Source organism: Streptomyces sp. NRRL F-5650 (assembly GCF_000721365.1).
GTDB lineage: Bacteria > Actinomycetota > Actinomycetes > Streptomycetales > Streptomycetaceae > Streptomyces > Streptomyces ardesiacus.
The window spans coordinates 55,559-112,914 of record NZ_JOGV01000017.1 but is presented as its reverse complement, the minus strand read 5'-3'; the positions used below and the strand labels follow the sequence as shown (position 1 = coordinate 112,914).

At 71.6% G+C, this 57,356-nt stretch carries 50 protein-coding genes and 1 tRNA gene (2 of these 51 running past the window's edge); 32 read left to right on the top strand and 19 right to left on the bottom strand.

What is annotated here, in order from left to right:
- Positions 1-406, bottom strand: partial view of a helix-turn-helix domain-containing protein gene (locus tag IG88_RS0118235; RefSeq protein WP_031041915.1) — the 5' portion only. Its footprint begins 134 nt before the window's first position; 406 of the gene's 540 nt are visible here — the first part of the coding sequence; the start codon lies at positions 404-406; the stop codon falls past the left edge of the window.
- An 84-nt stretch (positions 407-490) separates the two neighbouring features.
- Between IG88_RS0118235 and IG88_RS0118230 the strand changes: the two genes are divergently transcribed.
- The 3 genes from IG88_RS0118230 to IG88_RS40255 all read left to right on the top strand — a co-directional run bounded on the left by IG88_RS0118230 (position 491) and on the right by IG88_RS40255 (position 3,739).
- Positions 491-1,447: an alpha/beta hydrolase family protein gene (locus IG88_RS0118230; RefSeq protein WP_031041913.1), complete on the top strand. Its 957-nt coding sequence runs from the start codon at positions 491-493 to the stop codon at positions 1,445-1,447.
- Between the two features lie 113 nt (positions 1,448-1,560).
- The gene (locus tag IG88_RS0118225) at positions 1,561-2,430 is read left to right on the top strand and encodes a CPBP family intramembrane glutamic endopeptidase (protein WP_234332187.1); all 870 of its coding nucleotides are present in this window, start codon (positions 1,561-1,563) and stop codon (positions 2,428-2,430) included.
- Positions 2,431-2,485: 55 nt separating this feature from the next.
- Positions 2,486-3,739: a caspase family protein gene (locus IG88_RS40255; protein WP_051851948.1), complete on the top strand. Its 1,254-nt coding sequence runs from the start codon at positions 2,486-2,488 to the stop codon at positions 3,737-3,739.
- A 245-nt stretch (positions 3,740-3,984) separates the two neighbouring features.
- Here the strand turns inward: IG88_RS40255 and IG88_RS0118215 are convergent.
- The 3 genes from IG88_RS0118215 to IG88_RS0118205 form a co-directional block, all read right to left on the bottom strand.
- Positions 3,985-4,058, bottom strand: a tRNA-Pro gene (locus tag IG88_RS0118215).
- 66 nt (positions 4,059-4,124) lie between these two features.
- Positions 4,125-4,877 carry a Pr6Pr family membrane protein gene (locus IG88_RS44960; protein ID WP_031041905.1) on the bottom strand — a complete coding sequence of 251 codons (753 nt, stop codon included), beginning with the start codon at positions 4,875-4,877 and terminating at the stop codon, positions 4,125-4,127.
- 228 nt (positions 4,878-5,105) lie between these two features.
- Entirely contained in the window at positions 5,106-6,035 is a 930-nt protein-coding gene (locus tag IG88_RS0118205) for a metallophosphoesterase (protein WP_031041902.1), read from the bottom strand.
- Between the two features lie 119 nt (positions 6,036-6,154).
- Between IG88_RS0118205 and IG88_RS0118200 the strand changes: the two genes are divergently transcribed.
- The 4 genes from IG88_RS0118200 (at position 6,155) to IG88_RS0118180 (ending at position 11,121) form a co-directional block, all read left to right on the top strand.
- A complete protein-coding gene (locus tag IG88_RS0118200; RefSeq protein ID WP_031041901.1) occupies positions 6,155-6,619 on the top strand; it encodes a GatB/YqeY domain-containing protein in 465 nt (154 codons plus the stop codon).
- 1,022 nt (positions 6,620-7,641) lie between these two features.
- Entirely contained in the window at positions 7,642-9,882 is a 2,241-nt protein-coding gene (locus IG88_RS0118190) for a glycoside hydrolase domain-containing protein (protein ID WP_031041898.1), read from the top strand.
- A gap of 5 nt (positions 9,883-9,887) precedes the next feature.
- Positions 9,888-10,367 carry a hypothetical protein gene (locus IG88_RS0118185; protein WP_031041896.1) on the top strand — a complete coding sequence of 160 codons (480 nt, stop codon included), beginning with the start codon at positions 9,888-9,890 and terminating at the stop codon, positions 10,365-10,367.
- A 4-nt stretch (positions 10,368-10,371) separates the two neighbouring features.
- The gene (locus tag IG88_RS0118180) at positions 10,372-11,121 is read left to right on the top strand and encodes a hypothetical protein (protein WP_031041892.1); all 750 of its coding nucleotides are present in this window, start codon (positions 10,372-10,374) and stop codon (positions 11,119-11,121) included.
- On the opposite strand, the gene IG88_RS41385 is transcribed toward IG88_RS0118180, so the two are convergent.
- The 3 genes from IG88_RS41385 to IG88_RS0118165 all read right to left on the bottom strand — a co-directional run bounded on the left by IG88_RS41385 (position 11,112) and on the right by IG88_RS0118165 (position 14,581).
- Complete coding sequence (locus tag IG88_RS41385; RefSeq protein ID WP_199807464.1) at positions 11,112-11,372, bottom strand: LuxR C-terminal-related transcriptional regulator; 261 nt, start codon at positions 11,370-11,372, stop codon at positions 11,112-11,114. The genes IG88_RS0118180 and IG88_RS41385 overlap by 10 nt on opposite strands.
- A 227-nt stretch (positions 11,373-11,599) precedes the next feature.
- The gene (locus tag IG88_RS0118170; RefSeq protein ID WP_031041884.1) at positions 11,600-12,106 is read right to left on the bottom strand and encodes a hypothetical protein; all 507 of its coding nucleotides are present in this window, start codon (positions 12,104-12,106) and stop codon (positions 11,600-11,602) included.
- Between the two features lie 210 nt (positions 12,107-12,316).
- Positions 12,317-14,581 carry a transglycosylase domain-containing protein gene (locus tag IG88_RS0118165; RefSeq protein WP_031041881.1) on the bottom strand — a complete coding sequence of 755 codons (2,265 nt, stop codon included), beginning with the start codon at positions 14,579-14,581 and terminating at the stop codon, positions 12,317-12,319.
- Between the two features lie 459 nt (positions 14,582-15,040).
- Here IG88_RS0118165 and wblA point away from each other — a divergent pair, with 459 nt between their 5' ends.
- A complete protein-coding gene (wblA, locus tag IG88_RS0118160) occupies positions 15,041-15,379 on the top strand; it encodes a transcriptional regulator WblA (RefSeq protein ID WP_031041878.1) in 339 nt (112 codons plus the stop codon).
- A 70-nt stretch (positions 15,380-15,449) separates the two neighbouring features.
- Here the strand turns inward: wblA and IG88_RS0118155 are convergent, their stop codons facing one another.
- Entirely contained in the window at positions 15,450-16,868 is a 1,419-nt protein-coding gene (locus IG88_RS0118155; RefSeq protein WP_031041875.1) for an ArsA family ATPase, read from the bottom strand.
- A complete protein-coding gene (locus IG88_RS0118150) occupies positions 16,865-17,842 on the bottom strand; it encodes an ArsA-related P-loop ATPase (protein ID WP_031041872.1) in 978 nt (325 codons plus the stop codon). The genes IG88_RS0118155 and IG88_RS0118150 overlap by 4 nt, the downstream gene beginning before the upstream one ends.
- A gap of 129 nt (positions 17,843-17,971) precedes the next feature.
- On the opposite strand from IG88_RS0118150, the gene IG88_RS42635 reads away from it, so the two are divergent.
- The 5 genes from IG88_RS42635 to IG88_RS0118125 all read left to right on the top strand — a co-directional run bounded on the left by IG88_RS42635 (position 17,972) and on the right by IG88_RS0118125 (position 21,660).
- On the top strand, positions 17,972-18,133 hold the full coding sequence (locus tag IG88_RS42635) for a DUF4177 domain-containing protein (protein WP_003975360.1): 162 nt from the start codon (positions 17,972-17,974) through the stop codon (positions 18,131-18,133).
- Complete coding sequence (locus IG88_RS0118140; protein ID WP_031041870.1) at positions 18,130-18,597, top strand: RidA family protein; 468 nt, start codon at positions 18,130-18,132, stop codon at positions 18,595-18,597. Before IG88_RS42635 ends, IG88_RS0118140 begins: the two co-directional genes overlap by 4 nt.
- Positions 18,598-18,812: 215 nt before the next feature.
- Positions 18,813-19,850, top strand: a complete 1,038-nt coding sequence (locus IG88_RS0118135; protein ID WP_031041868.1) for an alpha/beta fold hydrolase — start codon at positions 18,813-18,815, stop codon at positions 19,848-19,850.
- A 59-nt stretch (positions 19,851-19,909) separates the two neighbouring features.
- Positions 19,910-20,821 (top strand): NUDIX hydrolase, encoded by a 912-nt coding sequence (locus IG88_RS0118130; RefSeq protein ID WP_031041865.1) that lies wholly within the window; start codon positions 19,910-19,912, stop codon positions 20,819-20,821.
- On the top strand, positions 20,818-21,660 hold the full coding sequence (locus IG88_RS0118125) for an MBL fold metallo-hydrolase (RefSeq protein WP_031041863.1): 843 nt from the start codon (positions 20,818-20,820) through the stop codon (positions 21,658-21,660). Before IG88_RS0118130 ends, IG88_RS0118125 begins: the two co-directional genes overlap by 4 nt.
- 61 nt (positions 21,661-21,721) lie before the next feature.
- Here the strand turns inward: IG88_RS0118125 and IG88_RS0118120 are convergent, their stop codons facing one another.
- Complete coding sequence (locus IG88_RS0118120) at positions 21,722-22,396, bottom strand: Crp/Fnr family transcriptional regulator (RefSeq protein ID WP_003975365.1); 675 nt, start codon at positions 22,394-22,396, stop codon at positions 21,722-21,724.
- A gap of 369 nt (positions 22,397-22,765) precedes the next feature.
- Between IG88_RS0118120 and nth the strand changes: the two genes are divergently transcribed.
- Genes nth through IG88_RS0118105 form a run of 3 tightly spaced genes read left to right on the top strand, consistent with a single transcriptional unit; the run spans position 22,766 to position 25,934 of the window.
- On the top strand, positions 22,766-23,887 hold the full coding sequence (gene nth / locus IG88_RS38750) for an endonuclease III (RefSeq protein ID WP_031041860.1): 1,122 nt from the start codon (positions 22,766-22,768) through the stop codon (positions 23,885-23,887).
- Positions 23,888-23,939: 52 nt separating this feature from the next.
- Complete coding sequence (locus tag IG88_RS0118110; protein ID WP_031041857.1) at positions 23,940-24,683, top strand: NUDIX hydrolase; 744 nt, start codon at positions 23,940-23,942, stop codon at positions 24,681-24,683.
- Positions 24,684-24,728: 45 nt separating this feature from the next.
- On the top strand, positions 24,729-25,934 hold the full coding sequence (locus tag IG88_RS0118105; RefSeq protein ID WP_031041854.1) for a MarP family serine protease: 1,206 nt from the start codon (positions 24,729-24,731) through the stop codon (positions 25,932-25,934).
- Positions 25,935-25,976: 42 nt separating this feature from the next.
- Here the strand turns inward: IG88_RS0118105 and IG88_RS41375 are convergent, their stop codons facing one another.
- From IG88_RS41375 to IG88_RS0118080, 6 genes are all read right to left on the bottom strand, one after another.
- Positions 25,977-26,162, bottom strand: a complete 186-nt coding sequence (locus IG88_RS41375; protein WP_078861527.1) for a hypothetical protein — start codon at positions 26,160-26,162, stop codon at positions 25,977-25,979.
- 149 nt (positions 26,163-26,311) lie between these two features.
- Positions 26,312-27,280, bottom strand: a complete 969-nt coding sequence (locus IG88_RS0118100; RefSeq protein WP_031041852.1) for an alpha/beta fold hydrolase — start codon at positions 27,278-27,280, stop codon at positions 26,312-26,314.
- The gene (locus IG88_RS0118095) at positions 27,277-27,765 is read right to left on the bottom strand and encodes a phage holin family protein (protein WP_031041849.1); all 489 of its coding nucleotides are present in this window, start codon (positions 27,763-27,765) and stop codon (positions 27,277-27,279) included. The genes IG88_RS0118100 and IG88_RS0118095 overlap by 4 nt, the downstream gene beginning before the upstream one ends.
- Before the next feature lie 64 nt (positions 27,766-27,829).
- Positions 27,830-29,254: a Na+/H+ antiporter NhaA gene (nhaA, locus tag IG88_RS0118090; protein WP_031041846.1), complete on the bottom strand. Its 1,425-nt coding sequence runs from the start codon at positions 29,252-29,254 to the stop codon at positions 27,830-27,832.
- A 177-nt stretch (positions 29,255-29,431) separates the two neighbouring features.
- A complete protein-coding gene (gene acs / locus IG88_RS0118085) occupies positions 29,432-31,387 on the bottom strand; it encodes an acetate--CoA ligase (protein WP_031041844.1) in 1,956 nt (651 codons plus the stop codon).
- 260 nt (positions 31,388-31,647) lie between these two features.
- Positions 31,648-34,293, bottom strand: a complete 2,646-nt coding sequence (locus IG88_RS0118080) for a SulP family inorganic anion transporter (RefSeq protein ID WP_031041839.1) — start codon at positions 34,291-34,293, stop codon at positions 31,648-31,650.
- 254 nt (positions 34,294-34,547) lie between these two features.
- Here IG88_RS0118080 and IG88_RS0118075 point away from each other — a divergent pair, with 254 nt between their 5' ends.
- Positions 34,548-35,843: a polysaccharide deacetylase family protein gene (locus tag IG88_RS0118075; protein WP_031041837.1), complete on the top strand. Its 1,296-nt coding sequence runs from the start codon at positions 34,548-34,550 to the stop codon at positions 35,841-35,843.
- Positions 35,844-35,873: 30 nt separating this feature from the next.
- On the opposite strand, the gene IG88_RS0118070 is transcribed toward IG88_RS0118075, so the two are convergent.
- On the bottom strand, positions 35,874-36,854 hold the full coding sequence (locus IG88_RS0118070; RefSeq protein ID WP_031041835.1) for an ATP-binding protein: 981 nt from the start codon (positions 36,852-36,854) through the stop codon (positions 35,874-35,876).
- A 111-nt stretch (positions 36,855-36,965) separates the two neighbouring features.
- Here IG88_RS0118070 and IG88_RS0118065 point away from each other — a divergent pair, with 111 nt between their 5' ends.
- Positions 36,966-37,790, top strand: coding sequence for a Fic family protein (locus IG88_RS0118065; RefSeq protein WP_031041831.1), 825 nt, complete (start codon positions 36,966-36,968; stop codon positions 37,788-37,790).
- A gap of 379 nt (positions 37,791-38,169) precedes the next feature.
- On the opposite strand, the gene IG88_RS0118060 is transcribed toward IG88_RS0118065, so the two are convergent.
- Entirely contained in the window at positions 38,170-39,027 is an 858-nt protein-coding gene (locus IG88_RS0118060; protein ID WP_031041829.1) for an HAD family hydrolase, read from the bottom strand.
- 794 nt (positions 39,028-39,821) lie between these two features.
- Here IG88_RS0118060 and ssd point away from each other — a divergent pair.
- From ssd to IG88_RS0118025, 7 genes are all read left to right on the top strand, one after another.
- A complete protein-coding gene (ssd, locus tag IG88_RS0118055; RefSeq protein WP_031041826.1) occupies positions 39,822-41,015 on the top strand; it encodes a septum site-determining protein Ssd in 1,194 nt (397 codons plus the stop codon).
- Positions 41,016-41,374: 359 nt separating this feature from the next.
- Positions 41,375-42,679 carry a TadA family conjugal transfer-associated ATPase gene (locus IG88_RS0118050; RefSeq protein WP_078861526.1) on the top strand — a complete coding sequence of 435 codons (1,305 nt, stop codon included), beginning with the start codon at positions 41,375-41,377 and terminating at the stop codon, positions 42,677-42,679.
- A complete protein-coding gene (locus IG88_RS0118045; protein ID WP_031041815.1) occupies positions 42,663-43,616 on the top strand; it encodes a type II secretion system F family protein in 954 nt (317 codons plus the stop codon). Before IG88_RS0118050 ends, IG88_RS0118045 begins: the two co-directional genes overlap by 17 nt.
- A complete protein-coding gene (locus tag IG88_RS0118040) occupies positions 43,613-44,410 on the top strand; it encodes a type II secretion system F family protein (protein ID WP_031041812.1) in 798 nt (265 codons plus the stop codon). Before IG88_RS0118045 ends, IG88_RS0118040 begins: the two co-directional genes overlap by 4 nt.
- A 118-nt stretch (positions 44,411-44,528) precedes the next feature.
- A complete protein-coding gene (locus IG88_RS40650) occupies positions 44,529-44,756 on the top strand; it encodes a DUF4244 domain-containing protein (protein ID WP_031041810.1) in 228 nt (75 codons plus the stop codon).
- A gap of 235 nt (positions 44,757-44,991) precedes the next feature.
- Positions 44,992-45,342 carry a TadE family type IV pilus minor pilin gene (locus IG88_RS0118030; RefSeq protein WP_031041808.1) on the top strand — a complete coding sequence of 117 codons (351 nt, stop codon included), beginning with the start codon at positions 44,992-44,994 and terminating at the stop codon, positions 45,340-45,342.
- 47 nt (positions 45,343-45,389) lie between these two features.
- Entirely contained in the window at positions 45,390-45,773 is a 384-nt protein-coding gene (locus IG88_RS0118025; RefSeq protein ID WP_031041806.1) for an Rv3654c family TadE-like protein, read from the top strand.
- Here IG88_RS0118025 and IG88_RS0118020 read toward each other — a convergent pair.
- Positions 45,736-48,192, bottom strand: a complete 2,457-nt coding sequence (locus IG88_RS0118020) for a DEAD/DEAH box helicase (protein ID WP_037836116.1) — start codon at positions 48,190-48,192, stop codon at positions 45,736-45,738. The genes IG88_RS0118025 and IG88_RS0118020 overlap by 38 nt on opposite strands.
- Positions 48,193-48,274: 82 nt before the next feature.
- On the opposite strand from IG88_RS0118020, the gene bldG reads away from it, so the two are divergent.
- The 7 genes from bldG to topA form a co-directional block, all read left to right on the top strand.
- Complete coding sequence (gene bldG / locus IG88_RS0118015; RefSeq protein WP_003975386.1) at positions 48,275-48,616, top strand: anti-sigma factor antagonist BldG; 342 nt, start codon at positions 48,275-48,277, stop codon at positions 48,614-48,616.
- Positions 48,617-48,719: 103 nt separating this feature from the next.
- Entirely contained in the window at positions 48,720-49,151 is a 432-nt protein-coding gene (locus tag IG88_RS0118010) for an ATP-binding protein (RefSeq protein WP_031041802.1), read from the top strand.
- 311 nt (positions 49,152-49,462) lie between these two features.
- On the top strand, positions 49,463-51,883 hold the full coding sequence (locus tag IG88_RS0118005; protein WP_031041801.1) for a sodium-translocating pyrophosphatase: 2,421 nt from the start codon (positions 49,463-49,465) through the stop codon (positions 51,881-51,883).
- Positions 51,884-52,107: 224 nt separating this feature from the next.
- Entirely contained in the window at positions 52,108-52,698 is a 591-nt protein-coding gene (locus IG88_RS0118000; protein WP_031041797.1) for a hypothetical protein, read from the top strand.
- 61 nt (positions 52,699-52,759) lie between these two features.
- Entirely contained in the window at positions 52,760-54,277 is a 1,518-nt protein-coding gene (locus tag IG88_RS0117995) for a DUF7059 domain-containing protein (RefSeq protein ID WP_031041794.1), read from the top strand.
- A gap of 347 nt (positions 54,278-54,624) precedes the next feature.
- The gene (locus tag IG88_RS0117990; RefSeq protein ID WP_031041792.1) at positions 54,625-54,822 is read left to right on the top strand and encodes a hypothetical protein; all 198 of its coding nucleotides are present in this window, start codon (positions 54,625-54,627) and stop codon (positions 54,820-54,822) included.
- Between the two features lie 269 nt (positions 54,823-55,091).
- Positions 55,092-57,356, top strand: partial view of a type I DNA topoisomerase gene (gene topA, locus IG88_RS0117985; protein ID WP_031041790.1) — the 5' portion only. 609 nt of this gene lie beyond the right edge of the window; 2,265 of the gene's 2,874 nt are visible here — the first part of the coding sequence; it begins with the start codon at positions 55,092-55,094; its stop codon lies beyond the right edge, outside the window.

Below are 57,356 nucleotides of genomic sequence, written 5' to 3'. Positions count from 1 at the left end.
CGTCCGTCAGCCAGACCGCGCCCTGCCGGTAGAGGACGCCTTCGCGGACGGGCTCGGTGTCGTCGCGGGAGAGGTAGCGGTCGAAGTCGGCCATGAGGGCGCCGGTGAAGACGGTGAAGGCCTGCCGGTGGTCGTCCTTGGTCATGGCGGCGCGGGCGTCCTCGTCGACGAGGGCCTCGTCCTGGCGGACCCGGTAACTGCGCTCGACGGTGCCGCGTACGCGCTTCTCCTGGCTCACCTCCAGGACTCCGGCCTCGGTGAGCGTGGCCATGTGGCGGTACATGGACGCGGGCGAGACGTCGGGGAGCCGTTCGCGTAGCTGAGCGGTGGTCAGTTCACCGGCTCCGACCAGGGTTTGCAGGATGCGCATGCGGACCGGGTGGAGGAGGAGGTTCGAGGTAGCCATGGGGCTAATGTTCTCACATCTGATAACGTTCTCGTAGTTGAGAGCGATCAAGCGTAGTTGAGAGCGATCGAGAGAGGCGGAGCCTTGCCCGAAACCGACCTGACGGTCACCGCGGACGACGGGACCCCGCTGGCCGGCACCTTGAGCCTGCCCGCTGGCCCCGGACCGCACCCCGCCGTCCTCCTGCTGCACGGTTCGGGTCCCCTGGACCGCGAGGGCAACACGCCGAGGCTGCCGCTGAACCTCGGGCGCCCGCTGGCCGACGCCCTGGCCGGGGCGGGCGTCGCCGCGCTGCGCTACGACCGGCGCGGCGCGGGTGCCACGCCCGGCGCCTGGGAGGAGACCGGCTTCACCGACAACCGCCGCGACGCCAGCGCCGCCCTGCGCCGCCTGGCCGCACACCCGGACGTGCGCCCCGACGCCGTCGGCGTCGTCGGCCACAGCGAAGGCGCCCTGCACGCGATGACCCTCGCCGCCCGGCAGGAGGTGGCGGCGGCCGTACTGCTGGCCGGGTTCGCCCGCGGGGGCGAGGCTGCCTTCCGCTGGCAGGCGGCGTCGGTCTTCGGCGGCCTGCCCGCCCCGGTCCGCCTCCTGCGCCGCCCGCTGGGCGCTCTGGGCGAGCGCGTCCTGGCCCGCGTCAAGCGCACCAGCACCGACGTGGCGCGCATCGCCGGTCTCAAGGTCAACGCCCGCTGGATGCGCGAGATGCTCGTCCACGACACCCGTGACGACCTGGCCGCGGTCCCCGTCACGGTCCCCGTGCTCGCCGTCACCGGCGACAAGGACGTCCAGGTCCCTCCCGCCGACCTGGAGGAGATCCGGCGCCTGGTGCCCGGCGGCGCCACCGAGGTCCACCGCGTTCCCGACCTGACCCACGTACTGCGCCGCGACCCGGACCGGCCCACGCTCCGCTCCTACCGCCGCCTCCTGCGCGAGCCGGTCGACCCGGAGCTGCTCGCCCTCGTCGCGGCCTGGCTCGGTGCCCGCCTGTGCGAGCCCTCGGCCGCCCCCGCGGACGAGCGGCGCACGACCCGCCCCTGACGCGCCGACGAACCGAAGTCGGCCCCGCACGCACCACGCACCACACACCACACACCCCCCCCGATCACCCAAGCCCCACCACACCCATCACCACGGACAACCGAAGGTTTGGCATGCCCACTTCACGCACGGCGTCGCACGGCACCCCACTCGGCGCATCCGTTCCCACCTCGGCACCGGCCGAGGGCCGCCACTACCGCGGCGACCTCCCCCTCTTCATGGTCATCGCCTTCGCCGTGAGCTGGCTCTGCTGGGGCGTGGCGATCGCACTGGGCGGCACGGAGACCAACGAGGCCGCCAACGCCCCCTACGTGCTGGGCGCCTTCGGCCCCTTGGCAGGCGCCCTCGTCATCCGCCTGCGTCGCCGCCGACGGGGTGAGCCGGTCCCGGAGCACGTGGTCCCCTTCCGGGCGGCACTCCTGCTCAAGGCCGTACTGCTGCTGGTGCTGGGCTCGGCGACCGTACTGGTCGCCGCCCTGCTGGCGAGCCGTGCGGGCGGTCCCGAACTGAGCCTGGACGTGGCGAAGGACGCCGTCGAGGACTTCGGCGGGCCCGCGGCCTTCCTCGTCGGCATGCTGGTCAGCGGCCCGCTGTCCGAGGAGCCGGGCTGGCGGGGCACCGCCTACCCGAGGCTGCGCGAAAAGCTGGGCACCCTCCAGGTCTGCCTGGTCCTGGGCGTCACGTGGGCCGTGTGGCACCTCCCGCTCTTCTTCATCGACGGCACGGTCCAGCACGACCTGGGCCTCGCCACCCCGAGCGGCATCCTGTTCGTCGCCAGCAACATCCCGATGGCCATGCTGGTCACCGCGGCCTACGAGCGCGCCGGCATCGTCGCCTCGATCGCGGTGCACTTCGCGGTCAACGCGACGATGATCCTGCTCGCCGTCGAGGAGCCGGAGGTGCAGGCCATGATCCTCGGCATCCAGGCCCTGACGGTGACGGCCCTCCTGCTCACCCACCGCACGGGACGACGCCGCCCGTAGGCTCCACGCCCGGTGGCCGGGACCATCTCGTCGGGGAGCGCCTGCTCGCGGCCGGATGAGCCGGCAGGTCGCCCGCGTCCGGGGCCTATGGGGGCTTTCCGAGGAGAACTGCGTCGTCGTTTCGCAGCCGACGCGTGACACCATGCTGGCCGCCGTGGACAAGGCCGCCGCCGAGGCCACGGACACGCTGGTCGTCTACTACGCGGGTCACGGATTGCTCTATCCGCTCAGCAGCGACCTCCATCTCGCCGTGCCGGAGACAACCAAGGACAAGTCCTACACGGCCGTGAAATACGAAGACCTGCGCGAGATCCTGCTGAGCGCCAGACGGGTCAGACGCAAGGTCGTCATTCTTGACTGCTGCTTCAGCGGGACCGCGCTGCGCGGCGCTCTCTCGGCGGACGACGCCGCTGCCGTGCGTCTCGCCGGTGTCCAAGGCACGTCCGTCCTCGCCGCCTCGCACGCAACCAAGCAGGCCCTGGCTCCCCCTGGAGAGGACTACCCGGCCTTCACCGGCGAACTTATCGCCCTGCTCGACAAGGGGAACCGGGAACAGCCGGAACTGCTCTCCATGGCCGACATCTTCGACCACGTCGACCAGGCGCTGCTGCAGAAGGGACGACCCCGGCCCCAGCAGCTCAATCGCGACCACGGTGCTCACATCTGCGTCGCTCGTAACAGGGCTCCGAGGCCGCCCGAGCCGATATCTGACGAGAGCGAGTCGCGTGCGGAGGCGGAGGCAGCACGGCGCCGGAGGAAACGGAAGAGATGGCTCGGCGTGTTCGCAGCCTTGGCCACCCTGTCCTTCGCGGCCGTCGCATGGTTCGACCCGGGCGGCAACGCCGGGAAGGACGACGCCGGTGATTCGGGCAAACCGACCGCACAAGCGGGGATCGAGTGCGGGAGGGCGAACTTCACTTTCGACACGGGCGACGGTGCAGGGAGGCAGGAGGTGTCCGTCAAGGTGGTGCACGACGCCGCCTGCAAAGGGGACTTCGACGCAATGGAAGTTGCCATGGACCGCGGGGGCTTCAGCGGTGCCGGCTTCAACTCGGTCAACCCGGACAAGGTCATCGCCGAGTGGAAGAAGAGGAAGAACCGCACGGACTTCCTGCAAACACTGGTGACGCTGCTGGAGCGCGAACCAGAAGTCTCACAGGGCGGACTGACCTTCTCGAACGGCAGCCAGGTGGCTACCTGGGCGAGAGGCGCCGGCACCCAACCCGACGCACAACTCAGGTGGACAGGCTACTTGGACTGCTCACGCGCCCCTGACTCTTCAACCGAAGTCTGCGACTATTACGGGTGATCTTCGACTTGACTCGAGGACGATGGCAAACGGGTTGAGAGCTCCCGCGCAGCGACTACACACCCGCCAATGCCGGCCGATCCCCCACCGGAGGCATCGTTCTGACCATCACCGGCATCGCGGTCGGTGCGCTGAGGGAGGGGCCGACGGAGATCACCTCTCAGACCTCTCCCAAAGAAGCGGTGAAACCAAGCAGGGGCCTGACCCACTCTCGCGGATCAGGCCCCTGACCTGGTACTTCACTGTCGGGGTGGCGGGATTTGAACCCACGACCTCTTCGTCCCGAACGAAGCGCGCTACCAAGCTGCGCCACACCCCGATCGTCGCTGCTCGTCGCGGCGACGTCGTTTACTTTAGCCCACCGGTGGCCGGAGACGAAATCCGGTTAGCGGGGGCTCCGGCCCGGACCCGGGCGGGTGTGGTCCAGGGCGACCAGGAGGACGGCCAGGGCGTACAGGGCGAGGCCGACGAGAAGGGCGTTGCCGAGGACGATCTTGTAACCGTGCTGGTCGACGTCGAGGAAGGGATAGAGGTAGCGGTCCTCGGAGCCGGGGAGGAGCAGTGCGCCCCGGGCCAGGGAGAAGACGAGGTAGGCCAAGGGGTACAGGAGCCACGCGGGGGCCTGGCGCAGGTGCAGGCGGCCGGGGGCGGTGAAGAGGAGCCAGTCCAGGGCCGCGGCCACCGGCACCGCGGTGTGGAGGATGTGGGTCGCGGCGGTCTGCCAGGTCGGCCCGGCGGCGTCCGGCACCGCGAACAGCGTCGAGGCGCTTTCGGGGAGCAGGTGCTGGACCAGGCCGGCCGCGACGACGTAGAAGAGGGCCGCTCCAGTGAGGCCGCTCGGCAAGGGGTGGTGGGCGGACCAGGCGCACCGGGCGGAGGCGAGCATGACCAGGGCCAGCAGGATGCCGCTCTGGACCGTGAAGTGGCTCAGGGCCGCCGGGGGCGGGCCGTTGCCGACGAGCAGCTCGATCACCACGCCGGTCAGGGCCAGCAGCGCGGTCGCGCCGCGGAAGACGGCGACCAGGCGACGGCGGGTCGGGATCAGCACGGCGCGGGCCGGTACGACGGTGGGCTGCAGGACGACGTGGCCCGGGATCGGGGGGAGGTCCGGGATGTCCCTGGGTATCGGCGCGGTCATGGCCTCAACGTAGGCAAACCGGGCATAGGGGGCTATGTGGGTGGGCCGTGTGGGTTACCCGTGGCCCCCTGCCCAGGCCCGCCGGGGCGGCTCAGCCCCGGCCACCGGAGCCGACCACCGGAGTTGACCACCGGAGCTGGCCACCGGAGTTGACCACCAGAGACCACTGGAGCTGACCACCAGGGCTGACCAAAGCGCACCGGAATCCCGAATCCCCCAGAGGGCCCGTCAGTCGTCCCGCCCCACCAGCGTCAGCAGCGTCGCCTCCGGGGGGCAGGCGAAGCGGAACGGGGTGTAGCGGTTGGCGCCGCAGCCGGCCGAGACGTGGAGGTAGGAGGTGTGGCCGCCGGAGGTGTGCGTGGACAGGCCCTTCACGCGGTCCGTGTCGAGGTCGCAGTTGGTGACCAGGGCGCCGTAGAAGGGGATGCACAACTGGCCGCCGTGGGTGTGGCCGGCCACGATCAGGGGGTAGCCGTCCGCCGCGTACGCGTCCAGGACGCGCAGGTACGGGGCGTGCACCACACCCATCGAGAAGTCGGCCGTGCCGGACGGACCGCCGGACACCTCCGCGTACCGGTCCCGCTTGATGTGCGGGTCGTCCAGTCCCGTCAGCTCGACCGACACACCCTCGATCTTGAGCGTGCCGCGGGTGTTCGTGAGGTTCTGCCAGCCCGCGGCGTCGAAACCGTCGCGCAGGTCTTCCCACGGGTTGTGGACGGCGCCGACGACCGGAGGGTTGCCGTTCAGGCCGTGGCGGCCCTGGACCTTCTCGAGCAGGTACCGGGCGGGGTTGCGGGGCCGGGGGCCGTAGTAGTCGTTGGAGCCGAAGACGTAGGCGCCCGGGAACTCCATCAGCGGGCCCAGCGCGTCCAGGACCTCGGGGACGCCCTCCGGGTCGGACAGGTTGTCGCCGGTGTTGAGTACGAAGTCGGGGCGCAGGCCGGCCAGCGAGCGCAGCCAGCGCTGCTTCTTGCGCTGACCGCCGACCATGTGGATGTCGGAGACCTGGAGCACCCGCAGGGGGCGCATCCCGGAGGGGAGGACGGGGACCGTCACCCGCCGGAGGCGGAAGGAGCGGGGCTCGATCCCCGTCGCGTAGATCAGGCCGGCGGCACCAACCGCCGTGATTCCCAGGGGTACTCCGTATCGCGCGCGCATATGTCCATCGTGTCAGAAGCGGCCGGCGGGCGGCGGCGCGAGGCCCTCCGGGGGCGAGTGCGCCTGGGGCGCGTAAATCAGCGGGCGCCGGTCCTCGCGCACCTGCGACAATCAGGTCCATGACCACGCTCAAGTCGAAGCTGCACGACGACCTCAACTCCGCGATCAAGGAGCGTGACGAGCTGCGCTCCTCGACGCTCCGGCTGACGCTCGCCGCGATCACCAAGGAGGAGGTCGCGGGGAAGGAGAAGCGGGAGCTCTCCGACGACGAGGTGCAGAAGGTGATCACCCGCGAGGCGAAGAAGCGCCGTGAGGCCGCCGAGGCCTTCGCCCAGGGCGGTCGCCCCGAGCAGGCCGAGCGGGAGAAGGCGGAGGGCGAGGTGCTGGCCGCCTACCTGCCCAAGCAGCTCTCCGACGACGAGCTGAACGCGATCGTCGCGCAGGCCGTCGAGGAGGCGAAGGCGGCCGGCGCCGAGGGGCCGCGGGCCATGGGCGCCGTGATGAAGATCGTGAACCCGAAGGTGGCCGGGCACGCCGAGGGCGGCCGGGTCGCCGCCGCGGTCAAGAAGCTCCTGGCCGGCTGAGGAATCGCCCACGCCCGACGCTCCACGCCCGACGCCCGACGCCCGACGCCCGACGGCCGACGCCCGACGCCCGACGGCCGACGCCCCACGCCCGACGGCCGACGCCCCACGCCCGACGGCCCACGCCCGACGGCCGACGCCCCACGCCCGACGCCCCACGCCCGACGGCCGAGAGGGGCGAGCGACGAACCGACGCCCGCGGCAGCCGCCAGCGGCCCCCGTCGGCCGGACGGCCGATACGGCGGGCCCCTGGTGGCCGGATGGCCGACTCGGTGGGTCCCCGGCGGCCGGGTCGGTTGACGGCGGGCATCCGACGGCCGCGACGCGACGGCCGTCACCGGCCCCCGGCGGCCGGCGGCCGACTCGGTTTGGCACCGGCGGCCGAAAGGCGAGTGACGAACCGACACCCGCGGCAGCCGTCAGCGGGCCCCGGTGGCCGGACGGCCGGCACGGTGGGCCCCCGATGGCCGCGACGGCCGACAGCGGACACCCCGTGGCCGGGGCTGTGGCCGGGGCCGGGGCCGGGGCCGGAACGAACGGTGCCCCGTCCCGTCCGGGGACCGGCACCCGCCCCTCCCCGACGGGACGGGGGTTTCCGCTCCCCCGGGGGACCGGCTCCCGCCCCACCCGTACCCCCGCCGCCCGCACGGGCGAACACCGCGTTCCTCCCCTCTTGTGAACGCCCGTCTCCCGCCCCGCATGAAAAGCGCGAAAGCACCCCCTTGCGGGCGCGAAAGCGCCCCCTTGCGCGCACTTCCCTTCCCCCGGCGCTTTTGCGCCGTTCTGTTCACGGCGAAATCCGGCCTTCGTGTTCCCGCTCCGCCCGAGTCCTTCTCGCAGCCGCCCGGATGATCTAGGTTCCTACTGGTCAAGCGCAGCCCACGGGCTGCTGGGGTGGGAAATGTCGTTCTCCGGGGGGAATCAGGGCATGCCCAACCCCATGAATGCCGCGGCCATGCCGACGCGGTGTGCGCCGGCCTCTTCCACCCCGCCCTCGAATTCCGGCGGCAGGAAGGGACCCAATGGCCGACGAGATGGTGCTCCGCGCCCAGAGATTCATCAACACCACATACGGGAACGGCGCCACCCTCGGAATTTCCAAACTGGAGGAGAACGGTCGTACCGGCTGGACCGTGATGTATGCCCTGACCCGGGCACTGCAGTACGAGATGGGTATCTCCGCGCTGTCGGACAACTTCGGCCCGACCACGCTCGCCACGCTCGCCGAGAAGTACGGCAAACTCGACGAGACCACGATCCCGTCGGCGAACTTCTGCCGGATCATCCAGTCGGCGCTCTACTGCAAGGGCTACGACGGCGGCGACATCGACGGGACCTACAACGACCGCGTCAAGGCGGCCGTGGCGAAGCTGAACGCGAACATGGGCGTCGGCGGCACCTACCCCGGCAGTTCCCTGTGGCCGAAGGTGGTCAAGGGGCTGATGAACATGGACGCGTACGTCACCGTCAACGACGGGTCGGAGACCATCAGGTCCATCCAGCAGTGGCTCAACGGCCGTTACGTGCTCCGCAAGGACTTCTACATCATCCCCTGCGACGGGCACCACTCCCGGGACGTCGCCAAGTCGATGCTCTTCGCCATCCAGTACGAGCTGGGCATGGCCGACGGCGTGGCGAACGGGGTCTTCGGCCCCGGGACCCAGAGCGGCCTGAAGAGCCACACGGTGTCCACCGGCTCCTCCGGGGTGTGGGTGCAGCTCTTCACCGGGGCGATGATCCTCAACAAGCGGCCGGTGTCCTTCACGAGCTCGTACACGTCCTCGCTGGCCGCGAGCGTCAGTACCTTCCAGTCGTTCATGAAGCTCGCCGTGACCGGCCAGGGCGACTTCGGGACCTGGGCCGCCCTGCTCGTCTCCTACGGCGACCAGAGCCGGGCGGGCGAGGCGTGCGACGGCGTCACGAAGATCACGCCCGCCCGGGCCCAGGCGCTGAAGGCCGCCGGCTACAAGTACGTCGGGCGGTACCTCTACAACCCGTCCACCACGTCGCTCCCGGAGAAGGAGATCCAGCCGGGTGAGCTGGCGACCATCAAGGAGTACGGGCTGCGCTGCTTCCCCATCTACCAGACGTGGGCGCGCTCGGTCGACTACTACAGCGTCGAGCAGGGCGTCACCGACTGCATGACGGCGTCGTACAAGGCGGAGGAGCACGGGTTCAAGCCCGGCGCGCGCATCTACTTCGCCGTCGACTACGACGCGGTGGACGACGAGGTGACGTCGTACATCCTGCCGTACTTCCGCAGTGTCAGGGACGAGATGAACCGGCTGGGCAGTCCCTACAAGATCGGGGTCTACGGGCCGCGCAACGCCTGCTCCCGGATATCCGCGGCGGGCTACGCGGACGCCAGTTTCGTCTCGGACATGTCGTCCGGGTTCTCCGGCAACCTCGGTTACCCGATGCCGGAGAACTGGTCCTTCGACCAGATCGTCACCAAGACCGTCGGCTCGGGCGACGGCCAGATCGAGATCGACAACAACATCGCCTCGGGCCGCGACACCGGGCAGGGCGACTTCTACCCCACGCCCTCCGAGAAGCTCGACATCGGCTTCGACATCGATCTGCTGCCCGCCCTGCTGCAGGAGATCGAGGCGTACATGGCGAGCATCGGCAAGCCCGGCGGCGAGCGCATCTACACCCTGCGGGAGTGCCTCGAAACGATCATCAGCCACGACGCGGCGATCACGTCGGGAGCCCGCAGGTACCGGATGCGCAAGGCGCTCATCCAGACCTCGGCGTTCTGGGAGTTCTGCCACTACAGCATCAAGGACCTGACCGAGGACGCCGGTGTGAACCTGTACCACACCGGGATCATCCCCGACTGGGCCAAGGACTTCCCCGTGGTCAACCGGCTGGTCGACAGCAGCACCGGCATCGCCAAGATCTCCGGCCGCACCTGCATCCTGGCGCGCAACAACTCCATCCGCGCGGGCCTCCTGGAGGGCACCCTCCTCGACGCGACCTCCGACGACGACCGCTGGGCCATGTGGCAGAAGGTCAACCAGGACAACGTGTTCAACCTGAGCACCGTGCCGCACATGCACATCTGGGGTGCCGACGGAAAGGCGGGCGACCACGCCGAGACCCCGATCCGCCGCCCCGCGCTCGACTACGACGAGACCGAGATCTACGAGGTGCTGCGCCGGTACCAGGGCTTCGGCACGGAGGCGGAGGCCCACGCCAAGGAACGCATGCCGCTCTACGCGATCTTCGAGAAGTACAACCTCGCCATCCGCGGGGTCTGACGCACGTGATCACGGCAGCCGACCCCTGGCAGGGGCACGACACCACCGTGCTCTTCACCGTCCTCCTCGTGGCGGCACCGGCCCTCGTCGCCCTCCTGGCGTACCTGTGCTCTCGGTTCACGGGGCGGGCCCGCCCGCACCGCACTCCGGCCCGGGTGTGGCGCGACGTGTCCCTGGCCGCGGTCGCGGCGGGCCTCGCCGTCTACCTGTGGGCCCTGCTGGACCTGTTGTTCCTCGGGGACCAGGAGCAGGCGCAGGAGTGCGAGCGGCAGAAGCCCGACGGGGCGGTCCTGGTGGGCCGCAGGGGGGACTTCGTCCCGCTGCGGCTCGTCTGCGAGGTGGCGGACGGCCGTGACTACTCCGTCGTCGTCCCCGGATACGTCAGTCCCACCCTCACCGTCGTGCTGGTGCTCGCGCTCCTCGGTGCCGCGGTCTCCGCGTTCCTGCACCACCGGCAGCGCACGCCGGCACAGAAGAAAGGATGAGCCGTTGAACAACCCCGGCATTCCCCGCCGTACCACTCTGCTCGCCGCCGCCGGTGTCACCGCCGCCGCGAGCCTCACCACCACCGGCCTCCTCGCCTCCCCGGCCGCCGCCGCGCCGCAGCCGGTCAGGAATGACGCGTTGAAGGAGGCGCTGCGCCGCGCGAGAGCGCGTCACCGCCGGCTGCGCACCGGCCGCCCGTCCGTCAACGGGTGGGAGATGCAGAACGCCGCCGACGCCGACGGTGCCGTCGTCACCTGCGCCGTGCCGGGCACGGGGCTGACCGTCCCGCTGCGCATGGGCGACACGGAAACCGTGCTGGTGCACGTGATCCGCCGCTTCCACTACGAGGTGGACGCCCTGGGCGCGGGCACGGGTCCCGGGGCGCTGGCGGGGTGGACGCCGCCGTCGGCGGTGCGCGACGGCGCGCGGCCCGAGTCGAACCTCGCCTCCGGCACCGCCGTCGTCATCAGGCCGGGTTCCTATCCGCCGGGTGTGCGGGACGGTTTCACCGGTGCCCAGGTGCTGACCGTCCGGGACATCCTCGCCGACACCGAGGGTGTCGTCCGGTGGGGCGGCGACGACCGCCGCCCGTACGAGGGGCTGTTCTACCTCGACGTGCCGCCGGGCGACGTGCGGCTGGGGCGTGTCGCCGCGAAGATCCGCTCGTGGAACGAGGCGCCGGGCGCGGGGGCGGGTGCGGTGCCCGACGTGTCGGAAGCCTCCCGTCGCCGCCGGGCCGAGCGCTACCGCTGACGGACCGGCCGGTTCGGCACGGCCTGCGAGAGGGTGTCCGCCGCGGCGGGCACCCTCTCGGTCCGTACGGCGGACGCGCGGGGCGGGAGCAGGCCCAGCTCCTGGGCCCGGGCCCCCAGGGCCACCCGCCCCTTGGCCCGCAACTGCTCCATGAGCCGCTGTACCCTGCGCTGCACCGTGCGGTGCCCCACGCCGAGCCGCCGGGCGATCGAGGCGTCACTGAAACCCGCGTACAAGAGGTTCAGAATCATTCGGTCGTCGCCGCCGAGGGCGGAAAGGTCGGCACAATCTTCCGGTCTGACGGTCAAAAGAACCCCGATGTGATGTGCGGCTGTTGTGCGCGCACCATTTTAAATGATCTCTGCCGGACGGGGAAGACGAGCAAATGAAGGGTTGGGCGACAAAAGGGCGGAACGATGGAATTCCATCATTCCGCCCGTGGCGGCGGTCGCCGTTGTGACGGCGACCGCGGGCCGGCTCAGTACCAGGGGGTGCAGCGGGCGTCGCCCGACGGGTCCTCGACGCAGGCGCGCATCATGTGGGTCGAGGGGTTGTAGTACATCGGAGTGCGCGTCCAGTAGTAGTTCGTCCCGCCCGGAATCTTGGCGGTCCAGCCCGAGGCGCCGCCCTTCTTCAGGCCGAGCCGCCAGTAGCACTCGGACTGGTCCTTGGTGCAACGCTGGACGTAAACGCTCCAGTTCTGCTCGTTGGAGCCGCTGATGTAGTGCAGCCGGGCCCAGCTGTACTGGTCGCCGTCGGTCTTGCCCCACCGCAGCTCGTACATGAAGGAGCTGCCGAGGTCGTAGGGCCCGTACGGGCTGACCGGACCGGACTGCCACGTCTGGATGTTGGGGTCGTGGCCGTCGCAGCCGAAGCCGGCGCAGGCCTGGGCTCTCGCCTGTGCCGGGCCGGGGAGCACGAGGACCAGGGCGAGCGCGCTGAGCAGTGCGCCGAGCATCGCCCCGATCCGTGAACGAAGTCTCATTTCCCCTCCATGAGCGACCGCGATGAAAGGCACCCGGTGGCGGGGCCAGACGCGACTATGTCACGGCACCGGGCGAACGGAATCGCTTTCCGCCGGGCTGGCGTAATCACGTCGAATGGGTTTGGAGGTCATTTGGTCCGGAAGAAAACGGTCCCTCCCCCGTTCCGGGAAAGGGACCGTTTCGTCCTGGCCGTGTGCTGCCGGGGAGGGTCAGTGGCGTCCGCCCGGCCCGTTGCCGGGGCCCTGGATCAGGTTGCCGCCGGGGAAGCCGCCCGGCCCGCCGTTGCCGGTGCCGCCGTCGGGCAGGCCGCCGATGAAGCCGGCGTCGTCGCCGTTGCTCCCGTCGTCGGGCTTCTTCTTGTCGCGGCCCTTGTCCTTGTTCTTGTCCTTGTCCTTGTCCTTCTTCTCGTCCGGGATGTCGACGAGGTTGAACGAGGGGGAGTCCTTGCCCGACAGGGCGCCGGTCATGGCGTCCTTCCAGATGGGACCCGGGACCGCGCCACCGAAGACCAGGTCGTGGTACTGCCCGCCGATGGTGATGTCCTTCATCTGCACCTGCTGCGAGGCGCTGCCCACCCAGACGGCGCCCGACAGGTTCGGCGTGTAGCCGACGAACCAGGCGTTCTTGCGCTCGTCGGTCGTACCCGTCTTGCCGGCGTTGTCACGGTCGGTGAGACCGGCCGCCTTGCCCGTGCCGGAGTCGACCACGCCCTGCAGCAGGGTGCTGACCGTGTCGGCGGTCTTCTCGCTCATCGCGCGCGAGCACGTCGACTTCGGCACGTCGAGCGGCTTCTGCTCGTTGCCGATCTTCTGGGTGATCGACTCGATCGCGACCGGCGTGCAGTACATGCCCCGGGAGGCGAAGGCCGCGTACGCGCTCGCCATCGTCAGCGGGGCCACACCCTTGGAGCCCAGGGAGACCGCGGGGACCTCCGGCAGCTTCTCGCCGCTGCCCTGGACGACGTGCAGGGCGTCCGTCATCTTCATGACCGGGCACAGGCCGATGTCCGCCACCATCTGCACGAAGTAGGTGTTGACCGAGAGGGCCATCGCCTCCTTCAGCCGGTACGGGCCGACCTCCGACTCGCTCTCGTTGGGGACCTTCTCACCCGCCGTGTTGAGCCACGGCTTCCCGCTGCACGTCTGCACCGGCTCGGGGTAGGGCATCTCGTACGGCGACGAGTACTCCTGCGTGGGCGGGCGTCCCTCCTCCAGCGCCGCCGCCGCGACGAAGGGCTTGAACGTGGAACCGGTCGGGAAGCCGTAGTTGGAGCCGCCCAGCCCGTGGTCCACGGAGTAGTTGATCTCGGTTTCGTTCTTGCCGTAGCCGTACGGCTTCGACTGGCCCATGGCGAGGACCTTGCCGGTGCCCGGCTCGACCAGCGTGCTCGCGGCGGCCACCGAGTCCGACTGGTTCACGTGGTCCTTGAGCGACTGCTGCACCGACGCCTGCGCCTGCGGGTCGAGCGTCGTGCGGATGGTCAGGCCGCCCTGGTTCCAGACCTTGGCGCGGTCCTTGCGGGTCTTGCCGAAGACCTCGTCGCTCAGGAACACCTCGCGCACGTAGTCGCAGAAGAAGCTCGCGTTCTTCACGGCCGTGATGCAGCCGTTCTTGGGCTTGCTGACCTTCAGCCCGAGCGGTGCCTTCTTCGCCTTCTCCGCCTCGGCCGGGGAGATGTCGCCGACCTGGGCCATGCGGTTCAGGACGACGTTGCGCCGCTTGGTGGCCTCGGCCTCGTCGTTGACCGGGTCGTACCGGCTGGGGGACTGGACGATGCCGGCCAGGAGGGCGGCCTCCTGGACGTTGAGGTCCTTGGCGTGCTTGGAGAAGTACCGCTGGGAGGCGGCCTCGACGCCGTAGGCCTGCTGGCCGAAGAAGGTGATGTTCAGGTAGTTCTCGAGGATCTTCTTCTTGCCCAGCTCCTCCTCGACCTGGATCGCGAGCTTGAGCTCCTGGATCTTGCGGCCGATGGTCTGCTGGGTGGCCTGGGCGACCTTCGTCGGGTCGTCGCCCGCCTCCTCCACGAAGACGTTCTTGACGTACTGCTGCGTCAGCGTGGAGGCGCCCTCGGAGACCTCGCCGCTGCGCGCGTTCTTGTTGACGGCGCGCAGGACGCCCTTGAGGTCGATCGCGCCGTGCTCGTAGAACCGCGAGTCCTCGATGGCGACGATCGCCTTCTGCATGTAGGGCGAGATGTCCTTGAGGTCGACCACCGTCCGGTCGCGCGAGTAGACCGTGGCGATCGTGCCGCCCTCGGCGTCGAGGATGGTGGTGCGCTGGCTCAGCGGGGGAGTCTTCAGGCTGGTCGGGAGGGCGTCGAAGCTCTCCACCGAACCCTTCGCGGCCAGCCCCAGCGCGCCCACGGCGGGCAACGCGATGCCGGCCAGCACTGCTCCCGCGAGCACACTGACACCGAGGAACTTGGCGGCCTGCTGCGTTGGCGACAGACCACCGCCCGAGCGCTTCTTTGGCATGGAGGCAGCCTACGTTCTCATTCGCCGGACACGCGTATATGCCTTGGCCTAAGCTGCACTCAACTGTCACAGCAGTGCGGCCACGTATCAATACGTCCGGCGACCCCGAATCGTTCCGGACCCGCTCGATTTTTCTCGAGGGGCCCCGCTGGGGGGCGCGTTGATGTGTGCCGGCGTGTGCCACGGCGCGTGGGGTGCGTGTCCGAATCCGCCTCGTGTGTCAATCGGTGTCCGTTGTGACCCAACAGAGATGATCCGAATGTCGGGATCGTCGCACATGTCGCCAGCTCACTCCCCCGGGTGATCTGCCGCGTACTCATAGTCCGTTCGGGCCATTCAAGATTGGGCCCGAAGGGGGTGTTGCGCTGTGCCCACCTTCCGTAACGTCCTCAACTGGCGGCGGTGAATATGCCGCTGCCGCCGTGGGGGAGCCTCGATTCGGGAGAGGACGGCGCCGGTATGGGCTGGGTAACCGACTGGAGTGCGCAGGCCGCCTGCCGCACTACTGATCCGGACGAACTGTTCGTTCAGGGAGCAGCGCAGAACAGGGCCAAGGCGGTGTGCACCGGATGTCCGGTGCGGACCGAGTGCCTGGCCGACGCGCTCGACAACCGCGTCGAGTTCGGCGTGTGGGGAGGCATGACGGAACGGGAGCGTCGCGCACTGCTGCGCAGGCGGCCCACCGTGACCTCCTGGCGCCGGCTCCTGGAGACGGCGCGGACGGAGTACGAACGAGGGGCCGGCATCGTGTCCCTCGAGGACGACGAGGTGTACGAGGACTACGCGGCCGTGGTCTGAGCCCCGGCGGGGCTCACGAGGTCCGGACCAGGTCCTGCCCGGCCGGACAGGGCCCTGTGGGCGGCACGGATCAGGCGCCCGGCTCGGGCAGCTCGGGCCGGCCGGTCGCCAGGCGTGCCCCGATGTCCCGCAGCCCCGCGAGGTCGTGCACGTCGCCGGGGAGCGCGGCCACCTCGGTGACCGCCACGTCGGGGTGACGCGCGGTGAAGCGGTCGCGCGTGCGCTGCTCGCGGGCGAGCAGGTGCATGCGTTCCGCGTGCAGCCGCAGCAGTCCGGCGGCGAGCGCGTCGACGGACCGCCCGTCCGCGTCGGACACCGCCGTGCCGGAAGCTCCCGCGTCGGGTGCGGTCGGGCCGACGGCCGCCGGGTCGGGAGCCCCGGGAGAGGTGCCGTCGCGGTCCGAGTCACCGGGGGCGGACTCGGCCGACTGCGAACTGCCGTGTGGGTCGGGAGAGTTGGCGGGGGTGGTACGAACTCCAGCTTTCCCGCCGTCCTGATCCACAATGCGGGGCTCTTCAAGATTTTCCGCAGCGGCCAGTGCCCGCTCGGCCGACAGCCGGTCGGCGCCGCTGCCGTGGACGCGGTTGAGTACCAGACCGGCGAGCGGCATGTCCTCGGCGGCCAGCCGCTGCACGAAGTACGCGGCCTCCCGCAGCGCGTCCCGCTCCGGCGCCGCGACCACCAGGAACGCCGTCCCGGGCGCCTGGAGCAGCTTGTACGTGGCGTCCGCGCGGGTGCGGAACCCGCCGAACATCGAGTCCATCGCGGCCACGAAGGTCTGCACGTCCTTGAGGAACTGCCCGCCCAGCACCTTGCCCAGGACGCCGGTCATCATCGACATGCCGACGTTCAGGAACTTCATCCCGGCCCGGCCGCCCACCTTCGCCGGAGCCAGCAGGACGCGGATCAGCTTGCCGTCCAGGAAGGACCCCAGGCGCTTGGGCGCGTCGAGGAAGTCCAGCGCCGAGCGGGAGGGCGGGGTGTCGACGACGATGAGGTCCCACTCGTCCTTCGCCCGCAACTGCCCCAGCTTCTCCATCGCCATGTACTCCTGCGTGCCCGCGAAGCCCGCCGAGAGCGACTGGTAGAAGGGGTTGCCCAGGATCGCCGCGGCCCGGTCGGGGTCCGCGTGGGACTCGACGATCTCGTCGAAGGTCCGCTTCATGTCCAGCATCATGGCGTGCAGCTCGCCGCCCGCCGCGTCGTCCACGCCCTTCACCCGGCGCGGGGTGTTGTCGAGCGAGTCGATGCCCATGGACTGCGCGAGCCGCCGGGCCGGGTCGATGGTGAGGACGACCACCTTGCGGCCCCGCTCGGCCGCGCGCAGGCCCAGGGCCGCCGCCGTGGTCGTCTTGCCGACCCCGCCGGACCCGCAGCACACGACGATGCGGGTCTGCGGGTCCGCCAGCAGGCGGTCGACGTCGAGAGCGCGCGCGGCCTTCAGGCGCCGCGCGCCCTCCCGCTGACGGGCCGGGTCCTCCGGACTCATGCGATCCCCTGCTTCCGCAGTTCGGTGGCCAGTTCGTACAGGCCCGCCAGGTCCATGCCCTCCGCGAGCAGCGGCAGTTCGTGCGTCGGCAGGCCCAGCCCGCCGAGGACCGCCCGCTGCTCCTGCTCCAGCGCGTACCGCTCGGCGTACTCCCCGGCCTGTGCGAGCAGCGGGTCCACGAGCCGCTCGGCGTGGCCGCCGCGCCGCGCCCCGCCGAGCCCGGCCCCGGAGAGCGACTTGGCCAGCGCCGTGCGCGGTGTGTCCCGGACGAGCTCCAGGTCGGTGGCGTCCAGGACCTGGGGGCGGACCATGTTGACGACGACCCGGCCCACCGGGAGCCGTGCCGTGCGCAGCTCGGCGATGCCGTCCACGGTCTCCTGGACCGGCATCTCCTCCAGCAGCGTCACCAGGTGCACGGCGGTCTCGCGCGACTTCAGCACCCGCATCACGGCCTGCGCCTGATTGTGTATCGGGCCGACCTTGGCGAGCCCGGCCACCTCGTCGTTGACGTTGAGGAAGCGCGTGATGCGGCCGGTGGGCGGGGCGTCCATGACGACGTAGTCGTAGACGAACCGTCCCCGCCTGTCCTTGCGCCGGACCGCCTCGCACGCCTTGCCGGTCAGCAGGACGTCCCTGACCCCCGGGGCGACGGTCGTCGCGAAGTCGATCGCGCCGAGCTTCTTCAGGGCCCGCCCGGCACTGCCCAGCTTGTAGAACATCTGGAGATAGTCCAGAAGGGCCAGTTCGGCGTCGATGGCGAGGGCGTACACCTCCCCGCCCCCGGGAGCGACGGCGATCTTCCGCTCCTCATAAGGCAGCGCCTCCGTTTCGAAGAGCTGCGCGATGCCCTGGCGGCCCTCGACCTCGACGAGAAGCGCGCGCTTCCCCTCGGTGGCCAGGGCCAGCGCGAGGGCCGCGGCCACCGTGGTCTTGCCGGTACCGCCCTTGCCGCTGACGACCTGGAGCCTGCTCACGTATTCGAGCGTAACCAGTCCGCGCACGGAGTACTCCGGAGGCTGTGGACAACGTCGCCCCGACCGGCCCGCGCGGGGGCCCGGGCAGCGGTCGCAGAGGCGCCCCGGACAGCGGCTAGAGTCGGCCGCATGACCAAGTGGGAATACGCAACCGTGCCGCTGCTCGTCCATGCCACGAAGCAGATTCTGGACACCTGGGGCGAGGACGGCTGGGAGCTCGTCCAGGTCGTGCCCGGGCCGAACAACCCCGAGCAGCTCGTGGCCTACCTGAAGCGGGAGAAGCAGGCGTGAGCGCCGTGGAGGCGAAGCTCGCCGAGCTGGGCCTGACGCTGCCCGAGGTCGTCCCGCCGCTGGCCGCCTACCAGCCGGCGGTGCAGTCCGGACCGTACGTCCACACCTCCGGCCAGCTCCCGATGCTGGACGGCAAGCTGCCGGTCACCGGCAAGGTGGGCGCCGAGGTCACCCCGGACGAGGCCAAGGAGCTGGCCCGCACCTGCGCGCTGAACGCCCTGGCCGCCGTGAAGTCCGTCGCCGGTGACCTGGACCGCGTCGCGCGTGTCGTCAAGGTCGTCGGCTTCGTCGCGTCGGCCACCGACTTCACCGGCCAGCCCGGTGTGGTCAACGGCGCCAGCGAGCTGCTCGGCGAGGTCCTCGGCGACAAGGGCGTGCACGCCCGCAGCGCCGTCGGCGTGGCGGTCCTCCCGCTGGACGCGCCGGTGGAGATCGAGATGCAGGTGGAGCTGGTCCAGCCGTAGCGGGCGGCGACGGGATGCCGGTCCGGGTGGGCCGGCGGCGTGGACCTGCGGCCGAGTCCGGAGCGTTGCCGGGCCGGCAACAAACCTCGCCCCGGTGGCCCGGGCGCCGCAGGATCGGTGCCGGTGCCCCGTACGGCACGGAAGCCGGCCCCTGCCGCTCCCGGCCCGCCGCGGGGCCGTACCGACCGTATGGACCGTATGCGCCAGGAGGAGCCATGCCGCAGCCACCCGTGACCGACCGGCGGACCGACCGGACCGACCGGACCGACCGACCCGTGCACAGGCTGGTGGCCTCGCCCGCCGGCCGCGTTCACCTCGTGGAACAGGGCAGCGGGCCGCTGGTGCTGCTCGTGCACGGCTTCCCCGAGTCCTGGTACTCCTGGCGCCACCAGCTCCCGGCGCTGGCCGCCGCCGGGTTCCGCGCGGTCGCCGTCGACGTGCGCGGCTACGGGCGTTCCTCGCGGCCCGACGCCGTCGAGGCGTACCGGATGCTCGACCTGGTGGCGGACAACGTCGCCGTGGTCGAGGCCCTCGGGGAACGCTCCGCCGTGGTCGTCGGTCACGACTGGGGCGCGAACATCGCCGCGTACTCCGCGCTGCTGCGGCCGGACGTCTTCCGCGCGGTGGGCCTGCTGAGCGTGCCGTACACCCCGCCGGGCGGTCCGCGGCCCACCGAGACCTTCGCCCGCATGAGCGACCCGGCCGGGCCCTTCGCGGGGCAGGAGTTCTACGTCTCCTACTTCCAGGAGCCCGGCCGCGCGGAAGCGGAGATCGAGCCCGACGTACGCGGCTGGCTCGCCGGTCTCTACGCCGCCCTGTCCGCCGACACCATGCCCGGTCCCGGGGAGCCCGACCCGCACTTCGTCACCCCCGGCGGCCGGATGCGCGACCGGTTCCCGTCCGCGGGGCGGCTGCCCTCCTGGCTCTCCGAGGAGGACCTGGACGTCTACGCCGGGGAGTTCGAGCGCACCGGCCTGACCGGCGCCCTCAACCGCTACCGCAACATGGACCGCGACTGGGCCGACCTGGCCGCCCACGCGGGCGCCCCGATCACGCAGCCGTCCCTGTTCCTCGGCGGCGGCCGGGATGCGTCCACGACGTGGCTGTCCGACGCGATCGAGGCGTACCCGGTCACCCTGCCCGGCCTGAGCGCGTCCCACCTCCTCGACGGCTGCGGCCACTGGCTCCAGCAGGAACGCCCCGAGGAGACGAACCGGCTGCTCACCGAGTGGCTGACCGGCCTGCCGGACTGACGCACACCGGGCCCCGGGGGCCACTCGAACATCCGCCCGTCACCGGATAGCCTCCGGCCATGGCGAATGGTCAGTGGTACCCACCGGAGTGGCCGGACCGCATCCGCGCGCTGGCGGCCGGCACCCTCACCCCGGTCGTCCCCAAGCGCGCGGCCACCGTCATGCTCCTGAAGGACACCGGCGCGGGCCCCTGTGTGCACATGCTGCGCCGCCGCACCTCCATGGCGTTCGCGGGCGGCGCGTACGCCTACCCGGGCGGCGGGGTCGACCCGCGCGACGACGACCGCGCCATCGGCTGGGCGGGCCCCACGCGCGCGTGGTGGGCGAACCGGCTGGGCGTCGACGAGACGGGTGCCCAGGCGATCGTCTGCGCGGCGGTGCGGGAGACGTACGAGGAGGCCGGTGTCCTGCTCGCCGGGCCGACCGGCGACTCGGTGGTGGGCGACACGACCGGCGCCGACTGGGAGGCGGACCGGGCCGCGCTGGTCGACCGCGAGCTGTCCTTCGCGGAGTTCCTGGACCGCAGGGGCCTCGTCCTGCGCTCCGACCTGCTGGGCGCCTGGGCGCGCTGGATCACCCCGGAGTTCGAGTCCCGGCGCTACGACACGTGGTTCTTCGTGGCCGCGCTCCCCGAGGGCCAGCGCACCCGCAACGCCTCCACGGAGGCCGACCGCACGGTGTGGATCACGCCGGCGGACGCCACCGCCGGGTACGACCGGGGCGAGCTGCTGATGATGCCGCCGACCGTCGCCACCCTGCGCGGCCTCGCGCGGTGCGGTACGGCGGCCGAGGCGCTGGCGTCGGCTCCCGGCCGCGACCTGACGCCCGTACTGGCCCGCGCGCGGCTGGCCGGGGACGAGGTGGTGCTGTCCTGGCCGGGGCACGACGAGTTCACCAAGCACGTCCCGGGTGCGGCACCGACACCGGCACCGGCGACGCCTTCCGACCCGACCGGGGGAGCCTCCGCATGACCGACGCAGCAGCACTGCCCGGACAGCCGCGCGGCGGTGTCCTGTCGGGACCGGCCACCGCGCGCGCGGTGAACGTCCTGGCGCCCAACGCGTCGGCGATGACCCTGGACGGCACCAACACCTGGATCCTCGCCGAGCCCGACTCCGACCTGGCCGTCGTCGTCGATCCCGGCCCGCTGGACGACGGCCACCTGCGGCGCGTCGTGGACACGGCCGAGCGGGCGGGCAAGCGGGTCGCGCTGACCCTCCTGACGCACGGTCACCCCGATCACGCCGAGGGCGCCGCGCGCTTCGCCGAGCTGACACGCACCCACGTGCGCGCACTGGACCCGGCGCTGCGGCTGGGCGACGAGGGGCTGGCCGCCGGGGACGTGATCGGGGTGGGCGGCCTGGAGCTGCGGGTCGTACCGACCCCGGGGCACACGGCCGACTCGCTGAGCTTCCATCTCCCGGCCGACCGGGCGGTCCTGACGGGCGACACCGTCCTGGGCCGCGGTACGACGGTGGTGGCCCATCCCGACGGCCGTCTCGGCGACTACCTGGACTCGCTGCGCAGGCTCAGGTCGCTCACGGCCGACGACGGGGTGCACACGGTGCTTCCGGGGCACGGGCCGGTCCTGGAGGACGCCCAGGGCGTCGTGGAGTACTACCTGGCCCACCGGGCCCACCGCCTCGCCCAGGTCGAGACGGCGGTGGAGGACGGCCACCGCACGCCGGGCGAGGTCGTCGCCCATGTGTACGCGGACGTCGACCGCTCCCTGTGGCCGGCGGCGGAGCTGTCGGTGCGGGCGCAACTGGAGTACCTGGCCGAGCACGGGCTCATCGAGCGGCCCGACTGAACGTCCGGCGCGGGGCGCCGACGGTGCGTCGGTGGTGCGTCGGCGGTGTGCCCGCGGTGCGTCAGCGGGAGCGCTTGGCCAGCCGCTCGACGTCCAGGAGGATCACCGCGCGGGCTTCCAGGCGGAGCCAGCCGCGCTGGGCGAAGTCCGCCAGCGCCTTGTTGACCGTCTCGCGGGACGCGCCGACCAGTTGGGCCAGCTCCTCCTGCGTGAGGTCGTGCACCACGTGGATGCCCTCCTCCGACTGCACGCCGAAGCGGCGGGAGAGGTCCAGCAGGGCGCGGGCGACACGGCCGGGGACGTCCGAGAAGACCAGGTCGGACATGGCGTCGTTGGTCTTGCGCAGGCGGCGGGCGACGGCGCGCAGCAGGGCGGTGGCGACCTCGGGGCGGACGTTCAGCCAGGGCTGGAGGTCGCCGTGGCCGAGGGCGAGGAGCTTGACCTCGGTCAGCGCGGTGCCGGTGGCCGTGCGCGGGCCCGGGTCGAAGAGCGACAGCTCGCCGATTAGCTCGCTGGGGCCGACGACGGCCAGCATGTTCTCGCGCCCGTCGGGGGACGTGCGGTGGAGCTTGACCTTGCCTTCCGTGACCACGTAGAGGCGGTCTCCGGGGTCCCCCTCGTGGAACAGGGTGTCGCCGCGGGCGAGGGTCACCTCACTCATGGAGGCGCGGAGCTCCGCGGATTGCTCGTCGTCGAGCGCCGCGAAGAGCGGGTTGCGCCGCAGAACGTCGTCCACGAGTTCTCTCCTTGTCGACCGGCTCAGAGGATCTTGTTCCCCCGGTGTACCAGGGGTCCGTGGTGCCCATTTTGCCGGACAGTCCAAACAGTGTGATCTGTCACAAGGATGCCGCACCGACGCCCCGGGGTACGCGGCAGGGGTCCAATTGGGCGCCGATCTTCGAGGTCCGGGGCGGATGTCGGCGCCGGGCCGTAGGCTGGCCGGGTGTCCAAATCGCCGGTGAGAGCACAGGCTCAGGGGGCTGCGCGGGTGACGGGCCGGCCCGATTCCGCTGTGGGCGAACAGGGTCCCGATGGCGGTAGGAGAACGGCGAAAGCGACAAAGAAGGCAGTGCCTGCCAAGAGGGTGACTGCGGAGAAGGGTGCCGTGAAGAAGTCCTCCGCGAGCAAGAAGACAACCGCGAGCAAGAAGACAACCGCGAGCACGGAGACCGGCTCGGGCGGGAAGGCCGCGGCGAAGAAGGCAGCCGCCACCGCCACCGCCACCGAGAAGACGTCCGCGGCGAAGAAGGCAGCCGCGGCCGGGAAAGCCACCGCCGGTGAGAAAGCCACCGCCGGCAAACAGGCCCCCGCCGGCAAGAAGACCGCCGCCAAGAAAGCCGCGCCCCTCAAGCGGCAGGCGCCCGCCAAGAAGCCCGCCGTGGCGCCGAAGAAGGCCACCGCCGCCGTCAAGGGCGTCGCCCCGGCGAAGACCGTCACCCCGGCCTCGCCCCCCGGCGAGTCCCGCACCGCGCTGGTCCGCCGCGCCCGCCGCATCAACCGCGAACTCGCCGAGGTCTATCCGTACGCCCACCCGGAGCTGGACTTCGAGAACCCGTTCCAGTTGGTCGTGGCCACCGTGCTGTCCGCCCAGACCACCGACCTCAGGGTCAACCAGACGACGCCCGCCCTCTTCGCCAAGTACCCCACCCCCGAGGACCTGGCCGCCGCCGTCCCCGAGGAGGTCGAGGAGATCCTGCGCCCGACCGGCTTCTTCCGGGCCAAGACCAGGTCGGTCATAGGGCTGTCCAAGGCCCTGGTCGAGGACTTCGGCGGCGAGGTCCCCGGTCGCCTCGAAGACCTGGTCAAGCTGCCCGGCGTGGGCCGCAAGACCGCCTTCGTCGTGCTCGGCAACGCCTACGGCCGGCCCGGCATCACCGTGGACACGCACTTCCAGCGCCTGGTGCGCCGCTGGCGGTGGACCGAGGAGACCGACCCGGACAAGATCGAGGCCGCCGTCGGCGCGCTCTTCCCGAAGAGCGACTGGACCGACCTCTCGCACCACGTGATCTGGCACGGCCGCCGCATCTGCCACGCCCGCAAGCCCGCCTGCGGAGCCTGTCCCATCGCCCCGCTGTGCCCGGCGTACGGCGAGGGCGAGACCGATCCCGAGAAGGCGAAGAAGCTGCTCAAGTACGAGAAGGGCGGCTTCCCGGGGCAGCGGCTCAAGCCCCCGCAGGCCTACCTGGACGCGGGCGGGAAGCCGGCGCCGCCGCTGGGGGCGGGGTGACGGAACGATCTCGGGGGCGTCGGGCGTTGGAGTCGGCAGGACGGGGGTGGAGATGACACGGGTGAGTGACACACAGGGCCCCATGCGGCACGCCGCCGGGGACGCGACGCTCAGCAAGGAGGGCCTGCCGGGCTGGCTGGACCCGGTGGTGCGGGCGGCCGAGACGGTCCGGCCCACCCAGCTCAGCCGCTTCCTGCCGCCCGAGGACGGCGCCGGCCGCCAGTCCGCCGTCCTGATCCTCTTCGGCGACGGCACCCGAGAGGGCGGGGACGGCCGGGAGTCGGGCCGCGGCCCCGAGCTGCTGCTCATGGAGCGGGCCGGTTCCCTGCGCTCCCATCCGGGCCAGCCCGCCTTCCCGGGCGGCGCCCTCGACCCCGAGGACGGTGATCCGCGCGGCGACGGACCGCTGCGGGCCGCCCTGCGCGAGGCGGAGGAGGAGACCGGTCTCGATCCGTCCGGCGTCCAGCTCTTCGGCGTCCTGCCCAAGCTCTACATCCCGGTGAGCGGCTTCGTCGTCACGCCGGTGCTGGCCTGGTGGCGCGAGCCCAGCCCGGTCGGTGTCGTCGACCCGGCCGAGACGGCGCGCGTCTTCAAGGTCCCCGTGTCGGATCTCACGGACCCCGCCAACCGGGTGACCACCGTGCACCCCAGCGGCCACCGAGGTCCGGCATTCCTGGTCGAATCGGCGCTCGTGTGGGGCTTCACGGCCGGCATCATCGACCGGCTGCTGCACTTCGCGGGCTGGGAGCGGCCATGGGACCGCGAGAAGCAGGTCCCGCTGGACTGGCGCGCATGACAGGGTGGCCTGCGTACCGCAGACGACAAGACGAGGCCTGAATCGGTGAACGTGCTGGACATCCTGTTGCTGCTGGCCGCCGTCTGGTTCGCGATCGTCGGCTTCCGGCAGGGCTTCGTCGTCGGCATCCTGTCGGTGATCGGCTTCCTCGGCGGCGGACTCGTCGCCGTCTACCTGCTGCCGGTGATCTGGGACGCGCTGACCGACGACGCGGAGGTGAGCACGACCGCCGCGGTCGTCGCGGTCGTCGTCGTCATCGTGTGCGCCTCGGTCGGCCAGGCCCTGACGACCCATCTGGGCAACAAGCTGCGCCGCTACATCACGTGGTCCCCGGCCCGCGCCCTGGACGCCACCGGCGGCGCCCTGGTCAACGTCGTCGCGATGCTCCTGGTCGCCTGGCTGCTCGGCTCCGCCCTCGCGCGGACCACGATGCCGACGGTCGGCAAGGAGGTGCGGCAGTCCACGGTGCTGGCGGGAGTGCAGGAGGTCCTGCCCGCGGGCGCCGAGAACTGGTTCGACAACTTCACCTCGGTCCTCGACAAGAACGGCTTCCCGCAGGTCTTCAGCCCGTTCTCCAACGAGACGATCCCCGACACCCCGCCGCCGGACCCGGTGCTGGCGAACAGCCCGGTCGCCGTCAGTGCCAAGCGCTCCATCGTCAAGGTCATGGGCACCGCCCCCGACTGCGGCAAGGTCCTGGAGGGCACCGGATTCGTCTTCTCCGACCGCCGCGTGATGACCAACGCCCACGTCGTGGGCGGCGTCGACGAGCCCACGGTGCAGATAGGCGGCGAGGGCCGCAAGTACGACGCGACGGTCGTCCTCTACGACTGGCGGCGCGACATCGCCGTACTGGACGTGCCCGAACTGAACGCGCCCGCCCTGCGGTTCACGGGCGAGGACCAGGAAGCACAGCGCAACGACGGCGCGATCGTCGCGGGCTTCCCGGAGAACGGGGCGTACGACGTCCGCGCCGCCCGGGTCCGCGGGCGCATCACGGCCAACGGCCCCGACATCTACCACCGCGACACCGTCCGACGGGACGTCTACTCGCTGTACGCGACCGTCCGTCAGGGCAACTCCGGCGGACCGCTGCTGACCCCGCAGGGCGAGGTGTACGGCGTGGTGTTCGCCAAGTCCCTGGACGACCCCGACACCGGCTACGCGCTCACGGCGGACGAGATCCGCGACGACATCAGCAAGGGCCGCACCGCCGACCAGCAGGTGGACAGCGACCGCTGCGCCCTCTAGGTCCGCGGGCGGGTCCGGCCGCCGGTGCGGCGGCGCGGTGCCTCAGGTGCGTGGATGGCGCAGGCGTACGGAGACCCAGCGGGCCCGGCGGCGCAGGATGCGCGGAATGCCCACCCGCAGGTCCGCACCCGCGAGTTGCGGGGTGCCGCCGCGTCGGTGGGTACTGCTCGCGCCGCTCGTGGAGCGGCCGTCGCGTGCTACGTCACTGTAGTCGTGCGTCCAGCCCATACCGGGACGTGTGCCCCCGCCCCAAGGTCGATAACCGTTCCCGGAGCCCCCAATTGGCCTATGCGCCGGGCAAGTGGCCGTTCATGTGACGAGCGTTCCGGTTCGGATACCGGGCGCATCCGTTCGGTGACCGATCGCTCGCGTCACGGTCACCGGTCGGGTTCGGGATCCTTCAGCCAGTTGATCAGTTCGGTAGAGAAAGCGACCGGATCCTCTTCGTGCGGGAAGTGCCCGAGCCCGTCGAACAGCCGCCAGCGGTAGGGCGCTTCGACGTACTGCCCCGACCCGGCCGCGCTCCGCGTCCGCATCACGGGGTCCAGGGAACCGTGCAGATGCAGCGTCGGCACGCGCACCGGCCGCTTCATTCGCCGGTAGAACTGGACGCCGTCCGGACGGGCCAGGGAACGCACCAGCCAGCGGTACGGCTCGACCGAGCAGTGCGCCGTGGAGGGGATGCACATGGCGCGGCGGTACACCGCCACCGCCTCCTCGTCGAGGGGCCGCGGCCCGGACCACTCGTGGAGCAGCCGGCCCACCAGCGCGCCGTCGTCCGCGGTCAGTTGACGCTCCGGCACCCAGGGGCGCTGGAATCCCCAGACGTAGGAGCCCGCCCGGCTCTGCCGGACGTCCCCGAGCATGGCCGAGCGCCAGCGCCGGGGGTGCGGCATGGAGGACACCGCGAGCCGCCGTACGAGCTTGGGACGCATCGCGGCGGCCGTCCAGGCCAGGTAGCCGCCGAGGTCGTGACCGACCAGCGCGGCGTCCGGCTCGCCCAGGGAGCGGACCACGCCGGTGATGTCGAGGGCGAGTCCCGCCGGGTCGTAGCCGCGCGGGGTGCGGTCGCTGCCCCCGACGCCGCGCAGGTCCATGGCGACCGCGCGGAAACCGGCGTCGGCGAGCGCCACCAGTTGGTGCCGCCAGGTCCACCAGAACTGCGGGAAACCGTGCAGCAGCAGCACCAGCGGCCCGTCGCCCAGTTCGGCGATGTGGAAGCGGGCGCCGTTGGCCGCGACGTCGCGGTGGGTCACCTCGGGTCCGCCGGGGATGCCGAGCCGGACGACCGAGGTGGGGTGCTGCGCCGAGGGGGATTGCCCCGAAGGGGTGGTGGAGCCCGTCATGAGGACGAGCGTGCCACAGCCTCGATCGCCTCGGGGGACCGGTCCGCGGGCAGTTCCGGACGCGGGTGCGGCTTGACGTTCTGGAGCACGCCGGCCGTCTGCTTCACCGAGGCGGCCACCTTCTGCGGTCCGCGGCCCTTCTTGGCCTTCTTCGCGAAGACGATGCCGATCAGCGCGAGGAGGAGCGCGACCAGAACATTGGCCGCGAAGGACAGCAGGAAGCAGACGGCGAGGTTCCAGTGGCTCCAGGTGCGGATGCCGTAGGCGAGCGCGAAGCTCAGCATCGGCAGCGAGAAGAGCAGGACCAGGCCCGCGGCGGACAGGGCGCCACCGCTGGTCACCCCGCGCTTGACGTCCGTCTTGAGCTGCGCCTTCGCCAGCGCGATCTCGTCGTGCACGAGCGCCGACATTTCGGTGGTCGCCGAGGCGAACAGTTCGCCGATGGTGCGTTCGGTGCCGACCGGGCTGCCGTCGGGTGCGCTCATCGCGGTCTCCCTCTCCTGCTGGCTCGTCTGAGTACGGTTCCGTCTTTTGTACCGTCTCGTCAGATCATGCCGGACGGTCGTCCTCCTCGCCTGCCCCGCCCGCCACTTCGGCAAGCCGCGCCGACTGCATCTCCTCGGCGATCCGGCGGTGCTCGGCGGCCTTCTTCTCGTGGACGGCGGCCATGCGCAGGTGGTAGGCCGGGTCGTCCTCCTCGTAGATGTCGGGGACACCGCTGAGGTCGTCGTCGCGCTCCTCCTCCGCGACCATCCCCCGGTACTTCGCGTTCCGTACCTTCAGCAGCACCGTCGCCAGCGCCGCCGCGATCAGCGAGCCGCACAGGACGGCGGCCTTGACCTCGTCGGTCATCGCCGCGTCGCCCTCGAAGGCCAGCTCACCGATGAGCAGCGAGACGGTGAACCCGATGCCGGCCAGGGTGGCCACCGCGAACACGTCGGCCCACGCCAGGTCCTCGCTGAGCGACGCCTTGGTGAACCGGGACGTCAGCCAGGTGCCGCCGAAGATGCCCAGCGTCTTGCCGAGGACGAGTCCGAGCACCACGCCGAGGGTCTCCGGCTTGGTGAACACGTCGGCCAGCGCCCCGCCGGAGACGGCCACACCCGCACTGAACAGGGCGAACAGCGGCACGGCCAGACCGGCCGACAGGGGACGCACGAGGTGCTCGATGTGCTCGCCGGGGGAGTGGTCCTCGCCCTCGCGCGTGTGGCAGCGCAGCATGAGGCCCATCGCGACACCGGCGATGGTGGCGTGGACGCCGCTGTTGTACATCAGGCCCCAGATCACCAGGCCGAGCGGGACGTACACGTACCAGCCGCGTACGCCCTTGCGCAGCAGCAGCCAGAACACGACGAGGCCGACGACCGCGCCGCCCAGCGCGGCGAAGTTCAGGGTGTCGGTGAAGAAGACCGCGATGATCAGGATGGCGAACAGGTCGTCGACGACGGCGAGGGTCAGCAGGAAGGCGCGCAGGGCGCTCGGCAGCGACGTGCCGATGACGGCGAGCACCGCGAGTGCGAAGGCGATGTCGGTGGCGGTCGGCACGGCCCAGCCGGACAGGGAGCCGCCGCCCACGGTGGCGGTGACGGTGTAGACGACCGCCGGTACAGCCATGCCGCACAGCGCCGCGATCACCGGGAGCGCGGCGGCCTTGGGATCCTTGAGGTCACCGGCGACCAGTTCGCGTTTGAGTTCGATGCCGGCGACGAAGAAGAAGATCGCGAGGAGTCCGTCGGCCGCCCAGTGCGCCACCGACAGGTTGAGGCCGAGTGCCCCGGGGCCGAAGTGGAAGTGGCTGACGCTCTCGTAGCTGTCGTGCAGCGCCGGTATGTTCGCCCAGACCAGGGCGGCGATCGCGGCGAGCAGCAGCAGGACGCCGCCGACGGTTTCGGTGCGCAGCGCGTCCGCGATGTAGGTGCGCTCCGGAAGGGACAGCCGTCCGAAGGCCTTGCGGGGGGTGCGGGGCGCGGTCACGGGGAGAACCTCCGGTCGGTGGGCAGCACGGAATGCGTGCCGACCAGACTTCCCGGCGCACCATGAGGATCTTGATGGGTCTCTTACGTTCTCCCCAGCTTACCCGGGCCCCGGTGCTCACACCGGGCGAGGGCACCCGGCACGTGCGCTGTGCCGGGTGCCCTCGGTGTCCGTGGCTCAGTCCTCGCTGGGCGCGGCCGGGAGCTTGGACTGGATGAGGTCCATCACCGTGGAGTCGGCCAGCGTCGTGACGTCGCCGACCTGGCGGTTCTCCGCGACGTCGCGCAGCAGACGCCGCATGATCTTGCCGGAGCGGGTCTTCGGCAGCTCCGAGACCGGCAGGATCCGCTTGGGCTTGGCGATCGGGCCGAGGGTGGCACCGACGTGGTCGCGCAGCTCGGCGATCAGGCCGTCGCTCTCGGCGGTGGTGCCGCGCAGGATCACGAAGGCGACGATGGCCTGCCCGGTGGTCTCGTCCGCCGCGCCGACTACGGCCGCCTCGGCGACCGAGGGGTGGGAGACGAGGGCCGACTCGACCTCGGTGGTGGAGATGTTGTGCCCCGAGACGAGCATCACGTCGTCGACGCGGCCGAGGAGCCAGATGTCGCCGTCGTCGTCCTTCTTGGCGCCGTCGCCCGCGAAGTACTTGCCCTCGAAGCGCGACCAGTAGGTGTCGATGAAGCGCTGGTCGTCGCCCCAGATGGTGCGCAGCATCGACGGCCACGGCTCGGTGAGGACCAGGTAGCCGCCCCCGCCGTTGGGCACCTCGTTGGCCTCGTCGTCGACGACGGTGGCGGAGATGCCGGGCAGCGGACGCTGGGCGGAGCCCGGCTTGGCGTGGGTGACGCCCGGCAGCGGCGTGATCATCATCGAGCCGGTCTCGGTCTGCCACCAGGTGTCGACGACCGGGGTGGTGTCCGCACCGATGTTCTTGCGGTACCAGACCCACGCCTCGGGGTTGATCGGCTCGCCGACCGAGCCGAGGACGCGCAGGGACGACAGGTCGAACTTGGCGGGGATGTCGTCGCCCCACTTCATGAACGTCCGGATCGCGGTGGGCGCGGTGTAGAGGATCGTCACCCCGTACTTCTGCACGATCTCCCAGAACCTGCCCTGGTGCGGGGTGTCCGGGGTGCCCTCGTACATGACCTGCGTCGCGCCGTTGGCGAGCGGGCCGTAGACGATGTACGAGTGCCCGGTGACCCAGCCGACGTCGGCGGTGCACCAGAAGACGTCGGTCTCCGGCTTGAGGTCGAAGACGGCCCAGTGCGTGTACGCCGTCTGCGTGAGGTAGCCGCCGGAGGTGTGCAGGATGCCCTTGGGCTTACCCGTCGTGCCGGACGTGTACAGGATGAACAGCGGGTGCTCCGCGTCGAACGCCTCGGGCGTGTGCTCGGCGGACTGCCCGTCGACGGCCTCGTGCCACCACTTGTCGCGGGAGTCGTCCCAGGCGACGTCCTGGCCGGTGCGGCGGACGACGAGCACGTGCTCGACGATCCCGGCACGCTCGACGGCCTCGTCGACGGCGGGCTTGAGCGCGGACGGCTTGCCGCGCCGGTACCCGCCGTCGGCGGTGATGACGACGCGGGCGTCGGCGTCCTGGATGCGGGTGGCCAGGGCGTCCGAGGAGAAGCCGCCGAAGACGACGGAGTGCGCGGCGCCGATGCGGGCACAGGCCAGCATCGCGATCGCCGTCTCCGGGATCATCGGCATGTAGACGGCGACCCGGTCGCCCTTCCGTACACCCAGCTCCAGCAGGGCGTTGGCGGCCTTGGAGACCTCGTCCTTGAGCTGCGCGTAGGTGATGGCGCGGCTGTCGCCCGGCTCGCCCTCGAAGTGGATGGCGACCCGGTCGCCGTGACCGGCCTCCACGTGGCGGTCCACGCAGTTGTAGGCGACGTTCAGCTTGCCGTCCTTGAACCACTTGGCGAACGGCGGGTTCGACCAGTCGAGCGTCTCGGTCGGCTCCTTCGCCCAGGTCAGGCGGCGGGCCTGCTCGGCCCAGAAGCCGAGCCTGTCAGCCTTGGCCCGTTCGTACGCCTCTGCCGTGACGTTGGCGTTCGCGGCCAGGTCGGCGGGGGGTGCGAACCTGCGTTCTTCCTTGAGCAGGTTGGCCAAGGATTCGTTGCTCACGACATCTCCCTTTCTCAGGGTTGTCCGTTGTGTCCCAGGCCACAGCTCATCAGACCCGGGGGGCCGATGACAAGGGTCGACGGGCAAATGGTTTAGACCTGTTGTGGTCGCCGTCTGCCTGCGGTGTCTCCTCCGTGGCTTCGTGGTCCGTGGTCACCCGTACCCACGGACGCCGACGGCGCGGGGTTCAGCGTGTGTAACGCCGCTCACACCGGCCCGCGCCGCGGCTCCGCCGGAACGCCCGGACTGCGCAGTCGCTCTCAGGCGGTCAGGTCGATCTCCGGCACCAGCTCGAACACGCTCCCTTCCGCCTCCTGCGACAGCAGGTACGACTGGGCCTCGCCGAGATGGAAGTACATGCCGTGCAGCTCCAGGTCACCGCTCCGCAGCGCCCGGGCCACCGACGCGTGGGCGCGCAGGTGCTCCAGTTGCTGGACCACGTTGGCCAGGCACAGTTGCTCGGCCGCGTCGGCGATTTCGCGTCCGGCCAGACGGGGACGGGGACGGGGGCGGGACCGGGCGTGGGACCGGGCGTGGGCGGCGGCGCCGGAGCCCGCGTCCGCGTTCGTGGCCGCGTCCGTGCCAGTGTCCGCGTCCGTGCCAGTGTCCGCGTGTGCGCGTTCCAGGCTGGGCAGCCCGTGCCGCAGCCACCGCTGGAGGGGAGTGTGCCCGTCCCCCGGTCCGGCACCGAGCAGCGCCTGCATGGCCCCGCACCCGGAATGGCCGCACACGGTGACGGACCGCACCTTCAGCACGTCCACCGCGTACTCGATCGCCGCGGCCACCGAGTCGTCGCCGCTCTCCTCACCGGGCAACGGGACGAAGTTGCCGACGTTGCGCACGACGAAGAGGTCGCCGGGACCGCTGGAGGTGATCATCGATGTGACCACTCGCGAGTCGGCGCAGGTCAGGAAGAGCTGGGAGGGCTGCTGTCCCTCCCGCGCCAGCCGGGCCAGCTCGCGTCGCATCAGGGGCGCGGTGTTGCGGTGGAACGCGCTGATGCCACGGGCGAGTTCGCCGCCGGAGCGTCTCGCGGGGTTCGCGGGAATCGCGGGCTTCGCCGGTCCGTCGGGGATGCCGGGTGTGCCGGGTGTGCCGGGTGTGCCGGGTGTGCTCGGACCGGTGGCGGGGGCGGTCGTCTCACCGGCGGTCTTGTGGGCCGCCGTGTCGGCCGGCACTGTGCCGGAAGCCTCGCCCGAACCTCTGCCGAGGCGCCCGCCGCGGGACCTGTCGCGAGCCCCGCCCGCGGTGTCCTGCCGGTCCGCGCCGGATGGCGGTGCCGCCGGGGGGCGGTCGCACTGGTGATTGCGCCACGGTGTCCAGGGACGGCAGCGGCAGCCGTCGGTCGCGGCCGGTTCGGAGATGCGGGTGCCGGGCCGGCGGCCGGTGATGTCGACGGAGCCGCCCTGCGAGATGTGGGTCTTCTGCCAGTCCTGCAGCGTCTCGTACGCCGCGTGGTCCATGAACGACCCGTCCAGCTCCACGACCGCGTCCGCCCCGTGGGGCACCTGGTGCAGGAGGCGGCTGAGCCGCGGCACGGCGAGGAACGTCAACTGGCCGCGCACATGTACGTGGTGGACTCCTTCCGCTTCGTCGTGGGTGATCCGGGTGCGGGTGAGGCGGTGCAGGGCGACGCCGACGGCGACGGCGATGCCCAGGGCGACGCCCTCCAGGACGCCGAGGAAGACCACGCCGCCGGTGGTGACCGCGTAGACCAGCACCTCGCGGTGGCGGGTCACCGTGCGGATGTGGTTCAGCGAGATCATCTTGAAGCCGACGGTCATGACCAGGGCGGCGAGCGAGGCGAGCGGGATGAGCTCCAGGGCCGGGACCAGCAGCAGTGCGGCGATCACTACGAGAACGCCGTGCAGCATCGTGGAGTTCCGGCTGACGGCGCCCGCCGCCACGTTCGCGGAACTGCGCACGGCCACCCCGGCGACGGGCAGCCCGCCCAGCGACCCGGAGACGATGTTGGCCGCGCCCTGTCCGAGCAGTTCGCGGTCGAGGTCGGAACGCTTGACGTGACCGGCCGGGGTGGGCCGGGCAGCGACCAGTTTGTCCACCGCGACCGCACCGAGCAGCGACTGCACGCTGCACACCAGCGTGGTGGTGAGGACGGCGGCGACCAGGCCGAGTACCGGGCCGTCGGGCAGCGTGGCCAGGGCGTGACTGCTCCAGGAGGGCAGGTCGACCTTGGGCAGGACCAGCCCGGTGAGGGCGGCGACCGCGGTGGCGCCGGCGACGGCGATCAGGGCGGCGGGCACTCTGCCCAGCACCTGACCGGCCCGGCCGGGAAGGCGGGGCCACAGCAGCAGAAGGACCAGGGCCAGCACGCTCACGGCCAGGTCGGCGGGGTGGAGGTTCGCCAACTGGGCGGGCAGTGCGACCAGGTTCTCCGGCACGGAGCTCTGCGGGGTGCCGCCGAGGACGATGTGCAGTTGGGCGACGGCGATGGTGACGCCGATGCCGGCGAGCATGCCGTGCACGATGGCGGGGCTCACGGCGAGCGCCGAGCGCGCCACGCGCAGGCAGCCCAGGCCCAGTTGGGCCAGCCCGGCGAGCACGGTGATGGCGCAGGTCGTACGCCACCCGTAGCGCTGGATGAGGTCGGCGGTGACCACGGTGAGCCCGGCTGCCGGGCCGCTGACCTGGAGCGGGCAGCCGCCGATCCGTCCGGCGACGATTCCGCCCACCGCGGCCGCGACGAGGCCGGCCTGGAGGGGAGCGCCGGTGGCCAGCGCGATGCCCAGGGAGAGGGGCAGGGCGATCAGGAACACCGCGATCGCGGCCGAGACGTCGGCGCCCGCGACGCGGAAGCGCCGGGGACCGCCGGGCGGCGGGCTGTGCGGTGGGTGGACGTGCTTGGTCCGTGCCGAATCGGCGCGGGCGGGGACGCAGGCTGACATGTTCCCGACTCCTGAGGGTCGTTCGATTACAGCGAGTAAATGAATAGTAATGCAGAGTAAAGAAGAGGCATAGGTTTTTACCGCGAATGGAGTAACGCCCCGCGCATTAGAGTGAATCGACCATTTCATCGGCTTGTCGTACTAATTCCCTCTCATTTCCGTGTCACCTTGACGGCGCTGACGGCACGGCCCGGCTCAGCACCCGACATCGCCTTGTCGGCGTTGGCCCGAGAGAAGGAAGAAGGTGGGCGGACATGGCCGCCACCCGCAGGATGGCCTCCCAGAGGATGGCCGCGCGCGCCGTGGTCGCCGCGGTCTGCGCCGCGTCGCTCGCCGGTTGCGCGATCGACAGCGGCTCCGGTTCCGGGGAAGGCACGCAAGGTCCGGAGAAGGAGAAGGGGAAGGCGGCACCGGCGCCCAAGAACGCGGTCCGGCTGATCGGTGACGGCTCCACCGCGTACACCGGGGCCCAGCCGCACCTGCCCCGGCCCGAACGCCTCAAGCCCGGCCAGAAGCCCCCGCAGTTCGTGGTGTTCTCGTGGGACGGCGCGGGCGAGGACAGTCAGAAGCTGTTCTCCCACTTCCGCGAAGTGGCCAAGGAGAACAACGCCAAGATGACGTTCTTCCTGAGCGGCGTGTACATGCTGCCCACCGAGAAGAAGGACCTGTACAGCCCGCCCCAGCACTCACCGGGCCGCTCCGACATCGGCTTCAACGACGAGCAGGGCATCACCGACACCGTCAAGCAGTTGCGGCTGGCGTGGCAAGAGGGCAATGAGATCGGCACCCACTTCAACGGGCACTTCTGCGGCGCCGACGGCGGCGTCGGCGAGTGGTCCGTCGAGGAGTGGAAGGAGGAGATCAGCCAGGCCAAGCAGTTCGTGAAGACCTGGAAGACCAACACCGGGTTGAAGAACGCGGCGCCCCTCCCCTTCGACTACGACAAGGAGCTGATCGGCGCCCGCACCCCGTGCCTGGAGGGCCAGAAGAACTTCATGAAGGCCGCGAGCCAGATGGGCTTCCGCTACGACAGCAGCGGCGTGAACAACCAGGTCTGGCCGTCGAAGAAGGACGGCCTGTGGGACCTGTCGATGCAGCTCGTGCCGTTCCCCGGCCACTCCTACGAGCAGCTCACCATGGACTACAACTACATGGTCAACCAGTCGGGCAGCGCCACCCAGGGCGACCCCGACAAGCGCGAGTTCTGGGGCGACCAGATGCGCGACAGCCTGCTCAAGGGCTTCGACCGGGCCTACGACGGCAACCGGGCGCCCCTGATCATCGGCAACCACTTCGAGTCCTGGAACGGCGGCACCTACATGCGCGCCGTCGAGGAGGTCGTCGAGACGGTGTGCAAGAAGGAGGAGGTGCGCTGCGTCTCCTTCCGGCAGCTCGCGGACTGGCTGGACGCGCAGGACCCGAAGGTGCTCAAGAAGCTGGGCACCCTCGGCGTCGGCGAGGCTCCCGAGAAGGGGTGGGCCTCCTTCCTGTCGGCCGCGCCCGCGCCGGCGCCGAAGGGAGTGCCCGGGGCGCCGGCCGCCAAGCAGTAGCACCGCCCGCCCCCGGGTGGCGCGAGGCGGTCATGCGGGGGCGGTGATCTCCTCGCCGAGCACGAAGCCGGGGTCGACCTGCGCGGCCAGGTCGTCCCCCGTGCGCTCGTTGCCCCAACTGCGGGCGTTCTTCAGGTGGAAGTGCACCATCTGCTGCGTGTACCGCGCCCAGTCCCGCAGCTCGTACGTCGCGTCGACGGCCGTGTGCAGCGTGCGCAGCGCCCGGTCGTTGGCCTCCTCGAGAAGGTCGAACCGGGGCGGGCGGCCCTTCTCCATGGCGCGCACCCAGTCCGAGTGCCCGACGGTGACCAGGAGGTCCTCGCCGACCTGGTCGCGCAGGAAGTCGAGGTCGTCCTGGCCCTGCACCTTGTTGCCGACGACTTTCAGGGTGACGCCGAAGTCGCGGGCGTACTCCTTGTACTGGCGGTAGACGGAGACCCCCTTCCGGGTCGGCTCGGCGACGAGGAACGTGATGTCGAAGCGGGTGAACATGCCGGAGGCGAACGAGTCCGAGCCGGCGGTCATGTCCACCACGACGTACTCGTCACGGCCGTCGACCAGGTGATTCAGGCACAGCTCCACCGCTCCGGTCTTGGAGTGGTAGCAGGCGACCCCCAGGTCGGCGTCCGTGAAGGGCCCGGTGACCATCAAACGGACGGTCCCGCCGTCGAGTTCCACCGGACGGGCGCAGGCGTCGTAGACCGGGTTGTCCTCGCGCACCCGCAGGAGGCGCGAACCCTCGCCGGGCGGAGTCGTCTTGATCATCTTTTCGGCGGAGGCGATGCGCGGGTTGGTGCCACGCAGATGGTCCTTGATCAGTGGGAGGTGCTCGCCCAGCGCGGGCAGCCCGGCCGCCTCCGCGTCGTCGAGCCCCAGCGCGGCCCCGAGGTGCTGGTTGATGTCGGCGTCGATCGCGACGACGGGTGCGCCGGTGGCGGCGAGGTGGCGGACGAACAGGGAGGACAGGGTCGTCTTGCCGCTGCCACCCTTCCCGACGAAAGCAATTTTCATGTTCACCAACGGTAGTGGCCCGATGGCCGTACGTGGCGCCCGAGTGCGGTGCGGGGTGAAGAAGACCACTCATTCGTGGGGTGCGCCGCGGGTTTGCGTAGGGTCTTACCCATGAGTACGACAGGCGCCAACGCCGATCCGCTCGCGGCCCTGGGAGCCCTGCCCGGGGTGGCCGAGTCCGTGGAGTCCGTCCGCAAGGCCGTCGACCGGGTCTACGGCCACCGGATCATGCGGCGCCGCAGCAACGAGATCACCTCCGAGGCCGCGCTGCGCGGCGCCCGGGGCTCGGCGGCGCTGTCCGGGGCGGACTGGGCCCTGGAGGAGCTGCGCCGGCGCAGCGACTTCAGCGGCGACGACGAGGCCCGCGCGGTGGGCGCCGCGCTCCGGCTCACGGCCGAGGCGGGGCAGTTGCTGTCCATCTGGCGTCAGTCGCCGCTGCGGGTCCTGGCCCGGCTGCACCTGGTGGCGGCCGCGACCCAGGCCGACGAGGTGGGGCGGCCCCGTCAGAAGGCCGAGCCGGTGGCGGAACCGCTCGTCGAACTGCCGCTGCCCGACGCCGAGGAGGCGCACGGCCGCCTGGACGGGCTGGCCGCGCTGATCACCGCGGGCGGTTCCGCGCCGGCGCTGGTCACGGCCGCCGTGGTGCACGGAGAACTCCTGGCGCTGCGCCCGTTCACCTCCCACAACGGACTGGTCGCGCGCGCGGCCGAGCGCATCGTCCTGGTCGGCAGCGGCCTGGATCCCAAGTCGGTCTGTCCGGCCGAGGTCGGGCACGCCGAGCTGGGGCGCGCGGCCTATCTGGCGGCCCTCGACGGCTACGTGTCGGGGACCCCGGACGGCATGGCCGCCTGGATCGCCCACTGCGGCAAGGCGGTCGCGCTGGGTGCCCGTGAGTCGACGGCGGTGTGCGAGGCGCTCCAGCGCGGGGCGGCGTAGGGCGCGCCGGGGCGGGTCCGGGCAGGTCTCGGGATGCCTGAGAGGCAGAAATGCGGCGGTACGAATGCTCGTACCGCCGCTGGCACGACCGCCGGGTTACCAAGCGTCCTCGGTATGTGCCCATCAGGTCGGGAACTTCGCCCGTCACCTGGTGCGGCTGGCCCGTAATCGACGGGTCGACGTCGCGTGGGTGCCCGGTGTCCGTGCTCGGTCCGTGGGGCCAGAATGCGTGTTTGAGGTGATCCTTTCGGATGTCCTTGGTCTCGCGGGCCGTTGAGTCCTTTGTACTCCTGGGCCCGAGTAAGCGGAAGAGTTCGTTGCACTTCTTTACTTTCGCCCCATGCGCGGGTGAAAGGACGGAACGGGCCGTGTGCGCCGGTCAGGCGGCCGCGGACCGGCGCCGGCTCGCGTACCAGACGAGGCCTGCGGTGGCCGCCGCGGCGCCTATCGCGGCGGCGGCGACGAGTGCGGGGCGCGGGGGTACGGAGAAGCCTCCGAGCCGCTGCTTGAGTCGCACCGGACGGTGGAAGTCGAGAATCGGCCACTCGCGCGCGAGAGCCTCCCGGCGCAGCGCGCGGTCGGGGTTGACCGCGTGCGGACGGCCGACGGCCTCCAGCATCGGCAGGTCGGTCGCGGAGTCGCTGTAGGCGTAGCAGCGGGTCAGGTCGTATCCCTCGGACGCGGCCAGTTCCCGGATCGCCTCCGCCTTGGTCGGGCCGTACGCGTAGTACTCCACCTCCCCGGTGAAGCAGCCGTCGTCACCCACGACCATGCGGGTCGCCACCACGCGGTCCGCGCCGAGCAGCTCGCCGATGGGCTCGACGACCTCGGCGCCCGACGTGGACACGATCACGACGTCGCGGCCGGCCGTGTGGTGCTCCTCGATGAGGGAGGCCGCCTCGTCGTAGATGATCGGGTCGATCAGGTCGTGCAGGGTCTCGGCGACCAGCTCCTTGACCAACCGGACGTTCCACCCGCGGCACAGTGCGGAGAGGTACTCCCGCATCCGTTCCATCTGGTCGTGGTCGGCTCCGCCGGCGAGGAAGACGAACTGGGCATATGCGGTACGCAACACGGCCCTGCGGTTGATCAGCCCGCCTTGGTAGAACGACTTGCTGAACGTGAGCGTGCTCGACTTCGCGATGACCGTCTTGTCCAGGTCGAAGAAGGCCGCTGTGCGGGGCATGGAGTGGCGCGCGGAGTGCGGCAAGGAGTGGTTTTCCACAAGCCCGAGCATAGGCGCAGCCCATTCGGCGTAAGGTGGGGCGCGTGGGTTTGCCTGAGAAGGCTCTCGGGTACACCATGGAAGTCACGGATCGTTCGCGACCGTGCTAACCCGGTCCGACTCCTCCCCCCCCGAGTCGGCCGTGGAGACGACCCCCGCTCTCCCCCCGGCGGGGGTCGTCGCATGTCCGGGTGGGTTTCTTCGTTCTTCCCCTGATCCGGGCCCCGTGCCGTTGCACGCGGGGCCCGGACTTTGGCGTGGGGCCGGTTGGATACTGAGCGTAGTCACCGGACTGCTCTGCGGAACTCGCACGCGGGGTGGAGCGGGGAGGGGCGTGGCTCACCGGTTCGAGTGAGTCGGTATTCACAGCCATCGAGTTGTCCACAGATTTTGACCAAGATCCACACGATTTTCCGGTCCGCTGCATCGTGATTCCCATGCGTTCGGGCCGCGCCGAGTTCTCCGGCCGGATCTGTTTGCCGGACGTGTGATGACGGCCGCTCGTGCGGACCGGTTTCCGGTTCCTCGCGCGGCAGCGAATCGCGGGGCCGTACGGCTGCGCGAGAGACGGCGAACGCCACGGACACCACGAGACACGACACCAGACACGGCGCCACGAGACACAGCGCCACGAGACACAGCGACACGAGACACAGCGCCACGAGACACGGCGCCACGAGACACGACACCGCGACACGCGGCCTGCGACACACGGCGGCATACGGCGGCACCGGGTGCGCCGCGAGACACCGCGAGCGCCGGTGCCACTGCGGGAGCCGCGTCGAAGCCGAAGGGGGAGTCCCACCATGACCGGAACCATCACGCACGACCCGCCGCCCGCCTCCGGAGGACGGCAGAGCGGGCCCTTGATCGTCACCGAGGACCCGGACCTCCTCGACGACCTGCTGCGCCTGTGTGCGGCCGCGGGCGCCACACCGGAGGTGCACCACTCGGTACCAGAGTTGCCGCCTTCGACGCCGTCCGCGTCCACGGCGACGGCTTCCGCGGCGAACCCGCCCCCGCCGGGCCCGGCACGGCCGACCGGCTGGGAGGCCGCGCCCCTGGTCCTCGTCGGAGACGACGCGGCGCGGCGTGTCCGCGGAGCCGTCCGGAGACGCGGAGTGGTCCTGGTCGGGCGTGACCAGGACGACTCGGGCGTCTGGCAGCGGGCGGTCGAGATCGGCGCCGACCACGTCCTGATGCTGCCCGACGGCGAACAGTGGCTGGTCGACCGCATCGCGGACGTCGCCGAGGGCGTCGGCCGCCCGGCCCTCACCGTCGGCGTGATCGGCGGCCGGGGCGGCGCCGGGGCGTCCACACTGGCCTGCGCCCTGGCCGTCACCTCCGCGCGGGAGGGGCTGCGCAGTCTGCTGGTGGACGCCGATCCGATGGGCGGCGGCCTCGACGTCCTCCTCGGTGGGGAGACGGCCGACGGGCTGAGATGGCCCGCGTTCGCGGCCTCCCGCGGGCGGCTCGGTGGCGGCGCACTGGAGGAGTCGCTGCCCGAGCTGCACTCGTTGCGGGTGCTGAGCTGGGACCGGGGGGACTGCGTCGCGGTACCGCCGCAGGCCGTACGCGCGGTGCTCGCCGCGGCCCGGCGCAGGGGCGGCACGGTCGTCGTGGACCTGCCCCGCCGGATCGACGACGGTGTCGCCGAGATCCTCGCCCAGCTCGACGTCGGCATCCTCGTCGTCCCCGCGGAACTGCGGGCCGTCGCCGCGGCGGGGCGGGTGGCTGCCGCGGTCGGCATGGTCCTGCGCGACCTCCGGGTCGCCGTGCGCGGACCGTACGCCTCCGGACTCGACGACCGCGAGGTGGCCCGGCTGCTGGGCCTCCCCCTCGTTGGTGAAGTGCCGGTCGAATCCGGGCTGTTGCGCGCCACGGAGAGCAGACGGCCCCCGGGCACGCCCTCCCGGGGTCCGCTGGCGCGCTTCTGCCGGGGCTTCTGGGATCGGGCCCTGGCCGACGCGGAGGGATGGGGCGGGAGTGGCGCCGCATGAGGGAGATGACCGGGGTGGTCGCGAGAGGTGGGAGGCAGGTCGCAGTGGACATGAGGGTTGCGGGGGTGCGGGGCGGGACGTCCTGGACGTCCGCGAGGACCGCCGCGGAGGCGGACACGGGCCGGGGATACCCCGGGGCGTCCGGTGGGCTGTCGACGCCGGGGGCACACGGCGGGCCGACTGCCCGGACGGTACCGGGCTGGGCTTCCCGGCAGCCCCGGGGAGTGCCGGCGGGCGGGGCTGTGCAGCGCGTCCCCGGGGTGTCGGCGGGACCGGCGTCCGCTCGAATTCCGGGGACGGCCTCCGGACGGGTGAGGGGGCCGGGGCGAGTTTCCGTGCCGCCCGCGGCGGCTACGACCATGTCGCGGAGCGGTCCGGGCGCCGCGCCGGGTGTGTTCGCCGCGCCCGGGATGCTCGACGGGGTGCGGCGCCGGCTCGCCGAGAGCGGTGCGGAGCCGACACCCGCGCGTGTGGCGCAGGCCCTGCGGGAGCAGGGGAGGGTCCTCGGGGATGCCGAGATCCTCGGTGCCGCCGAACAGCTCAGGTCGGAACTCGTCGGCAGCGGGCCCCTCGAGCCGCTGCTCGCCGATCCGTCGGTGACGGACGTGCTGGTGTCCGCCCCGGACCGGGTGTGGGTGGACCGCGGCGGTGGGCTGGAGCTGACTCCGGTCGCCTTCCCGGACGCGGCCGCGGTACGGCGGCTCGCGCAGCGCCTCGCCACCGTCGCCGGGCGCCGGCTCGACGACGCCCGGCCCTGGGTGGACGCCAGGCTGCCCGACGGCACCCGGCTGCACGCGGTTCTGCCGCCCGTTGCCGTCGACTGCACCTGCCTCTCGCTGCGGGTGGTGCGGCCGCGCGCCTTCACGCTCGACGAGTTGGCGACGGCGGGCACCGTGCCGCCCGGCGGCGACCGCGTGCTGCGCGCCCTGGTGCGGGCCCGGCTGTCCTTCCTCGTCAGCGGGGGAACGGGCAGCGGCAAGACGACGCTGCTCAGCGCCCTGCTCGGGCTCGTCGGACCGGACGAGCGCATCGTGCTGGCCGAGGACTCGGCGGAGCTGCGGCCCGACCATGCGCACGTCGTCCGGCTGGAGACCCGGCCGGCCAATCAGGAGGGTGCGGGCCTGGTCACCCTGGAGGACCTGGTCCGGCAGGCACTGCGCATGCGCCCGGACCGGCTGGTCGTGGGCGAGGTGCGCGGACCCGAAGTGGCCCATCTGCTCGCTGCGCTGAACACGGGGCACAGCGGGTGCGGGACCGTGCACGCCAACGCCGCCGCCGACGTCCCGGCCCGGCTGGAGGCGCTCGGCACGGCCGCGGGACTGGACCGCGCGGCCCTGCACAGCCAACTGGCGGCGGCCCTCTCGGTCGTCCTCCACCTGGTCCGTGACCGTGCGGGCCGCCGTCGGATCGCCGAGGTGCACGTGCTGGAACGGGACCCGACCGGGCTGGTGCGGACGGTACCGGCGCTGCGCTGGGGAGCGGAGTCCTTCGTGGCCGAACGCGGCTGGCAGCGGCTGCGGGAGCTGCTGCGCGGTGCGGGGCTGGGGAACAGCCGGCCGTCGGGCAGGAGGCGCCGGGACGACGAGCGTGACGCAGGCGGACATGACGGAGGCGGACATGACGCAGGCGGACATGACGGGAGCGGGCATGACCGGGACGGGTGAGGTGTCGACGGGTGTGGCACTGGTCTGCCTGGGAGCGGCCGCGTGGCTGGCCGGCGGGTGGCACTCCGGGGTACGGCGGGCGCGACTGGTGCTCGCCGAGGGCCGGGTCGGCCGAGTGGATGGAACTGGCGGGGCCGGTGGGGTCGGTGAGGCCGGTGGGGTCGGCGGAGTGGGCGACACCGGGCCGCCGTCCCCGGCGCGGTGGGTGACCGACGGAGTGCGGCGTGTCCGCGGCCGGCTGAGCCCCGAGTGGGCATCACTGGCCGCCGGGCTGGTGCTGGCGCTCCTGGGTGACTCGGTGCTGCCGGTCGTCGCCGGGGCGGCCGGAGTGCCGGTGCTGCGGCGGGTGCGCCTGGCCGGCCGGGCGCGGCGGGCCAGGGAGCGCAGACAGGACGCGGTGATCGCGCTCTGCGGAACGCTCGCCGGGGAAGTGCGGTCGGGGAGGCAACCGGGCGAGGCGCTGCTGTACGCGGTGCACGATCCCGCGGTGCACGACTCCGGCGGGCTCGGCGACGCGCAGGCGGCGGTGCTGGCGGCGGCGCGGTTCGGCGGGGACGTCCCCGGGGCGCTCGCGGCGGCTGCCGGGCAGCCCGGTGCCGAGGGGTTGCGGGGGCTGGCGGCCTGCTGGCGGGTCGCGGTCGACCAGGGCGCGGGGCTCGCCGCCGGTCTCGACCGGCTGGAGGCCGCGCTGCGCGCGGACCGGGACCAGCGCAGCGACCTGCGGGCCCAGTTGGCGGGCGCTCGGGCCACGGCCGTGATGCTCGCCGGTCTCCCGGTCCTCGGCCTGTTGCTCGGCGTTGCCCTCGGGTCCGATCCCCTGCGCGTGCTGCTGCACACCGGAGCCGGACTGGGCTGCCTGCTGGCCGGCGGCGTGCTGGAGAGCCTGGGCGTCTGGTGGGTGACGCGGATCGTGCGCGGAGCGGAGGCTGCGTCGTGAACGGCGGCCTCGTCCCCGGGGCGGGGGCAGTGCTGGGGACGGCACTGGCCGTCGGCTGGCTGGTGCGGGGCCTCGCAGCCGTGCGACGGGAACGGGCGCTGCGCAGACGGGCCACCGGCCTGCTGGCGCCCGAACCGGGTCACCGAGCCGCGAGGCACACCGAGCTGCTGGGCGCAGTCCGCCCCTGGTTGCCCCTGGCCGGCACGGTGGGCGCGGGCTGGGCCCTGGTCGGTGGTGTGGAAGGGCTTGTCGTGGGGGTGGTGGGCGCCGGAGCACTGTGGCGTTGGAGCGTCCGTCGCTCGGCCGCCGGAGCCCCGGCGCGGGAGGCCGCCGCCGCGGCTGCCGCCCGTCAACTGCCCTTGGCGGCGGACCTGCTGGCGGCCTGCATCGCGGCGGGCGCCGGACCGGTCACGGCCGCACGGGCGGTCGGCGAGGCGCTGGGAGGTCCGGTCGGAGACGCGCTGGGGCGCGGTGCCGCGGAGGTGCGTCTGGGTGGTGAACCGGAGGGCGCCTGGCGGGGACTGGCCGCCGTCCCGGGAGCGTCACCCCTCGCGCGGCTGCTGGAGCGGGCCGAGGTGTCCGGCCTGCCCGCGGCGGCCCCGGCCGCACGGCTGGCCGCCCAGGCCCGCGCCGACTGGGCCCGCACCACCACGGCTCGGGCCCGCCGAGCCGCCGTCATGGTGACCGCGCCGGTGGGGCTCTGTTTTCTCCCGGCGTTCATCGCGGTGGGCGTGCTGCCGGTGGTCATCGGGCTGGCGGGAGGGGTGCTGGGGCACGGGGGCGGCGGTGGTTGACGGGTCAGGACGTACCGGTGTCGGGGCCGGCACATGGACGTCCGGAAGACACGCGCCGGACGAGCAGGTGAGCAGAAGAGCAAGTGGGCAGAAGAAACGAGCCTCATGGGGGTTTGCGATGTATCAGGTAGTACGGGCACGTCTGAGTTCCTTGGTCCGAGGGTTGGGAACGGCGCTCGGGCGGCGGGCCGCGCGACGGGACGCGGGCATGGTCACGTCCGAGTACGCGATGGGAATCGTGGCGGCGGTGGCCTTCGCCGTGGTCCTCTACAAGGTCGTGACGAGCGGCGCGGTCAGCGCGGAGCTCCAGGGCATCGTGAAGCGGGCACTCGATGCGCGGATGTGAGCGGGGAAGGCCGACGGAGGCGCGAGTACGGGACACCCGCGGGCGGAGTGGGCCCGGCGGGCCGCGCGGCGAGACCGAGGGCGTCCCGCCCGGCGAACGGCGCAGCAGGGCGCACGGCAGGCCGGTCGACGGGTCGCACGGCAGGCCGGACGGCGGGTCGGGCTGTGGGCCGGTCAACGGGTCGGGCTGTGGGCCGGACGGCGGGAAGCCGGGCAGCGGACCGGACGGCGGCTTCGTGACGGCGGAGACGGCCGTGGTGCTCCCCGTGCTGGTGGTGTTCGCGATGGCACTGGTGTGGGGGCTGCTCGTGCTGGCCGCTCAGATCCAGTGCGTGGACGCGGCCCGCACGGGTGCCCGCGCGGCGGCCCGGCAGGACCCGGTCGACGCGGTCATGGAGGTCGCCCGCGAGGCGGCACCCCGTGGGGCCCGGATCACGGTCAGCCGGGAGGCGGGTCTGGTCCGGGTGGTCGTGGTGGCCGCCCCACCGGTACTGCACGGGCTGCCCTTCGAGGTACGCGAGGAGGCCGTGGCTTCCGCGGAGGAGACGGTGGCACCGGCACCGGCACCGGCGGGGGCGCAGTCGTGAGGCGTAACGCAGCCGCAGCCGGGGGCAACGTCACGAGGAGAAACGCCGTGACGCGCGACGCCGTGAGGACCGCGCCCGACCGGGGCTCGGCGACCGTGTGGAGCGTTGCCGCCATTGCCGTCCTGTGTCTGGTGTTCGGCGTCGTGCTCGCCCTGGGGCAGGCCGTCGTGGCCCGGCATCGAGCGGCCGGCGGTGCCGACCTGGCGGCGCTCGCGGCGGCGGACCACTGGGCCGAGGGCGGCACGGCGGCGTGCGACAGGGCGGACCGGATCGCGCGGGCCCAGGGGACGCGGCTGGTGCGGTGCGCGCTCACCGGGCAGGTCTCGGACGTGACGGCGGCGTCGGGCAGAGGGCCGTTCGCGGCGGAGATCCGGGCCAGGGCGGGCCCGGCCGCTACTCCGCCTCCGCCGCCCCCCGGAGCAGCACCGTGAGGAGCCGCACCGCTCCCCGCTTGTGCAGCGGATCGTTGCCGTTGCCGCACTTGGGGGACTGGATGCAGGACGGGCACCCGGCGTCGCACTCGCAGGAGGCGATGGCCTCCCGGGTGGCCGCCAGCCAGTCGCGGGCCGTGTGGAAGGCGCGCTCGGCGAACCCCGCGCCGCCGGGGTGGCCGTCGTACACGAAGACCGTGGGCAGCAGTGTGTCCGGGTGCAGCGGGACCGACACGCCGCCGATGTCCCAGCGGTCGCAGGTCGCGAACAGGGGCAGCATGCCGATCGAGGCGTGTTCGGCGGCGTGCAGCGCCCCGCCGAGGATCTCCGGGTTGATCCGGGCCGCGTCCAGTTGGTCCTCGGTGACCGTCCACCACACCGCGCGCGTGCGCAGCGTCCGGGGAGGCAGGTCGAGCTTGGTCTCGCCCAGGACCTCGCCGGTGATCAGGCGGCGGCGCAGGAAGGAGACCACTTGGTTGGTGACCTCGACGGAGCCGTAGCACAGCCGCCCCTCGCCCCAGGGGACCTCGATGTCGGTCTCCAGGACCGAGATCGCCGTCGTGTCCCGGGCCACCGTCGAGTAGGCGGGCGTGGCCTGCTCGACCAGCGCGACACCGTCCTCCAGGTCCAGGGAGCGCACGAGGTAGGTACGCCCCTGGTGGAGGTGGACGGCGCCCTCGTGGACGGTCGTGTGGGCGGCACCGGCGTCCACCGTGCCCAGCAGCCGCCCCGTACCGGCCTCGACGACCTGGACGGGGCGTCCGCCCTCGCCGCGGATGTCCGTGAGGTCGGCGGCCCGCTCACGGCGCGTCCAGTGCCAGGCCCGGGTCCGCCGGCGCAGCAGCTTCGCGGCCTCGAGCTGGGGCAGCAGTTCCTCGCAGGCGGGGCCGAAGAGCTTCAGGTCCTCCTCGGTCAGCGGCAGTTCGGCCGCCGCCGCGCACAGGTGGGGGGCGAGGACGTACGGGTTGTCGGGGTCGAGGACCGTGGACTCCACCGGCTGGTCGAACAGCGCCTCCGGATGGTGGACGAGGAAGGTGTCCAGCGGGTCGTCACGGGCGACCAGTACGGCCAGCGCCCCCTGTCCGGAGCGGCCCGCCCGGCCCGCCTGCTGCCACAGCGAGGCCCGGGTGCCCGGGTAGCCGGCGATCACCACGGCGTCCAGGCCGGAGATGTCGAGGCCGAGCTCCAGGGCGTTCGTCGCGGCGAGGCCGAGGAGGTCGCCGGAGTGCAGGGCGCGTTCCAGGGCGCGGCGCTCCTCGGGGAGGTAACCGCCGCGGTACGCCGCGACACGCCGGACCAGTGAGCGGTCGACCTCGGCCAGGCGTTCCTGGGCGATCACCGAGATCAGTTCCGCGCCACGCCGGGAGCGTACGAAGGTGATCGAACGCATGCCCTGCACGGTGAGGTCGGTGAGCAGGTCGGCGGCCTCGGCGGTGGCCGTGCGGCGGACCGGTGCGCCCTTCTCGCCCTCCAGCTCGGTCAGCGGCGGCTCCCACAGGGCGAACACCAGTTCCCCGCGCGGTGAGGCGTCGTCGGCGACCTCGACCACCGGCAGTCCGGTGAGCCGGCACGCCGCCACCGCGGGCTCGGCGGCGGTGGCGGAGGCGAGCAGGAACACGGGCGACGCGCCGTAGCGGGCGCAGAGTCTGCGCAGTCTGCGCAGGACCTGGGCGACGTGGGAGCCGAAGACGCCGCGGTAGGTGTGGCACTCGTCGATGACGACGTACTTCAGCGCCTTCAGGAAGGAGGACCAGCGGGGGTGGGAGGGCAGGATGCCGCGGTGCAGCATGTCCGGGTTGGTGAGGACGTACGTGCCGTACTGCCGGATCCACTCGCGTTCCTCGAACGGCGTGTCGCCGTCGTAGACCGCCGTTCGGACGGATGTGCCCAGGGGTTGTGAAAGTTCCTTCACGGACCGGCACTGGTCGGCCGCCAGCGCCTTGGTGGGGGCCAGGTAGAGGGCGGTGGCGCCGCGGCCGTTCGGGGCCTCGGAGCCGTCCACGAGGGCCGACAGGACCGGCACCAGATAGGCCAGGGACTTGCCGGACGCGGTGCCCGTGGCGACGACCACCGAATCGCCGTCGAGGGCGTGCTCGGCCACGCGTGCCTGGTGGGCCCAGGGGTGTTCGATGCCCGCGGTCCGCACCGCGGCGAGGACCTCCGGCCGAATCCGGTCCGGCCAGACGGCATGACGGCCCGCACGCGGGGGCAGGTGCTCCGTATGAGTGATGCGCGCAGCCCGGCTCGGTCCCGAGGCGAGCCGGTCCAGGAGCATGCCCGGTTCCGGCCGGGAGCCGGGCTCCGCCGGGGATCGATCGGGTCGGTGATTCTTGGCCATCGGCACCGAGTCTGTCACTGGCGTGACGGACAATGGGACCAAGGCGTCGTGCACGCCTGCCGGTAAGTGATTGAATGCCATCGCGGCTGGCGAACCGTCCTGGGGGCTTCAAGCCGAGGTGTCCCGAGGGACGACCGCTCGATAGCAAGGTGCTGGAGGATCCGTGGACCTGTCCCTGTCGACCCGTACCGTCGGCGATCGTACGGTCGTCGAGGTCGGTGGCGAAATTGACGTATACACCGCGCCCAAGCTGCGTGAGCAGTTGGTCGAGCTCGTGAACGACGGGAGTTTCCATCTCGTCGTCGACATGGAGGGCGTGGACTTCCTCGACTCCACAGGGCTCGGCGTGCTGGTCGGTGGACTGAAGCGGGTGCGTGCCCATGAGGGCTCGCTGCGGCTGGTCTGCAACCAGGAGCGCATTCTCAAGATCTTCCGTATCACCGGCCTCACCAAGGTGTTCCCCATTCACACCTCGGTCGAGGAAGCGGTGGCGGCCACCGACTGACGACCGGTCCCGGGCCCCTGGGGTCCGGGACGGCAAGTAGAACGAGGGGGCCCGGGCTCGGCGCCCGGACCCTCGAAAGCACGCCCGTAGTCGAGGGGGATGCATGGCCACCGTCGAACTCCGCTTCAGCGCGCTGCCCGAGCACGTCCGCACCGCCCGTCTGGTGGCGGCCGCGGTGGCGCGCAGGGCCGGAGTGGACGAGGCCGTCCTCGACGAGGTCAGGCTCGCCGTCGGCGAGGCGTGTACCCGGGCTGTGGGCCTGCATCAGCACGTCGGCATCACGGCGCCGGTGAAGGTGTCGCTGATCGAGGAGGAGAAGCAGTTCTCCATCGAGGTCGGCGACGAGGCGCCGCACGCGGTCCCCGGGGTGAAGGCCCCGGGGGGCGCCGTCGACGAGCTGGAGGCCGAGGAGGACGAGATGGGCCTCGCGGTCATCAGCGGACTCGTCGACGACGTGGAGGTCTCGGCGGGCGAGGACGGCGGGCTCATCCGGATGACCTGGCCCACCGCGCCGGCGGTGCTGCCGCCGATCTGATCGTCCGCGTCGTTCCCGTGTCACCCGGAGGGCCCCACTCGGTGGGGCCCTTTGTCATGTGCGGCCATACATTGGTGCCGTGCGGGCGTCAAGAGAATACATTCACGATCAATCACGCGGCCCGCGTGCGGGGAATTGATCAAACAAACGGGGCGCGAAATTAATGCCGGAAGGGCATTACTACTTCCAGTGTTTCCGGCTCCCCTGTGGTTGACAGGCCAATTCCTTTTGTCGTGCACTGTTTTGATCGGGTTCCGGTACCTACAATCCCGTCCACATCTTGAGCTCAGCCCAAGCGTCAAGGAGGACGAATGGCGGAGCTTTCCACCCCTCAGCAGTTGGGCCCCCACGCGTTGGGCGATCCCTCCCCCCTGGCGGCCGCCGTGCTCACGGACGGGAACCGCGTCCTGGTCGCCGTCATCGCGGTGGTCGCGCTGGCCGCGCTGGTGCTCGCGGGTGTCCTGGTGCGCCAGGTGCTCGCGGCGGGCGAGGGAACCGACAGCATGAAGAAGATCGCGGCGGCCGTCCAGGAAGGCGCGAAGGCATACCTGGCCCGGCAGTTGCGCACACTCGGCGTATTCGCCGTCGTCGTGTTCTTCCTGCTCATGCTGCTGCCCGCGGGCGACTGGAATCAACGTGCCGGACGTTCGATCTTCTTTCTGATCGGCGCTGCTTTCTCTGCGGCCACCGGCTATATCGGCATGTGGCTGGCCGTGCGCAGCAATGTGCGCGTCGCCGCCGCGGCGCGGGAAGCGACACCGGCGCCCGGCGAACCGGAAAAGGACCTCACTCTCGTCGCGCACAAGGCGACGAAGATCGCGTTTCGCACGGGCGGCGTCGTCGGGATGTTCACGGTGGGGCTCGGCCTGCTGGGCGCCTGCTGCGTGGTGCTGGTGTACGCGGCCGACGCGCCGAAGGTCCTGGAGGGCTTCGGTCTCGGTGCGGCGCTGATCGCGATGTTCATGCGGGTCGGCGGCGGCATCTTCACCAAGGCCGCCGACGTCGGCGCCGACCTGGTCGGCAAGGTCGAGCAGGGCATCCCGGAGGACGATCCGCGCAATGCCGCCACCATCGCCGACAACGTGGGCGACAACGTCGGCGACTGCGCGGGCATGGCCGCCGACCTCTTCGAGTCCTACGCCGTCACCCTGGTGGCCGCGCTGATCCTCGGCAAGGTGGCCTTCGGCGACTCCGGGCTGGCCTTCCCGCTCCTGGTCCCGGCGATCGGTGTGCTCACGGCGATGATCGGCATCTTCGCGGTGGCACCCCGGCGCTCCGACCGCAGCGGCATGAGCGCGATCAACCGGGGCTTCTTCGTCTCCGCGGTGATCTCGCTGGTGCTGGTGGCGGTCGCCGTGTTCGTCTACCTGCCCGGCAGCTACGCCGGCCTGGACGGCGTCACCGACGCCGCGATCGCGGGCAAGAGCGGCGACCCGCGGGTCCTCGCACTGGTCGCGGTGGCGATCGGCATCGTGCTCGCCGCCCTGATCCAGCAGCTCACCGGCTACTTCACCGAGACCACCCGGCGCCCCGTCAAGGACATCGGCAAGACCTCGCTCACCGGTCCCGCCACCGTCGTCCTCGCCGGAATCTCGCTCGGCCTCGAATCGGCCGTCTACACCGCGCTGCTGATCGGCCTCGGCGTCTACGGGGCCTTCCTGCTCGGCGGTACGTCGATCATGCTGGCGCTGTTCGCGGTGGCGCTGGCCGGCACCGGACTGCTCACCACGGTTGGCGTCATCGTGGCCATGGACACCTTCGGGCCGGTCTCCGACAACGCGCAGGGCATCGCCGAGATGTCCGGCGACGTCGAGGGCGCCGGCGCGCAGGTCCTCACCGACCTGGACGCCGTGGGCAACACCACCAAGGCCATCACCAAGGGCATCGCCATCGCCACCGCCGTACTCGCCGCCGCGGCCCTCTTCGGGTCGTACCGCGATGCCATCACCACCGGTGCGGCGGACGTCGGCGAGAAGCTCAGCGGTGCGGGCGCGCCGATGAACCTGATGATGGACATCTCCCAGCCCAACAACCTCGTCGGGCTCATCGCGGGCGCGGCGGTCGTCTTCCTCTTCTCGGGGCTGGCGATCAACGCGGTGTCCCGGTCGGCGGGCGCCGTGGTCTTCGAGGTGCGGCGGCAGTTCCGGGAACGGCCCGGGATCATGGACCACACCGAGAAGCCCGAGTACGGCAAGGTCGTCGACATCTGCACCAGGGACGCCCTGCGGGAACTCGCCACGCCCGGACTGCTCGCCGTGATGGCGCCCATCTTCATCGGATTCACCCTCGGGGTGGGCGCGCTCGGCGCGTTCCTGGCGGGCGCGATCGGCGCGGGCACGCTGATGGCGGTGTTCCTCGCCAACTCCGGCGGTTCCTGGGACAACGCCAAGAAACTCGTCGAGGATGGCCACCACGGCGGCAAGGGCAGCGAGGCGCACGCCGCGACCGTCATCGGCGACACGGTCGGCGACCCCTTCAAGGACACCGCCGGACCGGCCATCAACCCGCTGCTGAAGGTCATGAACCTGGTGGCGCTGCTCATCGCTCCCGCGGTCATCAAGTTCTCCTACGGCGCCGACAAGAGCGTCGGCGTACGGGTGCTGATCGCGGTCGTCGCGTTCGTCGTCATCGCGGTGGCGGTCTACGTGTCGAAGCGGCGCGGAATCGCCATGGGCGACGAGGACGACACCGGTGCGCGGCCCAAGTCGGCGGGTCCGGCGGCGGTTTCGTAGGAGGCCGCCCCGGGGTCGTCGTAGGGCACGGTCACGGGCGGGGGCAAAGGGCGGGCGGAAGGCGCGTGTTGACGTGCCGGCCGCCCGTTTCGCGCGCGTGCGCCCCGCATGCGTGAGCCTTCTCTCCCTTTCTGTCTTGGTGCAAATGGCTTCAACCCCGTCATAACGGATGTTCGTCCGGTGGATGTCCCCCATCCGGCGTGTATGTTCCGGGGCCGAGAGCCATGGAAGGGACCGATCCGGTGAACAAGAAGCTCGCGGTCGCACTGTCCGGCGGTGCGGTACTGGTACTGGCGCTGACGGGATGCGGCGGCAGCGACGACAACGAGAAGCTGGACTCCTGGGCCAAGGAGGTCTGCGAGGGCGTGCAGCCGCAGGCCAAGAAGATCGAGGCGGCCAACGCGGCGATCCAGAAGGAGACCTCGGACAGCAGCACGCCGGCCGAGGTCCAGAAGACCGACGCGAAGGCGTTCCAGGACATGTCCGACGCCTACAAGGCGATGGGCGCCACCGTGCAGAAGGCCGGCCCCCCGGACGTCGAGGACGGCGAGAAGAAGCAGAAGGACGCGGTCACCGAGCTGAACGGCCTCTCCTCCTCGTACGCCTCCCTGCGCAAGCAGGTGGAGGAGCTGAACACCAAGGACCAGGCCAAGTTCGCCGACGGCCTCAAGGACATCGCCACCGAGCTGAACAAGCTCAGCAAGAGCGGCAGCGACGCGCTGAAGACGCTGGAGGAGGGCGACGTCGGCAAGGCGATGGCCAAGCAGCCGAGCTGCAAGTCGGCTTCGGCGGCGCCGTCCGCCGCCCAGGGCTGACCGGGACGGCGTCCGCGCGGGACACGGGGCGGGGCGGGGGCCGCCGGGCCACAATGGGGGTGTGAGTAACGCCAGCCTGTCCCCCCTGCCCTCCGCCGACCGCCCCGACGTCACCGCCCGGCTGCGGGACGCCCTGCTCGGGGCGTCCTTCACCGCCGACGGACTGCTGGAGCTGCTCGGCGCCCCCGCCTACGCGGCGCTGTCCCGCAGCGAGACCGTGCCCGCGCTCCGGGCCACCCGCGGCGACACGCCGCTCGAACTGCTCGTCCGGCTGTTCCTGCTGCAGCAGCCCGTCCCCCGCGCGCGCGTGGCGGACGTACTGGCCGTCGAGGACTGCCTGGAGAGCGGATGGCTCGAGCGCGCCGGCGACGACGAGGTGGCCGCCACCGTGGACGTACGGCCCTACGGCGGGCCCGGTGACGAGGACTGGTTCATCGTCTCGGACCTGGGCTGCGCGGTCGGCGGAGCGGGCGGCATCGGCAACCACGCCGAGGGCGTCGTCCTCGGCGTCGGCGGCGCCTCCACGACCCTGGCGGGCCTCACCGTCCGCACGCCCGTCTCCGCCGCCCTCGACCTCGGCACCGGCTCCGGCATCCAGGCGCTGCACGCCGCCGCGCACGCCACGCGCGTGACCGCCACCGACGTCAACCCGCGCGCGCTGCACATCACCGCGCTCACCCTCGCCCTGTCCGGGGCCCCGGCCGCCGACCTGCGCGAGGGCTCCCTGTACGAACCGGTCGCCGACGACGAGACGTACGACCTCGTCGTCTCCAACCCGCCGTTCGTGATCTCACCGGGCGCCCGGCTCACCTACCGCGACGGCGGGATGGGCGGGGACGATCTGTGCCGCTCGCTCGTTCAGCAGACGGGGGAGCGCCTGAACGAGGGCGGGTTCGCGCACTTCCTCGCCAACTGGCAGCACGTGGAGGGGGAGGAGTGGACGGACCGGCTGCGCTCCTGGGTGCCGCGCGGCTGCGACGCCTGGATCGTGCAGCGCGAGGTGCAGGACGTCACCCAGTACGCCGAGTTGTGGCTGCGGGACGCGGGCGACCACCGCGGTGACCCGGCCGACTACCAGGCGCGGTACGACGCGTGGCTGGACGAGTTCGAGGCCCGCAAGGTCAAGGCCGTCGGCTTCGGCTGGATCACGCTGCGCCGGACCGGGGCCGCCGAGCCCTCGGTCGTCGCCGAGGAGTGGCCGCACCCGGTCGAGCAGCCGCTCGGCGAGACCGTGCGCGCCCACTTCGACCGCGTCGACTACCTGCGCGCCCACGACGACGCGGCGCTCCTGGAGGCCCGTTTCACGCTGGCCGGCGAGGTGGTCCAGGAACAGGTGGGGCTGCCCGGAGCCGAGGACCCGGAGCACGTCGTCCTGCGCCAGAACCGCGGCATGCGCCGGGCCACCCGGGTCGACACGGTCGGCGCCGGGTTCGCGGGCGTCTGCGACGGCACGATGAGCGCCGGCCGCATCCTGGACGCCATCGCCCAACTGGTCGGCGAGGACCCGGTGGCCCTGCGCGACCGCACGCCCGCGCAGATCCGCCTCCTGGTGGAGCAGGGCTTCCTCGAACCGGCGTAGCGCGGCCCGCCCCCGGGCGTGGGTGCGAGCCCCCATTTCCGTGCCGGCGGCCTTCTCTCAGGCGGTCTTCTCTCAGGCGGTCTTCTCGTAGGCGGTCTTCTCTCCGGAGGCCGCCTGACGAGGCCGCCTGACGAGGCCGTCCGACGAGGCCGTCCGGCGCGCCCGGCCCACCGGTGTACGGGGGGAGCGGGGTAGCGGGTTGGCAGGCACGGCCACGACACCCCCGGCACCCCGGCCGCCGCCTCGTCGGCTCCCCGTTCACCTCGGGTTCGCCTGCCCGCCGTCCGTGCGTGACAGCCTCCCGGAGGCTGCACAGGCGCGGGCTGGAGAAAAGGGGAACGGGGACCATGGAGAGCGGGCCGGCGATCTTCGCGGGATTGGTGTTCGCCCTGTTCGGGGCCGGTCTGCTGGTGTGGACCACGGCACGGGTGCGGCACGGCCGGCCCGTCGCGCTCGGTGTGAGCCCCGTCGCATCGGCGACCGTCGCGAGCGTCGCCGCGGTGCTCGCGCTCGGCCTCGGTGCATGGTTCCTGACACGGGTGTGAGACGCCGGTCGCCGGTCCCGGCCGGGACGCCCACCCGGTAACCGGGGGGTCGCGCTCCGGATACCCGGGTCGGAGCAGGTGAGCACTCCGGGCGGCAGGAACAGGGTTCGTCGGGTTACCGTTCGAGTGGCCGTTGCGGGCTTTTCCCGTTTGACACGGGGGCGGGAGGTACCGTCACACTCCGCAGCGTCACGATCGAAACACAGAACGACCCGACCCCGGGACCACGCCCTGGGGAGGCCCAGCGTCGACCGGAGAGAAGAGCGAAGTTGTCCCCGACCAGCGAGACCGCGAAGGGCGGCCGCCGACTCGTCATCGTCGAGTCGCCTGCCAAGGCGAAGACGATCAAGGGCTATCTCGGCCCTGGCTACGTCGTCGAGGCGAGCGTCGGGCACATTCGCGACCTTCCCAGCGGCGCGGCGGAGGTGCCGGAGAAGTACACCGGTGAGGTCCGTCGCCTCGGTGTGGACGTCGAACACGACTTCCAGCCCGTCTACGTGGTCAACGCGGACAAGAAGTCCCAGGTCAAGAAGCTCAAGGACCTGCTGAAGGAGTCCGACGAGCTCTTCCTCGCCACCGATGAGGACCGCGAGGGAGAGGCCATCGCCTGGCACCTCCAGGAAGTCCTCAAGCCGAAGATCCCGGTCAAGCGCATGGTGTTCCACGAGATCACCAAGGACGCGATCCGCGCCGCCGTCGCCAACCCGCGCGAGCTGAACCAGAAGCTCGTCGACGCCCAGGAGACCCGCCGCATCCTCGACCGTCTCTACGGCTACGAGGTCTCGCCGGTCCTGTGGAAGAAGGTCATGCCGCGCCTGTCGGCCGGCCGCGTCCAGTCCGTCGCCACCCGGCTCGTGGTCGAGCGGGAGCGCGAGCGCATCGCGTTCCGCTCCGCCGAGTACTGGGACCTCACCGGCACTTTCGCGACCGGCCGCGCGGGAGACGCCTCCGACCCGTCCTCGCTGGTCGCCCGCCTCCAGACGGTCGACGGCCGGCGTGTCGCGCAGGGCCGCGACTTCGACTCCCTGGGGCAGCTCAAGAGCGCGAACACCCTCCACCTCGACGAGGCGAACGCCCGAGCGCTCGCCGCCGCGCTGGAGCACACCCGCTTCGCCGTCCGCTCCGTCGAGTCCAAGCCGTACCGCCGCTCGCCGTACGCCCCGTTCCGTACGACGACGCTGCAGCAGGAAGCTTCGAGGAAGCTCGGCTTCGGCGCGAAGGCGACCATGCAGATCGCCCAGAAGCTGTACGAGAACGGCTACATCACCTACATGCGTACGGACTCCACGACCCTGAGCGACACGGCGGTCTCCGCCGCCCGCGCCCAGGTGACGCAGCTGTACGGCGCCGACTACCTGCCGCCGCAGCCGCGCACGTACGCCGGCAAGGTCAAGAACGCGCAGGAGGCGCACGAGGCGATCCGCCCCTCCGGCGACCGCTTCCGCACGCCCGCCGAGACCGGCCTGACCGGCGACCAGTTCAAGCTGTACGAGCTGATCTGGAAGCGGACCGTCGCCTCCCAGATGAAGGACGCGACCGGCAACAGCGTCACCGTGAAGATCGGCGGCGCCGCCTCCGACGGCCGGGACGTCGAGTTCAGCGCCTCCGGCAAGACCATCACCTTCCACGGCTTCCTCAAGGCCTACGTCGAGGGTGCCGACGACCCCAACGCCGAGCTGGACGACCGCGAGCGCCGCCTGCCGCAGGTCGCCGAGGGCGACGCGCTGACGGCCGAGGAGATCACGGTCGACGGCCACGCCACCAAGCCCCCGGCGCGCTACACCGAGGCGTCGCTGGTCAAGGAGCTGGAAGAGCGCGAGATCGGCCGCCCGTCGACGTACGCGTCGATCATCGGCACCATCCTGGACCGCGGCTACGTCTTCAAGAAGGGCACGGCACTCGTCCCGTCCTTCCTCTCCTTCGCCGTGGTCAACCTCCTGGAGAAGCACTTCGGGCGGCTCGTCGACTACGACTTCACCGCCAAGATGGAGGACGACCTCGACGCCATCGCCCGCGGCGAGGCCCAGTCCGTGCCGTGGCTGCGCCGCTTCTACTTCGGCGCGGGCGACGGCGCCGGCGGCGGCGCCGCGGCCGACGCGGGCAACGGCGACGGCGACCACCTCGGCGGCCTCAAGGAACTCGTGACCGACCTCGGCGCGATCGACGCCCGCGAGGTCTCGTCCTTCCCCGTCGGCAACGACATCAAGCTCCGCGTAGGCCGCTACGGCCCCTACGTCGAGCGCGGCGAGAAGGACTCCGAGAACCACCAGCGCGCCGACGTCCCCGAGGACCTGGCCCCGGACGAGCTGTCCGTGGAGCTGGCCGAGGAACTGCTCGCCAAGCCGAGCGGCGACTTCGAGCTGGGCACCGACCCGGCCACCGGCCACACCATCGTCGCCAAGGACGGCCGCTACGGCCCGTACGTCACCGAGGTGCTCCCCGAGGGCACCCCGAAGACCGGCAAGAACGCCGTGAAGCCGCGCACCGCCTCGCTCTTCAAGTCGATGAGCCTGGACACGGTGACCCTCGACGAC

Coding starts and splice junctions, on each gene's coding strand:
- IG88_RS41375 (WP_078861527.1), bottom strand. CDS start 26,162: ATGGGCTGGACGCACGACTACAGTGACGTAGCACGCGACGGCCGCTCC.
- IG88_RS0118050 (WP_078861526.1), top strand. CDS start 41,375: ATGTCGCGGAGCGGTCCGGGCGCCGCGCCGGGTGTGTTCGCCGCGCCC.
- IG88_RS0118205 (WP_031041902.1), bottom strand. CDS start 6,035: ATGCGCGCGCGATACGGAGTACCCCTGGGAATCACGGCGGTTGGTGCC.
- IG88_RS0118170 (WP_031041884.1), bottom strand. CDS start 12,106: ATGAGACTTCGTTCACGGATCGGGGCGATGCTCGGCGCACTGCTCAGC.
- wblA (WP_031041878.1), top strand. CDS start 15,041: ATGGGCTGGGTAACCGACTGGAGTGCGCAGGCCGCCTGCCGCACTACT.
- IG88_RS0118005 (WP_031041801.1), top strand. CDS start 49,463: ATGGCGGAGCTTTCCACCCCTCAGCAGTTGGGCCCCCACGCGTTGGGC.
- IG88_RS0118095 (WP_031041849.1), bottom strand. CDS start 27,765: ATGAGCGCACCCGACGGCAGCCCGGTCGGCACCGAACGCACCATCGGC.
- IG88_RS0118200 (WP_031041901.1), top strand. CDS start 6,155: ATGACCACGCTCAAGTCGAAGCTGCACGACGACCTCAACTCCGCGATC.
- IG88_RS0118020 (WP_037836116.1), bottom strand. CDS start 48,192: ATGGCATTCAATCACTTACCGGCAGGCGTGCACGACGCCTTGGTCCCA.
- IG88_RS0118225 (WP_234332187.1), top strand. CDS start 1,561: ATGCCCACTTCACGCACGGCGTCGCACGGCACCCCACTCGGCGCATCC.
- IG88_RS0117990 (WP_031041792.1), top strand. CDS start 54,625: ATGGAGAGCGGGCCGGCGATCTTCGCGGGATTGGTGTTCGCCCTGTTC.
- IG88_RS0118080 (WP_031041839.1), bottom strand. CDS start 34,293: ATGTCAGCCTGCGTCCCCGCCCGCGCCGATTCGGCACGGACCAAGCAC.
- IG88_RS0118070 (WP_031041835.1), bottom strand. CDS start 36,854: ATGAAAATTGCTTTCGTCGGGAAGGGTGGCAGCGGCAAGACGACCCTG.
- IG88_RS44960 (WP_031041905.1), bottom strand. CDS start 4,877: ATGACCGCGCCGATACCCAGGGACATCCCGGACCTCCCCCCGATCCCG.
- IG88_RS0118065 (WP_031041831.1), top strand. CDS start 36,966: ATGAGTACGACAGGCGCCAACGCCGATCCGCTCGCGGCCCTGGGAGCC.
- IG88_RS0118000 (WP_031041797.1), top strand. CDS start 52,108: ATGGAAGGGACCGATCCGGTGAACAAGAAGCTCGCGGTCGCACTGTCC.
- IG88_RS0118010 (WP_031041802.1), top strand. CDS start 48,720: ATGGCCACCGTCGAACTCCGCTTCAGCGCGCTGCCCGAGCACGTCCGC.
- IG88_RS0118155 (WP_031041875.1), bottom strand. CDS start 16,868: ATGAGTCCGGAGGACCCGGCCCGTCAGCGGGAGGGCGCGCGGCGCCTG.
- IG88_RS0118130 (WP_031041865.1), top strand. CDS start 19,910: ATGGCGAATGGTCAGTGGTACCCACCGGAGTGGCCGGACCGCATCCGC.
- IG88_RS0118125 (WP_031041863.1), top strand. CDS start 20,818: ATGACCGACGCAGCAGCACTGCCCGGACAGCCGCGCGGCGGTGTCCTG.
- IG88_RS0118060 (WP_031041829.1), bottom strand. CDS start 39,027: ATGCTCGGGCTTGTGGAAAACCACTCCTTGCCGCACTCCGCGCGCCAC.
- IG88_RS40650 (WP_031041810.1), top strand. CDS start 44,529: ATGTATCAGGTAGTACGGGCACGTCTGAGTTCCTTGGTCCGAGGGTTG.
- IG88_RS0118165 (WP_031041881.1), bottom strand. CDS start 14,581: ATGCCAAAGAAGCGCTCGGGCGGTGGTCTGTCGCCAACGCAGCAGGCC.
- IG88_RS41385 (WP_199807464.1), bottom strand. CDS start 11,372: ATGATTCTGAACCTCTTGTACGCGGGTTTCAGTGACGCCTCGATCGCC.
- IG88_RS0118075 (WP_031041837.1), top strand. CDS start 34,548: ATGGCCGCCACCCGCAGGATGGCCTCCCAGAGGATGGCCGCGCGCGCC.
- IG88_RS0118190 (WP_031041898.1), top strand. CDS start 7,642: ATGGCCGACGAGATGGTGCTCCGCGCCCAGAGATTCATCAACACCACA.
- IG88_RS0118110 (WP_031041857.1), top strand. CDS start 23,940: ATGACACGGGTGAGTGACACACAGGGCCCCATGCGGCACGCCGCCGGG.
- IG88_RS42635 (WP_003975360.1), top strand. CDS start 17,972: ATGACCAAGTGGGAATACGCAACCGTGCCGCTGCTCGTCCATGCCACG.
- IG88_RS0118045 (WP_031041815.1), top strand. CDS start 42,663: ATGACCGGGACGGGTGAGGTGTCGACGGGTGTGGCACTGGTCTGCCTG.
- ssd (WP_031041826.1), top strand. CDS start 39,822: ATGACCGGAACCATCACGCACGACCCGCCGCCCGCCTCCGGAGGACGG.
- IG88_RS0118100 (WP_031041852.1), bottom strand. CDS start 27,280: ATGACGGGCTCCACCACCCCTTCGGGGCAATCCCCCTCGGCGCAGCAC.
- IG88_RS40255 (WP_051851948.1), top strand. CDS start 2,486: ATGAGCCGGCAGGTCGCCCGCGTCCGGGGCCTATGGGGGCTTTCCGAG.
- IG88_RS0118135 (WP_031041868.1), top strand. CDS start 18,813: ATGCCGCAGCCACCCGTGACCGACCGGCGGACCGACCGGACCGACCGG.